General features: G+C 53.7%; 48 protein-coding genes, 1 tRNA gene and 1 pseudogene. 29 read left to right on the top strand and 21 right to left on the bottom strand.

Annotated features, from left to right (window positions below; all coding sequences use genetic code 11):
• Positions 1-53: 53 nt before the first annotated feature.
• The 3 genes from FDP13_RS09950 to FDP13_RS09940 all read right to left on the bottom strand — a co-directional run bounded on the left by FDP13_RS09950 (position 54) and on the right by FDP13_RS09940 (position 3,499).
• Complete coding sequence (locus FDP13_RS09950) at positions 54-1,670, bottom strand: carbohydrate porin (RefSeq protein WP_015848065.1); 1,617 nt, start codon at positions 1,668-1,670, stop codon at positions 54-56.
• A gap of 193 nt (positions 1,671-1,863) precedes the next feature.
• The gene (locus tag FDP13_RS09945) at positions 1,864-2,787 is read right to left on the bottom strand and encodes an aminoimidazole riboside kinase (RefSeq protein ID WP_015848064.1); all 924 of its coding nucleotides are present in this window, start codon (positions 2,785-2,787) and stop codon (positions 1,864-1,866) included.
• 523 nt (positions 2,788-3,310) lie between these two features.
• Complete coding sequence (locus tag FDP13_RS09940; protein WP_143839348.1) at positions 3,311-3,499, bottom strand: hypothetical protein; 189 nt, start codon at positions 3,497-3,499, stop codon at positions 3,311-3,313.
• Positions 3,500-3,539: 40 nt separating this feature from the next.
• On the opposite strand from FDP13_RS09940, the gene casA reads away from it, so the two are divergent.
• Positions 3,540-5,066 carry a type I-E CRISPR-associated protein Cse1/CasA gene (casA, locus tag FDP13_RS09935; protein ID WP_143839347.1) on the top strand — a complete coding sequence of 509 codons (1,527 nt, stop codon included), beginning with the start codon at positions 3,540-3,542 and terminating at the stop codon, positions 5,064-5,066.
• An 81-nt stretch (positions 5,067-5,147) separates the two neighbouring features.
• Here casA and FDP13_RS09930 read toward each other — a convergent pair whose 3' ends face one another.
• Positions 5,148-5,477 (bottom strand): methyl-accepting chemotaxis protein, encoded by a 330-nt coding sequence (locus tag FDP13_RS09930; RefSeq protein WP_255582088.1) that lies wholly within the window; start codon positions 5,475-5,477, stop codon positions 5,148-5,150.
• 157 nt (positions 5,478-5,634) lie between these two features.
• Here FDP13_RS09930 and FDP13_RS09925 point away from each other — a divergent pair, with 157 nt between their 5' ends.
• The 3 genes from FDP13_RS09925 to FDP13_RS09915 all read left to right on the top strand — a co-directional run bounded on the left by FDP13_RS09925 (position 5,635) and on the right by FDP13_RS09915 (position 7,347).
• The gene (locus FDP13_RS09925) at positions 5,635-6,096 is read left to right on the top strand and encodes a helix-turn-helix domain-containing protein (protein ID WP_143839346.1); all 462 of its coding nucleotides are present in this window, start codon (positions 5,635-5,637) and stop codon (positions 6,094-6,096) included.
• A complete protein-coding gene (locus FDP13_RS09920; protein WP_143839345.1) occupies positions 6,096-6,671 on the top strand; it encodes a putative toxin-antitoxin system toxin component, PIN family in 576 nt (191 codons plus the stop codon). Before FDP13_RS09925 ends, FDP13_RS09920 begins: the two co-directional genes overlap by 1 nt.
• A 223-nt stretch (positions 6,672-6,894) precedes the next feature.
• Entirely contained in the window at positions 6,895-7,347 is a 453-nt protein-coding gene (locus tag FDP13_RS09915) for a YhbP family protein (protein ID WP_143839344.1), read from the top strand.
• A gap of 66 nt (positions 7,348-7,413) precedes the next feature.
• Here FDP13_RS09915 and nrdG read toward each other — a convergent pair whose 3' ends face one another.
• Positions 7,414-7,878, bottom strand: a complete 465-nt coding sequence (gene nrdG / locus FDP13_RS09910) for an anaerobic ribonucleoside-triphosphate reductase-activating protein (protein ID WP_015848059.1) — start codon at positions 7,876-7,878, stop codon at positions 7,414-7,416.
• Between the two features lie 97 nt (positions 7,879-7,975).
• Positions 7,976-10,114, bottom strand: a complete 2,139-nt coding sequence (nrdD, locus tag FDP13_RS09905; protein WP_143839343.1) for an anaerobic ribonucleoside-triphosphate reductase — start codon at positions 10,112-10,114, stop codon at positions 7,976-7,978.
• A gap of 387 nt (positions 10,115-10,501) precedes the next feature.
• Here nrdD and FDP13_RS09900 point away from each other — a divergent pair, with 387 nt between their 5' ends.
• From FDP13_RS09900 to FDP13_RS09870, 7 genes are all read left to right on the top strand, one after another.
• The gene (locus FDP13_RS09900) at positions 10,502-11,410 is read left to right on the top strand and encodes a homocysteine S-methyltransferase family protein (RefSeq protein WP_143839342.1); all 909 of its coding nucleotides are present in this window, start codon (positions 10,502-10,504) and stop codon (positions 11,408-11,410) included.
• Between the two features lie 74 nt (positions 11,411-11,484).
• Positions 11,485-13,026 carry an ABC transporter substrate-binding protein gene (locus FDP13_RS09895; RefSeq protein WP_143839341.1) on the top strand — a complete coding sequence of 514 codons (1,542 nt, stop codon included), beginning with the start codon at positions 11,485-11,487 and terminating at the stop codon, positions 13,024-13,026.
• Between the two features lie 70 nt (positions 13,027-13,096).
• Positions 13,097-14,041: an ABC transporter permease gene (locus tag FDP13_RS09890; RefSeq protein ID WP_015848055.1), complete on the top strand. Its 945-nt coding sequence runs from the start codon at positions 13,097-13,099 to the stop codon at positions 14,039-14,041.
• 27 nt (positions 14,042-14,068) lie between these two features.
• Positions 14,069-14,884: an ABC transporter permease gene (locus FDP13_RS09885; protein WP_013316080.1), complete on the top strand. Its 816-nt coding sequence runs from the start codon at positions 14,069-14,071 to the stop codon at positions 14,882-14,884.
• Complete coding sequence (locus tag FDP13_RS09880; RefSeq protein WP_143839340.1) at positions 14,881-16,488, top strand: ABC transporter ATP-binding protein; 1,608 nt, start codon at positions 14,881-14,883, stop codon at positions 16,486-16,488. The genes FDP13_RS09885 and FDP13_RS09880 overlap by 4 nt, the downstream gene beginning before the upstream one ends.
• 192 nt (positions 16,489-16,680) lie before the next feature.
• Entirely contained in the window at positions 16,681-18,381 is a 1,701-nt protein-coding gene (locus FDP13_RS09875; protein WP_143839339.1) for a hypothetical protein, read from the top strand.
• 114 nt (positions 18,382-18,495) lie between these two features.
• Positions 18,496-18,885: a lysozyme inhibitor LprI family protein gene (locus FDP13_RS09870; RefSeq protein WP_234424399.1), complete on the top strand. Its 390-nt coding sequence runs from the start codon at positions 18,496-18,498 to the stop codon at positions 18,883-18,885.
• A 118-nt stretch (positions 18,886-19,003) separates the two neighbouring features.
• On the opposite strand, the pseudogene FDP13_RS21785 reads toward FDP13_RS09870, so the two are convergent.
• A pseudogene (locus FDP13_RS21785) lies at positions 19,004-19,126 on the bottom strand (peptidase); the annotation flags it as partial.
• A gap of 281 nt (positions 19,127-19,407) precedes the next feature.
• Between FDP13_RS21785 and FDP13_RS09860 the strand changes: the two are divergent.
• The 3 genes from FDP13_RS09860 to FDP13_RS09850 all read left to right on the top strand — a co-directional run bounded on the left by FDP13_RS09860 (position 19,408) and on the right by FDP13_RS09850 (position 23,762).
• Positions 19,408-21,099 carry an NAD(P)/FAD-dependent oxidoreductase gene (locus FDP13_RS09860; protein ID WP_143839338.1) on the top strand — a complete coding sequence of 564 codons (1,692 nt, stop codon included), beginning with the start codon at positions 19,408-19,410 and terminating at the stop codon, positions 21,097-21,099.
• 84 nt (positions 21,100-21,183) lie between these two features.
• Positions 21,184-22,524, top strand: a complete 1,341-nt coding sequence (locus FDP13_RS09855; RefSeq protein ID WP_143839337.1) for an amidase family protein — start codon at positions 21,184-21,186, stop codon at positions 22,522-22,524.
• 812 nt (positions 22,525-23,336) lie between these two features.
• On the top strand, positions 23,337-23,762 hold the full coding sequence (locus tag FDP13_RS09850; RefSeq protein WP_143839336.1) for a hypothetical protein: 426 nt from the start codon (positions 23,337-23,339) through the stop codon (positions 23,760-23,762).
• A gap of 210 nt (positions 23,763-23,972) precedes the next feature.
• On the opposite strand, the gene ridA is transcribed toward FDP13_RS09850, so the two are convergent.
• The 3 genes from ridA to pyrB all read right to left on the bottom strand — a co-directional run bounded on the left by ridA (position 23,973) and on the right by pyrB (position 25,888).
• Positions 23,973-24,359, bottom strand: a complete 387-nt coding sequence (gene ridA / locus FDP13_RS09845) for a 2-iminobutanoate/2-iminopropanoate deaminase (RefSeq protein WP_143839335.1) — start codon at positions 24,357-24,359, stop codon at positions 23,973-23,975.
• A gap of 112 nt (positions 24,360-24,471) precedes the next feature.
• Positions 24,472-24,936, bottom strand: a complete 465-nt coding sequence (gene pyrI / locus FDP13_RS09840; RefSeq protein WP_013316086.1) for an aspartate carbamoyltransferase regulatory subunit — start codon at positions 24,934-24,936, stop codon at positions 24,472-24,474.
• A 16-nt stretch (positions 24,937-24,952) separates the two neighbouring features.
• Positions 24,953-25,888 (bottom strand): aspartate carbamoyltransferase, encoded by a 936-nt coding sequence (pyrB, locus tag FDP13_RS09835; RefSeq protein WP_013316087.1) that lies wholly within the window; start codon positions 25,886-25,888, stop codon positions 24,953-24,955.
• 411 nt (positions 25,889-26,299) lie between these two features.
• Between pyrB and FDP13_RS09830 the strand changes: the two genes are divergently transcribed.
• Together FDP13_RS09830 and FDP13_RS09825 are read left to right on the top strand one after the other, a co-directional pair.
• Entirely contained in the window at positions 26,300-26,767 is a 468-nt protein-coding gene (locus FDP13_RS09830) for a YhcH/YjgK/YiaL family protein (protein ID WP_015848048.1), read from the top strand.
• 220 nt (positions 26,768-26,987) lie between these two features.
• Positions 26,988-28,424: a 6-phospho-beta-glucosidase gene (locus FDP13_RS09825; RefSeq protein ID WP_143839334.1), complete on the top strand. Its 1,437-nt coding sequence runs from the start codon at positions 26,988-26,990 to the stop codon at positions 28,422-28,424.
• 95 nt (positions 28,425-28,519) lie between these two features.
• Here FDP13_RS09825 and argF read toward each other — a convergent pair whose 3' ends face one another.
• Positions 28,520-29,536: an ornithine carbamoyltransferase gene (argF, locus tag FDP13_RS09820; protein WP_143839372.1), complete on the bottom strand. Its 1,017-nt coding sequence runs from the start codon at positions 29,534-29,536 to the stop codon at positions 28,520-28,522.
• A 162-nt stretch (positions 29,537-29,698) separates the two neighbouring features.
• Here argF and rraB point away from each other — a divergent pair, with 162 nt between their 5' ends.
• On the top strand, positions 29,699-30,127 hold the full coding sequence (gene rraB, locus FDP13_RS09815; protein ID WP_015848045.1) for a ribonuclease E inhibitor RraB: 429 nt from the start codon (positions 29,699-29,701) through the stop codon (positions 30,125-30,127).
• Between the two features lie 82 nt (positions 30,128-30,209).
• On the opposite strand, the gene FDP13_RS09810 is transcribed toward rraB, so the two are convergent.
• Entirely contained in the window at positions 30,210-30,713 is a 504-nt protein-coding gene (locus FDP13_RS09810) for a GNAT family N-acetyltransferase (protein WP_143839333.1), read from the bottom strand.
• 277 nt (positions 30,714-30,990) lie between these two features.
• Here FDP13_RS09810 and FDP13_RS09805 point away from each other — a divergent pair, with 277 nt between their 5' ends.
• The 4 genes from FDP13_RS09805 to FDP13_RS09790 all read left to right on the top strand — a co-directional run bounded on the left by FDP13_RS09805 (position 30,991) and on the right by FDP13_RS09790 (position 35,254).
• The gene (locus FDP13_RS09805) at positions 30,991-31,578 is read left to right on the top strand and encodes a helix-turn-helix domain-containing protein (protein WP_143839332.1); all 588 of its coding nucleotides are present in this window, start codon (positions 30,991-30,993) and stop codon (positions 31,576-31,578) included.
• 27 nt (positions 31,579-31,605) lie between these two features.
• Complete coding sequence (locus FDP13_RS09800) at positions 31,606-32,088, top strand: GNAT family N-acetyltransferase (protein ID WP_143839331.1); 483 nt, start codon at positions 31,606-31,608, stop codon at positions 32,086-32,088.
• 321 nt (positions 32,089-32,409) lie between these two features.
• Positions 32,410-33,477 (top strand): alpha/beta fold hydrolase, encoded by a 1,068-nt coding sequence (locus tag FDP13_RS09795; RefSeq protein WP_033576653.1) that lies wholly within the window; start codon positions 32,410-32,412, stop codon positions 33,475-33,477.
• A gap of 157 nt (positions 33,478-33,634) precedes the next feature.
• Positions 33,635-35,254 carry a methyl-accepting chemotaxis protein gene (locus FDP13_RS09790; RefSeq protein ID WP_015848038.1) on the top strand — a complete coding sequence of 540 codons (1,620 nt, stop codon included), beginning with the start codon at positions 33,635-33,637 and terminating at the stop codon, positions 35,252-35,254.
• 151 nt (positions 35,255-35,405) lie between these two features.
• Here the strand turns inward: FDP13_RS09790 and FDP13_RS09785 are convergent, their stop codons facing one another.
• The 3 genes from FDP13_RS09785 to pepA all read right to left on the bottom strand — a co-directional run bounded on the left by FDP13_RS09785 (position 35,406) and on the right by pepA (position 40,344).
• Positions 35,406-38,261, bottom strand: a complete 2,856-nt coding sequence (locus FDP13_RS09785) for a valine--tRNA ligase (RefSeq protein ID WP_143839330.1) — start codon at positions 38,259-38,261, stop codon at positions 35,406-35,408.
• A gap of 13 nt (positions 38,262-38,274) precedes the next feature.
• Positions 38,275-38,724 carry a DNA polymerase III subunit chi gene (locus FDP13_RS09780; RefSeq protein ID WP_015848036.1) on the bottom strand — a complete coding sequence of 150 codons (450 nt, stop codon included), beginning with the start codon at positions 38,722-38,724 and terminating at the stop codon, positions 38,275-38,277.
• A 111-nt stretch (positions 38,725-38,835) separates the two neighbouring features.
• Positions 38,836-40,344, bottom strand: coding sequence for a leucyl aminopeptidase (gene pepA / locus FDP13_RS09775; protein WP_015848035.1), 1,509 nt, complete (start codon positions 40,342-40,344; stop codon positions 38,836-38,838).
• A 282-nt stretch (positions 40,345-40,626) separates the two neighbouring features.
• On the opposite strand from pepA, the gene lptF reads away from it, so the two are divergent.
• The 3 genes from lptF to FDP13_RS09760 all read left to right on the top strand — a co-directional run bounded on the left by lptF (position 40,627) and on the right by FDP13_RS09760 (position 43,119).
• Positions 40,627-41,739, top strand: coding sequence for an LPS export ABC transporter permease LptF (lptF, locus tag FDP13_RS09770; RefSeq protein ID WP_027713288.1), 1,113 nt, complete (start codon positions 40,627-40,629; stop codon positions 41,737-41,739).
• A 1-nt stretch (position 41,740) separates the two neighbouring features.
• Positions 41,741-42,811, top strand: a complete 1,071-nt coding sequence (lptG, locus tag FDP13_RS09765; RefSeq protein WP_015848033.1) for an LPS export ABC transporter permease LptG — start codon at positions 41,741-41,743, stop codon at positions 42,809-42,811.
• Positions 42,812-43,034: 223 nt separating this feature from the next.
• Positions 43,035-43,119, top strand: a tRNA-Leu gene (locus FDP13_RS09760).
• Positions 43,120-43,248: 129 nt separating this feature from the next.
• On the opposite strand, the gene FDP13_RS09755 is transcribed toward FDP13_RS09760, so the two are convergent.
• Together FDP13_RS09755 and FDP13_RS09750 are read right to left on the bottom strand one after the other, a co-directional pair.
• Complete coding sequence (locus tag FDP13_RS09755) at positions 43,249-44,169, bottom strand: LysR family transcriptional regulator (protein ID WP_033576630.1); 921 nt, start codon at positions 44,167-44,169, stop codon at positions 43,249-43,251.
• Positions 44,170-44,179: 10 nt separating this feature from the next.
• Positions 44,180-44,359 (bottom strand): hypothetical protein, encoded by a 180-nt coding sequence (locus FDP13_RS09750; protein ID WP_199886319.1) that lies wholly within the window; start codon positions 44,357-44,359, stop codon positions 44,180-44,182.
• 38 nt (positions 44,360-44,397) lie between these two features.
• On the opposite strand from FDP13_RS09750, the gene FDP13_RS09745 reads away from it, so the two are divergent.
• The 3 genes from FDP13_RS09745 (at position 44,398) to FDP13_RS21655 (ending at position 46,598) form a co-directional block, all read left to right on the top strand.
• Positions 44,398-45,255 carry a DMT family transporter gene (locus tag FDP13_RS09745; RefSeq protein WP_015848000.1) on the top strand — a complete coding sequence of 286 codons (858 nt, stop codon included), beginning with the start codon at positions 44,398-44,400 and terminating at the stop codon, positions 45,253-45,255.
• A 333-nt stretch (positions 45,256-45,588) separates the two neighbouring features.
• Positions 45,589-46,437, top strand: a complete 849-nt coding sequence (locus tag FDP13_RS09740) for a pirin family protein (protein ID WP_143839329.1) — start codon at positions 45,589-45,591, stop codon at positions 46,435-46,437.
• Between the two features lie 5 nt (positions 46,438-46,442).
• Complete coding sequence (locus tag FDP13_RS21655; protein ID WP_199886323.1) at positions 46,443-46,598, top strand: hypothetical protein; 156 nt, start codon at positions 46,443-46,445, stop codon at positions 46,596-46,598.
• 62 nt (positions 46,599-46,660) lie between these two features.
• On the opposite strand, the gene FDP13_RS09735 is transcribed toward FDP13_RS21655, so the two are convergent.
• The 4 genes from FDP13_RS09735 to hsdR all read right to left on the bottom strand — a co-directional run bounded on the left by FDP13_RS09735 (position 46,661) and on the right by hsdR (position 53,909).
• Positions 46,661-46,999 carry a hypothetical protein gene (locus tag FDP13_RS09735; protein WP_143839328.1) on the bottom strand — a complete coding sequence of 113 codons (339 nt, stop codon included), beginning with the start codon at positions 46,997-46,999 and terminating at the stop codon, positions 46,661-46,663.
• 359 nt (positions 47,000-47,358) lie between these two features.
• The gene (locus tag FDP13_RS09730; RefSeq protein WP_143839327.1) at positions 47,359-48,705 is read right to left on the bottom strand and encodes a restriction endonuclease subunit S; all 1,347 of its coding nucleotides are present in this window, start codon (positions 48,703-48,705) and stop codon (positions 47,359-47,361) included.
• Positions 48,705-50,306 (bottom strand): N-6 DNA methylase, encoded by a 1,602-nt coding sequence (locus FDP13_RS09725; protein WP_143839326.1) that lies wholly within the window; start codon positions 50,304-50,306, stop codon positions 48,705-48,707. Before FDP13_RS09725 ends, FDP13_RS09730 begins: the two co-directional genes overlap by 1 nt.
• Positions 50,307-50,384: 78 nt before the next feature.
• A complete protein-coding gene (gene hsdR, locus FDP13_RS09720; RefSeq protein WP_143839325.1) occupies positions 50,385-53,909 on the bottom strand; it encodes a type I restriction-modification system endonuclease in 3,525 nt (1,174 codons plus the stop codon).
• 322 nt (positions 53,910-54,231) lie between these two features.
• On the opposite strand from hsdR, the gene FDP13_RS09715 reads away from it, so the two are divergent.
• Complete coding sequence (locus tag FDP13_RS09715; protein ID WP_143839324.1) at positions 54,232-56,289, top strand: McrB family protein; 2,058 nt, start codon at positions 54,232-54,234, stop codon at positions 56,287-56,289.
• Complete coding sequence (locus tag FDP13_RS09710) at positions 56,282-57,592, top strand: McrC family protein (RefSeq protein WP_033576626.1); 1,311 nt, start codon at positions 56,282-56,284, stop codon at positions 57,590-57,592. The genes FDP13_RS09715 and FDP13_RS09710 overlap by 8 nt, the downstream gene beginning before the upstream one ends.
• Positions 57,593-57,671: the final 79 nt, after the last annotated feature.

The raw sequence follows: 57,671 nt of genomic DNA, 5'->3' as shown, positions 1-57,671 counted from the left end.
AACAGATCCGTCACCGGCGGCATAAGCGTTGCCGGTGACAGCCGCTTTAACCATTAAAACCAGGTTTCCATCTGGACGCCGAAGGTCCATGCTCCACCGGCTTTGAAACCCGTGGTGCCGAACGCATCGTCGCTGGCGTAATTATCCAGTCGCTTGTCCCAATCCATGTAACTGGCGAATACGCGCAGCTCCGGGCGGCTTAATAAATTGGAGATATCACCCACTTTGAACGTCGGGGCAAAAGTCAGCTTGTAGAACCCGCCGCTGACCTGATTACGCGATAAGTATCCCTGAGGGTCCAGATTCATATATTGATAGCTGCCTTCGTACGCCAGTGCGAAGTTTTCCGTGATTTCCTGAATGAAGCGCGCATTAAAGGTGGCCCAGCGGTAATCATCGCCCTGAACGTAACGATCTTTACTGGTTTGCGCCAGAATCGCCGGGGCGAAGCTCCAGGTTTTATTCAGCGCGGTGGTGCCGTAGGTCGCCAGACGCCAGGTATTGGCGTTTTGAGTCAGATTGCCGTCGGAACCGATGGATTTCACTTCACCGCCGAGGCCGTGACCGTACAGCAGCGCCACTTTGGATGTCCCGTCGCGCAGGCCATAGAAGCTGTCGCCGTGCCAGGCGGCCAGTGCATGATAACCCGTGTCGCCGGCATTGGTATTGGTGACATTGCTGCCGTTGTTGCGTCCGATATTTTCCTTCACGTCGTTGTTGCGCGCCCGCAGGCCGCTCAGCATGAACTGGAACGGACCGACGAAGTTATTACTGGTGACGATGTAGTTCTGGATTTCATTATCCAGCGTGGTGATCTCGCCAAGGCTGCGGCCGTACAGGGATAAGTTGGTTTTCCAGCCGTCCACCGGTTTTACGTCATAGATACCGCCGCCGGTGCCCGCCAGGAATACCACATCGGAATCGATCCAGTGAATATCGAAGTTATCGCGGTCGAAGCGTTTACCCGCCCATAACGTGGTGTCTTTGAAGGCGCCGGTGAAGGTCGGCAGCGAGCCCAGCTCCACGAACGCTTCTCGCACGTTCAGATCGCTGGTGCTGGCGGTCCAGTCGTTATAGCTGCGCTGGCCGTCCGCCATCATTACCTTGAAGCGGGTAGTGGCGCCGTTGTCCAGTTTGGTGCGGTGCTCCAGCTTCAGTTCCAGATAGGTGTCGTCTTCGTTGCCCAGCCGGCCGATATGGCCGCCGGTTTCGCCGGCCGGCGTCATGCTGGGGCCGATGTTCGCTTTTGAACTGGTCACGGAGTCATGGATAGCCAGGCCGGAACGGGCGTAACCGTGGAATTCAAAACCGTCGGCAACGTTGCGCTTGTTGGCCAGCGCGTCGGTTTTCAATGCCACTTGCTGGGTCTGCTGTTCGTTTTGTGTGGCGCGCGCCGCGACCTGTTGCGTTTGCTGGGCGACCTGCTGGGTGGTTTGTTCCACCTGCTGGGTTTTCTGCTCGACCTGCGTCGTCCGGGCGGCCAGTTGTTTAGCTTGTTTTTCGGCGGCGTCGGCGCGGGTTTCCGCTTGTTTAGCACGTTGTTCCGCCTGCTGCAAACGCTGCTCCAGCGCGTTCAGACGCGCTTCAATGCTATCAGAAGGGGCTGCCAAGACCTGAGGAGAGCAAAGTGCGAGTCCTACGGCGGCGGCAAGATAACCTGGCTTTATCATGTTGGGTTTCCCTTGGATGGTAAGATGGTTTTTTTGTTTTGCTAAATTGCTAAACCGGTTATGCAGGGAAAGCTAAATGGCGGAACCAGACGTTGGCAAGGAATTTTGTGTTCTTGCTGTGCTAACTGTGATCGTGACGACAAAAGCGGTTCCCGACGACGAAGCACGGCGTGCGGGAACAGGTCTGGCGGGGTTATGACGCGGCGGTGAGTTGATGGGCAAACGGCAGGGCCGTCATCGCGCCTTTGGCGGTGGTTGCCAGTGCACCGCAGCGCTGTGCCTGCGTGAGCACTGTTTGCCAGTCGTCGACCTGATACAGGCTATCGTAGCCGGCCAGCGCGGCCAACATACCGGCAACAAAGGCATCGCCGGCACCGGTAGTATCGACCGGTGTGACGCGGTGCGCCAGAAAGTGACGTAACTGGTTGCCGTCATGCAGCCAGACGCCGTCGCCACCCTGAGTAATCAGTAACCGTTTGATCGGGTAGCGGGCCATCAGGCGGCTGCTGCCTTGGCGAATATCGTCGCTGCCGCTGAGAAAACGAAACTCCTCTTCCGACAGCTTCACCACGTCTGCCAGCGCCAGGACCTGGTCCAGACTGTCTCTTAACGCCTGTTCGCTGTTCCACAAGTCGGCGCGGATATTCGGGTCAAAACTCACCCACCCTTGCGCTGCACGAATCCGGCGTACCGCTTCAAGCGCGGTGCTGCGCGAGGGCTCGCACGACAGGGCGATGGAACAGAGATGCAGCCATTCGCTGCGTTGAAATTCAGGCAGATCAGACGGTTGCAGAAACAGGTCGGCGCTGGGGCGCACCATGAAGGTGAAGGTGCGTTCACCTTGTGCGTCCAGACTGACCACCACAGTGGAGGTCCGGTGTTCCGCATCCGGTTGCATGTGGCGAATATCCACCTGCTCGCGGGCTAATACATCACGCAGAAAATGACCGAATGCATCCTCGCCGACACGGCCGATAAAGCCGCTGCGTCCATTCAATCGGGCCACGCCCACCGCAACGTTGGCAGGAGCGCCGCCAGGGCATTTCAGATAGCGCTCTTCGCCTTCAGGGATGAGATCGACCACTGCATCCCCCATTACCCATACTTTGTGAGACATAAGTACACTCTTCATCGGGATAGTTAAATCATCGGGATAGTTAAATCATCGGAATAGTTAAACTGTTCGCTAAAATAGAAGAAACGGTTTAGCTAATCAACTTGTTGATCGACGAACGGCATGAAAAGCTCAGATTAGGGGGATGGTGCGAATGGCGGTCCTGCCGATTTGTCGCTCACGTGCCGCCGTTCTGTGACTCGAATTGTTTTGGAGTTATATCCCAAATAATTATCTCACTGGCGTGGGATATATTTTTAAATAATTATTATCACAATCATATTATATTCATTTCTTAATATTATTTTTCAGCTAACAAAAGTTGGAGAGGAGATAAGTCGCTTTTTTATTTATAAAAATTATCTTGTCACAGAATATTAATTTTCCATACTTTATAGTGAATCACTCATCAGCCGATGAGCTATGTCGTGTCCGAAGCAGTCTATTTGGCATTGTTGTCCAGGCCTTGTTTTCGTTATTGGGGCCGCGCACAGCCGTTTTCCAGAAATGGAAATGACGTGCTTTATCATTTATTGCCTCTGGCCATGACGAGCTTATCGGTACGCAAGAGCTGTTGATTAACAGCCTTAAAATAATGCGACTGTTTTTCTACAGTTTTTTTTTGCTGCTTCAGCAGAGTTGTCCACCGGGAAACATCGGTGCTACTGGCGCGAACTCTGGCCGCGCCGGGGCAGAAAACAATAACAGGAATCATGACGACCTTACGGATGAGGCCTTACTGAAGAGGTAGGTTCATGTTTTCACTGATTGACACACCCTGGTTACCCGTAGTGGGTGCGGACGGACACCGTACCCATATTTCTCTCCGGCAACTGGCCGACGATAGGATTATCGATCTGGCGTGTCCGCGGCCTGATTTTCAGGGCGCGGCTTGGCAGTTACTGATTGGCTTGTTGCAAACGGCGTATTCGCCGCCGGATGACGACGGCTGGCAGACTATCTGGTGCGATGGATTAGGTGACGGCTGGTTAAAAGCACTCGACGGCCTGGCGCCTGCGCTCCGGTTTGGCGGTGAAAAACCGGCATTTATGCAGAGTTTCTCGCCATTGAAGGCTGACAATAGTCCGATTTCCGGTTTACTGATCGATGTGCCGGGCAGTCATACTCTCCAGCGTAATAAAGATCACTTCACCAAACGCGATGCCGTGGGGGCCATCTGCCCGCATTGTGCGGCGCTGGCGCTCTACACTCGACAAATCAATGCGCCGTCGGGCGGTGTCGGCGTACGTGGTGATGGCCCGATTACCACGCTGTTGATGCCTTACGATGCACAAAAACCGGTGTCGCTGTGGCGCAAACTGTGGGCTAACGTTACCCCCGGCGAACGAGGGCGTTGTGGTGCCGACGTGTTCCCCTGGTTGGCGTCCACCCGTACCGACAAGAATGACAATGTGCAGGTAACGCCGGAAAATGCACACCCATTACACGCGTTCTGGGGGATGCCGTGCCGTATCGAACTCGATTTCAGCCATACTGAATCCGGCCACTGCGATGTATGCGGCGATAGTGCGGAACATCTGCTGACGCACTACCGCACCCAAAATGATGGCGTACAGTACGCACACTGGCAGCACCCGCTGACGCCTTACCGCCTGTCGAATAAAGACGGCATGTTGCTGGCGTTAAAAGGCCGGCCTGGCGGACTTGCCTATCGAGATTGGCTGGGGCTGGTTGCCGGCACCCAGGATGCACAGGGGCAAACCTTGCCCGCTCGCGTAGTCAGCCTGAACCAGCAGCGTATGCCGCTGCGTCATAAAGTCGGGCTGTGGTGTTTCGGTTACGATATGGACAACATGAAAGCGCGTTGCTGGCATGAACACCGTATCCCGGTATGGAAAGATATCACCCCGGAAGTCCGCGACTACCTGCCGCTGGGCTTACAAATGGCGCACGACGCTCAGCAACTGCTGCGTCAGTCGGTGAAAGCCGCTTGGCTCAGTTGCCCTAAACAAGAGTCGGACGGCGACTTCAGTTTTATTGATGTGTCGTTCTGGCAAGAGACTGAACAGTTTTTCCGTCAGCTCTATCGCTCGATAGCCGGCGGCAAGTGCGCCATTGGTGCGTTGAGTGCCTGGCAGAACCAACTCTACATGTACCTGATTGGCACCTTCGATCGATTGACTTTCGGTAATCTGGATCAGCAACACGACATGACACAGGCGGTCAAAGCGCGCAGCGAGATGGTGAAACTGTTCTATAGCCAGAAGTCGATGAAACAGCTTAAACAATTGCAGCCTCAGGAAGAGGTGGTGAATGGATAAGACCGCCACGTCGCAGGCGGGCGACCAGCCGGCAGCGATGAAGGCGGAGAAGATCGAACCGTGATTTAAGTAATGATGGCATCAGTATAACGAAAACCCTCGTGGCCGAGCGCTGCCCGGCCACGAAGGACCTTTCATCGGCGAAGCGTTTTGCAGTGTGGTTTGTTCCATCTTATTGATGTCCATGTTGACCTGCTCGATGCCAAGTGACTGCTCCTGACTGGCGACGCTGATTTCGCCGACCAGTTCGCTCACTTTGCGCACGCCATCCTCAATCCCCTGAATCGAGGCTCCGGCTTTTTCCACCAGTCGATTCCCGGCATCCACCGTTTGTACCGAATGGTCAATCAGCTCCTTGATTTCTCTGGCGGCGGAGGCACTGCGCCAGCGGGGATAAACCGGCGACCCCAGTCTCTGTTTATCGAACTCAAATTTTCGTTTATTGCGTTTATTTCGTTTGTTTCGTATAATCTGCTCGTAACGGCTGCCGTTCCCACTAAATCGTAAACTGAAAATTAACGCTTAATCGAAAACTGAAAGTAACTCACTGAAAATGGAATACCCAAAAATGACAAACTCAATTCTTGATAGCCTGAGCCTTCCGGCACCGGGGGAGATTGAGGCGGCTGTGCGTGGACAAAGGGAGCTTGCTGCCTATCTCTCCACGAAGATGGAAACACAAAAAATTTCGATTCAGGATGCAGATAACAACACTCGCCAGATCGAATTACCGACGTCGTCACTGACGCTGCTGATGTCGATTTTAGGTGAGCTGGCCATGGGTAATGCGGTTCAGGTTGTTCCCGTACATGCTGAGTTAACAACGCAGGAAGCAGCCAATATTCTGAATGTTTCACGTCCTCACCTGGTGAAGCTTTTGGAAGATGGGAAGCTGCCTTTTCATAAAACCGGTCGTCACCGCCGCGTGCTTTTCGCTAACCTGATGGACTATAAACACCAACGGGATAATGAAAACAGTAGAGCAATGCAGGAATTGGCTGACCATAGTCAGGAGCTCGGACTCTACTAATGACACACACGCCTTATCCCGTAGTATTAGATGCTTGCGTAATTTATCCATCTCTCCTACGTGATTTATTAATCCACTTAGGGCTAACGGGGCTGTATCAGCCCAAATGGACGGCTATCATCGAGGATGAATGGCAGCGCAATCTACTGGCGAATAGACCGGATTTAACCCCGGAGCAAATCTCTCGGACAAGCGAGCTGATGAATAAGGCGGTTCCTGATGCGATGATTACAGGGTTCGAACCGCTCATTCCAGGCATCGTACTTCCTGATCCTGATGATCGTCATGTGGTTGCGGCCGCCGTTCGCGGTAACGCTGAAATCATCGTGACGTTTAACCTGAAGGATTTTCCCCAGCCATCGCTCAATAACTTCGGCATTGAAGCACAACACCCGGATGACTTCATGACAGACCTGTTCGATTTGAATCAGGCACTTGTGTTATCTGCCGTAAATGAGCAGCGCCATAACATGAAAAGACCGCCCAAATCTGTCGGTGAGAACCTGGATGCGTTACTTCGACAGGGCTTACCGCAAACAGTGACAGAATTGAGTAAGTTCGGTGCCCTGATTTAGTCAACTGAGTGATTATCGCCGATAGCCCGGCACACTGGTCAAACCACCAAAATTTCCCTTTCTGTGAAGGTGTTATCCGTTTTTTCTATTCTTTACAGGCAAAATCCCGGCGCAGCAGGTCTTTATTTTGCCCGGGAAGTGGCATTATGTGCAGTTCGCGATGACAGGGACTGATACTATCCGGTCAGACAAGGATTAACGACGTTCCCCCCGGAGAGAGGCCGTGGAAGCAGATAATACCTTGGGAGTCATTTCCCGCTATTTAAAGAAGTTGCATGTGTTGACGCTGTGTACCAGCGATGATGACGATTTATGGTGCGCCAACTGCTTTTATGTGTTTGATGATGAACAGATCGCTTTTTATCTCATGACGGAGCCGGACACCCGGCATGGCGAGATAATGCGGCGGTGTTCGCGGGTCGCGGGCACGGTGAATGGTCAACCCAAGAGTGTGTTGCTGATTCGGGGCGTGCAGTTTCTGGGAGAAATCCGTCGCTTGAGCGGTGAGGAAGAAGCTCAGGCTCGCAACCGTTATAACGTTCGCTTTCCCATCGCGCGCAGCAGCGGCGCGCCGGTCTGGAAGCTGTCGCTCAATGAAATGAAAATGACCGACAACGCGCTGGGTTTTGGCAAGAAGCACCTCTGGCGCCGTGATGCGGTAGCGGAGGCGCTGTAATGCCGGTGGCGCGCAATGCGCCACTCGGTTTGTCTACGCCGGTCCGTGACAGCGGACCGGCGGTCTTCACCGCAAGTGGTGAATCACTTGGTTGCGGCTACCGCGCCATACCAGCGTCAAATCCCGTAGATCCTGTTCGAATTTGCCGTCCACCAGCACGTTGATCAAGCCTACTACGTCGTGCTGTTCCGGCGTCAGCTCATCCAGCCGGTAGCCGGTCCACATCCAGATGTCTTTACCGGGACATTCGTCATGCACCCGTTGTACCAACCGCAGAATATCAGGCACATTTTGCGGATGCAGCGGGTCGCCCCCCGACAACGACAAGCCTTGCAGCGGCAGGTCGGTATTTTGCAGATCGGCGATGATGCGATCTTCCATTTCCGGCGTGAAAGCGTGCCCGGAGTTCAGGCGCCAGGTGCTCTGGTTATAGCAGCCGCGGCACTGGTGCTCGCAGCCTGCCACAAACAGCGTACAGCGCGTTCCCGGGCCATTGACCACATCCACCGGGTAGTATTGATGGTAGTTCATAGCGATGACCGTCCAAAAGGCCGCCCTGAGGGCGGCATCAACCTAACGCCGCAGTCGTGTATGAGGCCCGTGCAACACATGCGCACGGCATCGACCGTCAGCCCAGTTGCCCACTGGCAAGGTGTTTTATCCGGCGTTTAACCTCTTCCTGCTTACCGGCGTTGAACGGACGCGCATCCGGGCTGCCCAGATAGCCGCATACCCGGCGTGTTACCGAGACGCGCGAAGCGTCGTGATTACCGCACTGCGGGCAGGTGAAGCCTTTGCTGGTGCAGGTAAACTCGCCGTTATAGCCGCACTCGTAGCACTCGTCGATCGGCGTATTGGTGCCGTAATAGGGAACGCGGGTGTAGCTGTAGTCCCACACGTCTTCCAGCGCCTTAAGGTTGTGCTGCAGATTGGGATACTCGCCGTAACAGATAAAACCGCCATTCGCCAGCGGCGGGTAAGGGGCCTCAAAATCGATCTTCTGGTACGGATTGACCTTTTTCTCCACGTCGAGATGGAAGCTGTTGGTGTAGTAACCTTTGTCGGTAACGCCGGCTACGACGCCGAATTCAGCAGTATCCAGACGGCAGAAACGGTCGCACAGGTTTTCGCTCGGCGTACTGTACAGGCTGAAACCGTAACCCGTTTCTTCCTTCCAGCTTTCGGTGGCGGCTTTCAAACGGGCAACGATCGCCACCGCTTTCTGCCGCAGGATGTCATCATCAAACACATGAACCTGATTGCTGAACAAGGCGTTGATGGTTTCGTGAACCCCGATATAACCCAGCGAAATGGACGCGCGGCCGTTCTTGAAAATCTCGGCGATATTGTCGTCCGCCTTCAGGCGTACTCCGCAGGCCCCTTCCATATAAAGTATAGGCGCTACGCGCGCTTTTACATTTTCCAGCCGGGCGATACGCGTCATCAGCGCCTTTTTCGCCAGCAGCAGGCGCTGATCCAGCAATTGCCAGAAGCGCGCTTCATCGCCGTGGGCTTCCAGCGCGATACGCGGCAGGTTAAGGCTGATGACGCCCAAATTATTGCGGCCGTCGTGGATCTGCTCACCGTTTTCTTCATACACGCCAAGGAAACTGCGGCAACCCATCGGCGTCTTAAACGAACCGGTGACTTCCACTACTTGATCGTAATTGAGGATATCCGGGTACATGCGCTTACTGGCACACTCCAGCGCCAGTTGCTTGATGTCGTAATTCGCGTCGCCCGGTTTATGGTTAACGCCGTCGCGGATGGCGAACACCAGTTTCGGGAACACCGCCGTCTTATGATTTTTGCCAAGCCCGGCGATGCGATTACGCAGGATGGATTGCTGAATCAACCGCGACTGCCAACTGGTGCCCAGCCCGAAACCAAAGGTGACGAACGGCGTCTGGCCGTTGGCGGTGTGCAGGGTGTTGACTTCATACTCCAGCGACTGGAAGGCGTCGTAGCACTCTTTCTCGGTACGGCTGCGGGCGTAGCTTTCGGCATCCGGGATCTGCCATTCGCGGGCCACGGCGCAATGTTTCTCGTGGCTGGCGGTAACGAACGGCGCCAGAATTTCATCAATCCGATTGATGGTGGTGCCGCCATAGATGTGACTGGCGACTTGCGCGATGATCTGCGCGGTGACCGCCGTGGCGGTGGAGATAGACTTCGGCGGCTCGATTTCCGCGTTGCCCATCTTGAAACCTTGCGTCAACATGCCGTTGAGATCAATCAGCATACAGTTGAACATCGGGAAGAACGGCGAATAGTCGAGGTCGTGGTAATGAATCTCGCCGCGTTCGTGGGCCAGCACCACGTCGCGCGGCAGAATATGCTGTTTGGCGTAATGTTTGGCGACAATCCCTGCCAGCAGGTCGCGCTGGGTGGGAATGACTTTACTGTCTTTATTGGCGTTCTCGTTCAGCAGGGCAACATTACTCTGCTCCACCAGCCCGCGGATTTCCTGATTCAACCGCCCCTGACGCTCGCGAGCGACATCGCGGTCGTGGCGGTATTCGATATAGGTGCGCGCCAGTTGCTTGTATTTGCCGGACATCAGCAGATTTTCCACCGCATTTTGGATCTCGCGGATATCTACACGCGCTTTTCCCTGCATCTGCTGAGCGACGGCGCCGGCGACGGTGGCACAGTAGTCCGCGTCATCCACGTTGGCGGCTTTCGCCGCTTTGATGACTGCGTCATTGATTCGGTTTTCGTCAAAAGGTACCTGACATCCGTCCCGTTTAATCACTACTGGTTTCATGTTGTTCCTCGGTGTGTTTCCTTTGTTGGGGTTATCCACAGGCGAAAACCGCGTCTGACAACGAGTGCGGAGGCTGTGGATGGTTTTGTGGATAAACACAATATGTAGGTTCTTGTAAAAGGATAGACACTATATATTGAATTCGCCTGAGGGGTGACCCGGTTTTATTGCGCCAAAATTGACCTGGCTCAAGGAAATTTGAGCATCGTAGAGAAATCAGTCTTGTGTAAATAATGAACAAAAACGACCGGGTATGGTGCGGGTCCGCCGCCACTGGCCTGACGACAGTCTGTGCCTTTAGCTATCAAGGCATCTAGACATCCATATAGGGTTTTTGTATGGTGGCGTGAAATTTCTTTTATACGATGACGCGATTAAGGAAAGACGATGGCAGACAACGTTCTGATACTGGACGGGGGAATGGGACGTGAGCTGGCACGCATTGGCGCGCCCTTCCGCCAGCCGGAGTGGTCGGCGCTGGCGTTGATGGAATCACCGCAACATGTGCGTCAGGTGCATGACAGCTTTATTGCTGCCGGTGCGCAGGTGATTACCAGCAACAGCTATGCGGTGGTGCCTTTCCATATCGGCGACGCGGAGTTTAGCGTGCGTGGTCAGGCGTTGGCCGCGTTGGCCGGGCAACTGGCGCGTCAGGCGGCGGATGCCGCACCGCACCCGGTGCGTGTCGCCGGTTCACTGCCGCCGGTGCTGGGTTCTTATCGCCCGGATCTGTTCAACGCCGCCGCCGCGACGCCGATTATGACGACGTTGATCGACGCCCTCACTCCTTATGTGGACGTGTGGCTGGCGGAAACCCAAAGCTCGCTGGCGGAAGTGGCGCTGGTGCGTGAGCTGCTGGCGGATGACCCGCGCGAGCTGTGGCTGTCATTCACTTTGCAGGATGAATTGGACGCCGACGGTCACGCCCGCCTGCGCTCCGGCGAAACCGTGGCGGCTGCGGCGCAAGAGGCGGCTCGCCTGCGTGCGGCTAACCTGCTGTTCAACTGTAGCCGTCCGGAAGTGATGGCGCCGGCGGTGGCGCAGGCGCGTGCGACGCTGAACGCGCAGCCTGCCGCGATTGGCGTGGGCGTGTACGCCAACGCGTTCGAGCCGGAAGATAATCAGCGCGGTGCGAACGAAGGGCTGAGCCGGTTACGCACCGATACACACCCGGAAGGCTACCTGCAATGGGCGCAAGAGTGGGTGGCGCAGGGGGCATCGCTGGTTGGCGGCTGCTGCGGCATCGGCCCGGAACACATCGCCCGTCTGGCACAGGCATTTAACCGTCAGGCGTAAACGCCGCCGGTGATTTTTATAACGATAATAATTATCCATCCGTACAGGATGAGCACTCACGAAGGGAACACAACATGAATCGTCGTCATTTTATTAAAAGTGCCTGCGCCTTGTCCGTTGCCGCGGCGGCTACCGGCTGGCCGCTGAGCGCCGCCTGGGGCGCCGAGGCCGCCGAACAACCGAAAAAAGGCGGTCACCTGATTGTCGGGGTGGATAATGCCTCCAGCACTGACCGTCTTGACCCGGCGTTTTGGTTTGAAACCTATATGTATTTCGTGGGCTCCCAACTGTTTAATAACCTGCTGGAGCTGGACGAAAAAGGCGAGCTGGTGCCGTCGCTGGCCGAATCCTGGGACAGCAAGGACGGCGGGCGAACCTGGGTGTTGAATATCCGTAAAGGCGTGCAGTTCCATGATGGCCGCACGCTCAGCGCCAAAGACGTGATCTATTCGCTTAACCATCACCGCGGCGAGCAGTCCAGCTCGTCGGTGAAAGGGTATCTGGACCCGGTGGTGGCGATGGATGCGACCAACAGCCATCAAGTGACTATCCGCCTGAGCGAGCCGAACGTGGAGTTCGTCGCGCTGCTGAGCGACGTACACTTCGCCATTACCCCGGAAAACGAGAACTTCGACAAAGGCATCGGCACCGGCGCTTTTATTCTGGAGAGCTTCCAGCCGGGTGTGCGCACGTTGGTGAAACGCAACCCGAATCACTGGAACAGCGCGCGCGGCCATGTCGATTCGGTCGAAACGCTGGCGATGAACGACTCTACCGCCCGGGTGGCGGCGTTGGTGAGCGGGTCGGCGCACATTATCAACCGCGTGAACCCGCGTATCGTCGGGCGCATTCAGAACATGCCGACCTTGCAACTGCTGCGTTCGCGCGACAGCCAGATTTTTACCTTCCCGGGTTTGAGCAGTGTGGCGCCGTTTAACAACGAAGACGGCCGACTGGCGCTGAAATACGCCATCGATCGCCAGCAGATTATCGATACCGTGCTGGGTGGTTACGCCAGCGTGGCGAACGACAACCCGATTTTCCCGTCCAACCGCTATTTCGCCAAAGACATTCCCCAGCGTCCGTACGACCCGGAGAAAGCCAAATGGCACTGGCAGAAAGCCGGATTCAGCGGTCCGCTGACGTTGTCCGTCGCCGATGCCGGTTTCCCCGGCGCGGTAGATGCCGGTCAACTGTATCAGGCGTCGGCGCAGAAAGCCGGTATCCCGCTGAATGTGGAGCGTGTGCCGGATGATGCATTCTGGGACAATGTATGGATGAAAAAACCGTTTGTTTCCTCTAACTGGTCGGTACGCCCGACTGCCGATGCGCTGCTGTCGCTGGTGTTCACCAGCCAGGCGCCGTGGAACGAATCCGGCTGGAAGAATGATGCGTTCGACCAACTGGTACGTGCGGCACGCGGCGAAGCGAACGAAGAGAAACGCCGCCAAATCTACCATGATATTCAGGTGATGCTGGTGGATCAGAGCAGCGAAATCATCCCGCTGTATGCTGATGCGCTCGACGCCTGCAGTACCAAAGTGAAAGGGCTGAATGCCATTCCGGGCTTCCCGTTGAGCGGCAACCGCGCAGCGGAAAAAGTGTGGCTGGCCTGAGGCAGGTAATGTGACGACTCTTCACCGATGGACGGGGCTTGCTCAATGGACTGACCGCTACCCGCTGCTGATGCTGATTCTGCGGCGTCTGCTGGCGGGGGTGGCGATGGTGGCGGTGGTATCGGTGTTGATTTTCGCCGGTATCCAACTGCTGCCGGGCAATGCTGCGACCGCCATTCTCGGGCAGACGGCGACGCCGGAAGCCGTACGCGCGCTCAATGCGCAGTTGGGGCTGGATCAACCGGCGTTTTCCCGTTATCTCGGCTGGTTGTGGGGCGTGCTCGGCGGTGATTTCGGCCAGAGCTTTACCAGCCGTCAGGCGATTGCGCCGGTGCTGGCGTACCGGTTGGAAAACACGCTGTTTCTGGCCGGGTGTACGGCGGTGGTCGCGGTGCCGCTGGCGCTGCTGATAGGTTTTCTGTCGGTGCGTTATCAGGGTAGCTGGCTGGACCGGCTACTCAACCTGTTTACCCGCGTCGCGGTGGCCTTGCCGGAATTTTTCTCCGGCTATTTATTGATTCTGATTTTTTCCATCACCTTGTTCTGGCTGCCGAGCAACAGCAACGTCAGCGACAATATGCCGCTTGGCGCCCATCTGACGGCTATCGCGCTACCGTGCATGACGCTGGTGCTGGCGGTGTTGGGCCACATGAGCAATATGACTCGCGCAGCGCTGATAGGCGCGCAAAATGCCGCTTATGTCGATACGGCATTGCTGAAAGGAATGTCGCCTTCGGCTATCCTGCTGCGCCACGTACTGCCGAATGCCTGGGGGCCGATCATCAACGTTATCGTGCTTAACCTGGCCTACCTGATGGTCGGGGTGGTGATCGTTGAAAGCGTGTTTGTTTACCCGGGGCTGGGGCAGTACATGGTCGATAGCATCAGCAAACGTGATATGCCGGTGATTCAAGGCTGCGCGCTGGTGCTGGCGACGATTTACATCCTGCTGAATTTGTTGGCGGATGTGGTCTCGCTGATGGCGAATCCCCGCTTGCGTCATGCCCGGCGGTAAAGCCGTCAACCGAATGGATATTTGCACATGCCTGCTGTAAAACCTTCCGTGGTGCTTGGCCTGTTGGGGCTGAGCCTGTTTATCGGCGTAGCGTTGTTGGCGCCCTGGATTGCGCCTTATTCTGCCGATAAGGTGGTCGGCGGCGCCTGGCTGGGGCCGATGCCGCAGGCGTGGCTCGGGACCGACAATATCGGGCGCGACCTGTTTTCCCGTTTGATCTGGGGCACCCGCACGTCGTTAGTCGTGACGGCGCTGGCGGCGCTGCTGGCGTTTGTGCTGGGCACCGGGCTAGGCTTCCTGGCGGGAGTATGCGGCGGTTGGGTCGATCAACTGATTTCACGCGTCAACGATGTGTTGATGGCAATCCCGACGCTGATTCTGGCGTTGGTGGTACTGGCGATGCTGCCGAAAAGCACCGTGATCATCATTCTGGTTTTAGGGGTGCTGGAAGCCACCCGCGTATTACGGGTATCGCGCGCGCTGGCAGTGGATATCGCCACGCAGGAGTTTATCGAGGTGGCGCGACTGCGCGGCGAGTCGATGGGGTGGATCCTGTGGCGTGAGATTTTGCCGAATGCGCGCAATACGCTGGTGGCGGAGTTCGCACTGCGTTTTATTTTCATTTTACTGTTCCTGTCGGCGCTGTCGTTTCTCGGGCTGGGGATTCAGCCGCCGACCGCTGACTGGGGCGGGCTGGCGCGAGACAACAAAGACGGCATTCTGTTTGGCGTGTGGGCGGCGCTGGTGCCGGGGGCGGCTATCGCCCTGCTGGCGGTGTCGCTCAATGTGGTGGCCGATTGGCTGTTAAGCCGCGATGGGCGTAACTGGCGGAGGCCGTCATGAGTGAGTTGCTGCGGGTTGAACGGTTATGCGTGACGGCAGGTGGTCGGGCATTGGTGCAGGACATCGACTTTACCCTTAATAAGGGGGAAGTGCTGGGCTTGATTGGTGAATCCGGTGCGGGCAAGTCAACCATCGGCCAGGCGATTCTTGGTCACTGTCGTCACGGTATGCGTATCGAAAGCGGGCATATCTGGTTTCAGAACGACGATAAAAACAGCGATCTGGCCGCGTTATCGGAGCGGCAGCTACGGCGGGTGCGTGGTACGCGCATCGCCTATGTGGCGCAATCCGCCAGTGCGTCGTTCAACCCGGCGCAGCGCATCGGCGAGCAGGTGATTGAAACGGCGGTGCGCCACGGTGTGCTATCGCGCCAGCAGGCGATTGCACGGGCAATCGAACTGTTTACCCAATTGTCGTTGCCGGAACCGCAAACCTTCTTCCAGCGTTATCCACATCAGGTATCCGGCGGGCAGTTGCAGCGGGCGATGATCGCGATGGCGATGTGCGCCGGTCCCGACCTGATCATTTTTGATGAACCCACCACCGCGCTGGACGTCACCACCCAGCTCGGGGTGCTCAATGCCATTGACGAGATCATCCGTTTGACCGGCGTGGCCGCGCTGTATATCAGCCACGATCTGGCGGTGGTGGCGCAAATCAGCCATCGCATCATGGTGTTGCGCCATGGTCGCCAGGTAGAAATCGGCGATACGGCATCGCTGTTGGAAAACCCCACTGAAACATACACCCGAGAACTGTTACAGGCACGCGGCGAACCTAAAGTGCCGCAACCGGCGACCGACGACATCCTGCTGGATATCCGCCACCTTGGCGCACGTTATCAGCAGCAACCGGTGTTGCAGGATGTATCGCTGCAACTGGCACGCGGGCGCACGCTGGCGGTGATCGGCGAGTCTGGATCGGGCAAATCGACGCTCGGGCGTACTCTGTGCGGGCTGCTGGCACCGGCGGGCGGCGAGATTCGGCTGAATGGCGACGCCTTGCCGCCGAAACTGGCGCAGCGCAATCGCACTCAACTGCAATCGATCCAGATGATTCACCAGCACCCGGATACGGCGCTCAACCCGCGTTTACCGGTCGGCGTGCAGATTGAGCGGGCAATGGTGTGCCTGACCGAGTTGGACGCTGCTGCGCGGCGTGCGCATGTCAGCGACTTGTTGCATCAGGTCGGGCTGCCGGCGGAGATGGCGCAGCGTTACCCTACCGCGCTGTCCGGTGGCCAAAAACAGCGGGTCTGTATTGCCCGCGCGCTGGCGGCGCAGCCATCGCTTATCGTTTGCGACGAACCGACCTCGGCGCTGGACCCGCTGGTCGCCCGTGAGGTACTCGCGCTGCTGCGCCAGATCCAGCAGGAAACCGGCGTCGCTTATCTGTTTATCACCCATGATTTGCACGTAGTGCGGGAAGTGGCCGACACCGTGGCGGTGTTGCGTCACGGTCATATTGTCCGACAAGGGCCGGTGACGGAAACGCTCTCGCCGCCGCTGGATGACTACACACAACAACTGCTGCTGGCCGTGCCGGAAATGCGCTGCGACTGGCTGCGGGACGTGATGGCGCGGGAACGTTCCGCCTTGTCATAACCGAATACGCCGAACGACAAGCGCATTATCCACTATGACCGGGCAAACATGCTGTTTGTCCGGTATTCACATATGGGAAACTAACATTGATTTTCTTGACAGAATTCAGTGTATGCTTTTCTTTAAAATCTATATTTTACTTTCTATCAATTATAAGTGAAATGTTATTTCATTTAATGGTGTGGTTAAATAATGAATGAGTTTAGCTTCGATTCTGAATTTTCATCTCCAGCTTATTTTGAGTGGAATGGTAATGTCTATCATGGTGTTCTTAAATTTGGTAAAAGAAGTGATATTTCATTTTCTCTTAATAATGGTTTTAAGATAAACAAAGTAATTTTCAAGTCTCAAGATGTTATCTCATGTTATGATGGATATAATCGTTTTTATTTGGGTCAATGTTCTCTGTATGGTGATAAAATTTATGCGGAATATATCGTTGTCGGGCTAACGGATGAGATAAAGATAACTGCTGTTGAGTTAAATATAAATAGTCTGCACTGTGTGATAAATGGTGTTAGTTATTCTGGGGCGTTTTGTGAGGAAGGGTATTGTGTCCCCTGTAATGTAAATAACTTTGATGTGTCTATTGAAGATCACGATGAAGTAAAAAGAGTTTACGATAGATGGGATGTTTTCTCTAATATAAAAAATATTGATGGTTATTCTGTTAATGTTCTTCAGCGACATATTATTAGATTGGATGCCGTTGAGTATTTTGAAATTCCTGATGTAGATAGACAAGTTAATTTCATTTGTAGCCTTTTTTCTACGCTCACGCTTCTGCGTTTAGATATTAGCTATGTTTGGTTAATATCTGAAGATGATGGTAAGGAAAAAAAGTATCCTTTCTATTTTCTCTCTGATAAATTAGAAGTGGATAAAGAAGATAAGTATAATTGGGTAAGCTCTTTTCTAAATCTGAGCATGTTAGATGGTAGTCTATGGGCTAAGATATTCAATGGTGCTTATTCTAATGTTGATTTTAAACGGCTATGTCCAAGATTTAGCGGTATGCTATCGTATGACGGTTATTGGGAATTCGATGTTTTAGGGTTTGTTAGCATATTTGATGCTTACCTTGCCAGTAAAGTTACTGAGAAAAATAATAAGTTGCCTAACTCTCTGAGGCATAAATTAAATGAAATTATTTCTAATCTTGATCCAGATTTACACTTTGAAAGTACTAGAGACAGAGAAGAGTATTTGAGAATAAAAGATAAATTGATGATATTTAGCAGCAGAAATATGACGCTTCAAGATCGTTATGTTAGATTTATGAATAGTATGGATTTTAGCGCGAAAAAAGCTATTGGATTAAATAGTAGTGATTTTCATGAAATAAAAAAAATAAGAGATGACATTGCGCATATGACACCTGGGTTGGATAAAAAACATAAGAATTTTAAAAGAATTTTTGAAATTCGTGATAAATTGATTATCTCTATTTGTTACTTTTTTTTAAAGGATTTCAACTTCAGTGAGGAAGAATTCGCTCATTCTGTGATTCGAAGTGTTAACCCAATAAAAATTGGTTCTGGTTTTGAAAATAAATGGTTGCGCAGGGTTGTTGGTGAAATTTTTTCAATTAAGGTGAGACGTGGTGATATTGATAAGATAATGCACGGAAATTATTTTGGTGTTGTCCTTGTCAGAGTTGGGGATGTTTTTCATTATAATGATAATTTAAATTTTTTCTTTAAAGATAATTACTTAGATAACATTAAGCTTAAAGGTAAATCAAATGACTGCGATTTTATTGAAAGTCATTTCTGTAAAGATGATTTCGAAGGATATCAGTGTAAACATATGAGTATCACTCATGCTTATTTTGATGACGAATTCGTTGAGGTTAACAACGTGTACTTGATAGACAGGTCGTTTGGGTCATAGAAAATTATAAAGCCTTGTCGATGGTGGGTTTACCCTACTATAAGGATATCTCTGTATGGTGATTACTTTAGAGATATGTAATGTGATGTATTTCGTTTATATAAGTAGGTGGGTATGGTTAGGAAAATAATTTTTTTGCTTTTAATGCTTCCTTTATCATTTTCATCTCAAGCAAATGAGATTCAATCCTGCTATGACAAAAAGGTGACAGCCTATATTCAGAGTTGTATGGAGCTGCTGTCTCATAAAGAGGCTGAAAAATATAATATTATATATCATGACTTTATAAAAAACATTCATCGTGACGATTTGGCCAACTATGATGATTTTATCGCCTCCATTGATGAGGCGAAAGTATTCTGGGAGAAATATAGTGTTAGTGAATGTAAGGCGGAAGGATTGCTAAATATTAAAGATTCGCCAGCATACTCTATTGCATATAATGAATGTATGGTTAAGGCCTATAAGGAAAGAGTAGCATTTTATAAAAAATACCCTTTCTGAAATTTATAAAGGAATGAATCGTGCCTTGGGCGGTTTTATACCCTAACTCATTACGGTAACCCGAATGAGTCAGGGTAGATATGTCATCTTTACGCTTCCGCCGACGATAGCGTCTGCCTTACCCTTGCGCCGGAAACGGCGGCAGTTGGCGAAAGGTATTCAGTAATCCTTCCGACCAGGCTTTACGGATGGTGGCGAAGTAAGAGGAGGCTGAAGGTCTCGATGTGGTGAACCTGCGTTGGTGTGGTGGCAGAAGAGGCTGCTACATAGCATCTTGTTTTTTTATCGTCTAACTCATAGCCAGGCAACGAGCAAACTCCGACCAGAATTAATGGTACGTCAGTGTCAGGCAAACCAGGAAGCAAGAGTCTGCGAGGTCATAGCAGCCCTGAATAGCGGTTTATCTGTGAAATAAGATATTACAACTGCGTACCATGACCTGAGACTTATCTTATTTGTTAATAATAAAAATATATTAATCATAAAAAAGTAAATTAATTGTTGACTTTTTGGGGTGGTTATATGTCAAATATTGCTTCATTTTTAGCCAATTCAGTGCCTTGTGTTGACCTGCTGTATGACTATGCTCCCTTCCTGCAATGCAGTGAGGCCGAAGGCCGCATTGGTTATTTTCCCCCTGGCATTCCTACGCCGCGGGTTGCCATTATAGGGGCTGGCATCAGCGGGCTGGTGGCGGCGACCGAGCTGCTGCGGGCCGGCGTTAAAGATATTACGTTGTTTGAGGCTCGCGATCGCCGTATTGGCGGCAGGGTCTGGTCTCAGACGTTTGACCCGCGCTACCCGCACCTCATCGCGGAGATGGGAGCCATGCGGTTTCCCTCCAGTGAAACTTGCCTTTTTTATTACCTGAATAAACTTGATATTGCCACCACAACGTCTTTCCCCGATCCCGGTGTGGTTGATACTGAGCTGCATTATCGTGGCGTCCGCCATATTTGGTCGGCAGGTGATCCCCCGCCTTCACTATTCAGCCGTGTACATGAAGGCTGGGTGGCTTTACTCAATGAAGGTTACCTGCACAATGGTGTGCCTCTTGTTGCGCCAAGAGACATAACGGCCATGCTGAAGTCACATTGTTTTGATAAGGCGCGTAAGGCATGGCAAGCCTGGCTGGATGCATTTCGTGATTACTCTTTTTATTCTGCTCTGGTCACAATGTTTACCAGCCATACCCCACCGGGAGGCGTCCCGTGGCGTCGCCCCGATGATTTTGAACTTTTTGGTTCGCTGGGGATCGGTTCTGGCGGTTTTCTGCCTGTCTATCAGGCTGGGTTTACTGAAATTTTGCGATTAGTCATCAACGGTTATGAGGATGACCAGCGCCTGATTATTGGCGGAATTTCCACGTTGGCTGAGCGGTTGGTTAGTCAGAAGATTGGCGATACCCGCCTAAGTGAGCATATCTGTTTCAGTGAAGTAAAACGAATATATAAAGAAGATGGTGAAATAAAACTTGTCTCTGGCAAGGGACAAACACACACCTTTGACCGTGTGATTGTTACCAGCAGCACCCGGACCATGCAAATAGTCCACTGCCTGACCGGTGATGAGACCTTTCTGGAACACGACATATCGCGTGCTGTAAAAGAAACACACCTGACGGGTTCGTCAAAGCTGTTTATGCTCACGCGAAATAAGTTTTGGCTCAACGATTCTCTGCCCGTCACTATCCAGTCTGATGGTTTTATCCGGGGTGTCTATTGTCTCGACTACGAACCGGATAACCCGGATGGCCCAGGGGTAGTTCTGCTGAGCTACACCTGGGAGGATGATGCTCATAAGCTGTTGTCTATCCCTGATAAAAAGCAGCGATGTCAGTACCTTGTTGATGATCTTGCCAAAATAAATCCGGAATTTGCCCGCCACCTTATCCCTGCCGATGGCGACTATGAACGTTATGTTCTGCACCATGACTGGCTGGTCGATCCTTATTCTGCCGGCGCCTTCAAACTCAACTACCCTGGCGAGGATGTTTATTCACAGCGTCTGTTCTTTCAGTTCAAGAATGCCAATACACCAGAAAAAGATACAGGGTTATATCTGGCGGGATGTGGTTGCTCTTTCACGGGCGGGTGGATTGAAGGTGCTATGCAGACGGCCCTGAACAGTGCCTGTGCCGTTATACGCAGTTCAGGAGGAGCGCTTTTAGTGGGGAATCCGCTGGATGATATGCACAGTGCTTACTGCTATTAGGTTGTGTCTGGAATAGTTGAGAAATACAGCCCAAGGTTTCAATTGCAAGAGTGGCATGGTTAATCGACGCATAGGAGGATATGTATGTATTCAGAATATACCCTTGAGTCACTGTGCAGTGATTTACGTCGCGGTATAGTTTCAGCCGCCGACATTCGGCAGCAAGCGCTCAATGCCGAAGCGCAACAGCGTCATTTGAATTGCTTTATCCGAATTGATGATGCCGAAGAGCAATTCGAAAAGGTGAAGGATGTTCATAAAGGCGGGCCGCTGTATGGTATCCCGGTTTCTTTTAAGGACAATATTTGTGTTGCCGGGCTTCCGGTTACGGTTGGTACACAAGGAATGGCGGATTGTATCGCCACTCATGACGCTGCTATCGTCCGGAAACTGAAATCACTGGGCGCGGTTGTTGCCGGTAAGAACAATATGAATGAGCTGTGCTTTGGCGTCACATCTTGCGAGCCTTACTGGGGAGCGGTCGAGAACCCCTCTGCGCCCGGATATTCTATTGGCGGCAGCAGCAGCGGTTGTGCCGCCGCAGTGGCGGCCGGTATTGTGCCGGTGGCGATCGGAACGGACACCGGCGGTTCCGCAAGAATACCGGCCTCTTTCTGCGGTATTACCGGTTTCAGGCCTACCAGCGGGCATTGGTCATCGTCCGGTATAATCCCTGTTTCTCACACAAAAGATTCTCCTGGCCTGATTACCCGTACGGCAAGTGATGCCCATTTTTTATATACACATCTCTCCAGTGATGATGTCTCTCCCACAGAGCAAGGTCATTTTCCCTGCCGGATAGGTCTCCCGCTTTCTATGTGGTCCGAGCTGGATGATGATGTTATGACTCATTGCCGGTATGCTATTAACCAACTGATTCTCGCTGGGTTTGAATGTGTAGACGTGGATGATGCGGCGGTTTTTTCTCTTAATCAAACAATAACGTTTACGCTCCCGATTTATGAGTTTTTCATCGATTTTCCTCGCACGCTATTATCTTTGGGATGGGAAAACAGGATTGCCACAGTGTTTGATAACATCAGTGACAAAAATGTCCACAAGATAATCCAGGAACATTTGGTGGGCGGTCGTATTTCTCCTGCTGATTACGTCTCTGTGGTCAGAAATATTGGCAGGTTGAGACTGGATATGGATACGCTGTTCAGTACTTACGGCGTTGATATGCTGGCATATCCTACGGTTCCACGTCAGGTTCCACACCTGAGCCAGACTGGACGGCCGGAATTGTTTGCTGAGCTTATTCGTAATACCGATTTAGCCAGCAATGCGGCGATGCCTTCTATTACACTTCCGGTTGCGCCAGAAGGCACATTACCTGTGGGGCTTAGTTTTGATGCCCTGCGTGGAAGAGACCGCTATCTGCTAGGCATGGCCACCCGTATAGAAACCATCATAAAACCATAAAGATAAATAAAAAATCTGCTGTGCCGTCACTTAAACGTATGGCGGTACGGCAGAGCATTCGAATTATTCGGGCATATCGCTTAAATGGTAAGTATGCACAAGAAGTCGTCATGATTTTTTATTTCTGCATTATTCATTAATAGCTGTTGTTCTGGCGTAAGTAATCATTAGAGAGTGTTACTTATTTAATCTCCACCATGTTCATTATTCCGGGTGGCCGGAAGGTTATTGTCTTGCCATAAATTTCCTGTACGCTCAGGTTTACTTTCCTCGCCGGGAAATTGATTTGTCTGTTCAATGTACGTTGCAGTTGTCTGTATATTGTTTGACTCCAATTAAATGCGCTAATTACTCTCTTGCTGTGTTCGCTATGGGTTGGAAAGAACATTGCTATATATTATATACCCGTCATACTTCACGTTGCAGGTGCGTTGGCTTTATTACTCGGCCCCTCCCTGGGCCTCGCCCTACGGGCCGCAGCAAGCTGCGTTCAAATCTGCTCCCGGCAGATTTGTCGCTCACCCCAGTCACTTACTTGAGTAAGCTCCCGGGGATGAAATGAGAGACATCCTGTCTCTCACCAGAGGCCAGCCGTTGGCTGGTCAAATCGTTCCCGACGAATTTGTCACTCAGTTGCCGTCTTCCTGTAACTCGAATTATTTTGGGTATATGAGTCATTTAATTTATTAGGATTTTTCTTATTGAACCTCTCTGATTGCTATTGCACGCTTTATTATGATTACATTAACTTCCGGAAGTACTGCCTACACGATTTTATCTCTTTATTAAATCTCAACCTCAGGATTATAGGGATGTATCATCATTTATTTGATTACTCTCCATTTTCATATGAGGTCAATGACATGAAAAAGCTCCATAACATAATTATTTTTTTCTCGCTCTCAATGCTGCTCGACGTAACGAGTTCATTTTCCAATAATAATGAGTTCGGTCCATTATCTAATCCGATATATCTTCAAAATGATTCTACTGGTTTTTGCGCGAGAGTTTATTATACTAAAAATGATAATCAATATGGTCAAACAGATGTATTACCTAAAGATAAGCGACAGTTCTATCCATTAAAATTAAACAGCACTGTCAGTGTGACTGTTTTTCCATCACGTAAATGCGGTGGTAAGGGAATATATTTTAGTACATATCCCGTTAGTCAAGAGGTAAAGGGAGCGAAAAGGTACACGCTCATCACTGTAGATGATAAAGGAATTCATTTGTAGCTAGGTAGTTAAAAAATTTTCGCTCCCGAAACAAACCATTCTTGAACTTGGCAAGAAGGGGTTGCTGTTTTAATCAAAATATGAAATGCATTGCAGGATGTAACCTAAAACCACCAGATAAACGAAACCCCGGTATTAATCGGGGTTCGTCATTTAACAATAACGACATTCGCAATCCGTCGTTATTGCTGCTGCGATGCCGGTTGGATCTTAACCGCGAAGCGCGATAGCTTCGATCTCGATTTTCACGTCTTTTGGCAGGCGAGCCACTTCCACGCAGGAGCGGGCCGGGAATGGCGCGTTGTGCTCGGTGAAGAAGGCTTCATAGGCGGCGTTCACCGTGGCGAAGTCGTTCAGATCTTTCACGAACACGGTGGTTTTGACGATGTTGTTCACTTTCAGACCGGCTGCTTCCACAATCGCTTTCACGTTTTCCAGCGACTGGCGAGCCTGCGCGGTAACGTCGTCCGGCACCAGACCGGTTTTCGGGTCTACCGGGATCTGGCCGGAAGTGATGATCATGCTGCCCAGGTCAACGCCCTGAACGTAAGGGCCGATGGCGGCCGGGGCCTGTTCCGTACTGATAATGCGTGACATATTTTCTCCTGATTATGTCTGAAACGATGCGACTCCCGCATTATTCCAAAAAGCCCGCCGTCAGGCCAATGCCGCAACGCGATGGCGGCGTTTTCCTGACGGCAATCCGGTATCAATAGCTGTTCAGCACCGCTTGACGCTCGAACTCTTTTTCGCAGTATTTGCATTTCAACTGCACATCGTCACCACGTTGTTTCACGCCGAAGGAGGAACTGACCGGCTCGCTGCGGCTGATACAGTTGCTGTTAGGGCAGGTCAGCACGCCTTCGATGTGCGACGGCAATTGCGGGTGCAGCTTGCGCACCACTTCGTAATTGTCGATTTGATTGACGGTGGCTTGCGGCGCGTACATCGCCAGTTGGTTGGCCTGCTCTTCGGTCAGAAAGATATTTTCAATCTTGATCAAATCTTTACGGCCCAGATGGTTGGAGGGCAAATTCAGGCCGATGGTGATGCGCTGGTCGGTGGCGGTTAGCTTGAACAGCGTCAGTAGTTTGAAGCCAACCTGCGCCGGAATATGGTCGATCACGGTGCCGCGTTTGATGGCTTCTACCTGTAATTTATTGTCGTGAGTCATGCTGTGTACTCCTCTCTCACAGAACCAGTTCGCTGTTCAAAACCAACGCCAGCAGAGCCTGGCGTGCGTAAATACCGTTGCCTGCCTGCTGGAAGTAGTAGGCGTAGGGCGTGCTGTCCACGTCGGTGGTGATTTCATCGATACGCGGCAGTGGATGCAGCACTTTCAGATTGTCGCGGGCGCTGCCGAGGTCGGCGGCGCGCAGGATAAACTGCGATTTGATATTGATGTACTCCGACGGGTCCAGCCGCTCTTTCTGTACGCGGGTCATGTACAGAATATCCAACTGCGGCACCACTTCCTCAATGCTGGTATGCAGGCTGTAGGGAATATTTTTCTCTTGCAGCATGTTGAGGATGTAATCCGGCATCGCCAGCGCATCCGGGGAGATAAAGTAGAAGCGGTTGCCGTCGAACTTGGCCAGCGCCTGGGTCAGAGAATGGACGGTGCGGCCGTATTTCAGGTCGCCGACCATGGCGATATTGATGTTGTTCAGACGGCCCTGGGTTTCCTGAATGGTGAACAGGTCCAGCAGCGTTTGGGAAGGGTGCTGGTTGGCGCCGTCGCCGGCGTTGAACACCGGCACGCCGCCGGAGAACTCGGTCGCCAGCCGTGCCGCGCCTTCCTGCGGGTGGCGCATCACAATCGCGTCCACATAGTTGCTGATGACCGAAATGGTATCGGCCAGCGTTTCGCCTTTTTTACCGAGCGAAGTGTTGTTGCTGTCGGCAAAACCGACCACCGACGCGCCCAGCCGGTGAATGGCGGTTTCAAACGACAGGCGGGTCCGGGTGGAGGCTTCAAAGAAACAGCTGGCAATCACTTTGTGCTTCAGCAGTTCCGGCTGCGGATGCGCTTTCAGACTCGCCGCCACCTTGAGCGTTAGTTCCAGATCGTCGCGGCTGAGATCGTTGATTGAGATGATGTGTCTTTTATATAGCGGATTGACCATGTGGCAATGCTCCCCTCGGTTAGGCCCGGTAAACAAACGGTATGGCTGGCGGCGACAGGCAAAAAAAAGCCCCTCAACGAGGGGCTTTTTTTACAAATCGGTCAGGCAACGGAAGGAAAAACGCCGTCATGCTGCCAACAGGCAGTTGCGGTGCGACACCCACAAAAACAGCAGCGTTAGACATGTTCCCTCCCGGCAAATTGTCCGGAATTATACGCGCCGAAGAGGTGAATTCAAGCAGAAAAACACGCTCTTTTCGCGGCGGGCAATCGGTTGCGGCTGGGGGTTTCACCGTAAGCTGAAACGCATCGCCCGGATCACTTTTTTACGCCGGCCGGCTGGCGGCTTGTGGCCGACAGGAGTATAAGGAATCAAAACATTGTTTCAGTTTATTTATTTAAAGGAGCGATCATGATCATCGGTAATGTCGACCATCTGGAGCTGGTTCCCTATCTGCCTGCCAAACTGCGTGAGGCGATTGAATATGTGAAGCAGCATATTAATGCCGATACCCCGCTGGGTAAGCACGATATCGACGGCAATAAGGTGTTTGTGCTGGTGTCGAACGATAGCACCGAGCCGTTCGAGAAGCGCCGGGCCGAGTATCACGCCAAATACCTGGATATCCAGATTGTGCTGAACGGCACCGAAGGCATGACCTTCAGCAATCTGCCGGCGGGTAAACCGGACGTTGACTGGCTGGCGGATAAGGACATCGCGTTCCTGCCGGCGGGCGAGCAGGAAAAACAGGTTATCCTGCAGACCGGCGACTTCGTGGTGTTCTTCCCCGGTGAAGTGCACAAACCGCTGTGTGCCGTCGGCGAGCCGGCGCATGTACGCAAGGCGGTAGTGAAAATCGACGCTACGCTGGTGCGGTAACCCGACTGCCGAAAGCCGTCACGCCTGGCGGGAGAGTGCGCAATGCGCTCTCCCGCTGTTGTTGAGCTCCTCGCCGTACCATTTCCTCTCCTTCTTTTGCCTGATATGGCCGTATCCCGGTTCCCCGTTATTTGTCCTGACGAGTTTATGAAACCGGTTGCAGAGAGGTTTAAGTTGATGCAATCTGAAACCGGTTTCAGTTTCTGTGAGAGGAAAAAATATGAGTCAATTACCCGCAGGGTTTTTATGGGGCGGTGCGGTAGCGGCGCATCAACTGGAAGGCGGCTGGAATGAAGGCGGCAAAGGTATCAGCGTGGTGGATGTGCTCACTGCCGGCGCACACGGTAAATTGCGGCGCATCACTGATGGGGTTATTCCCGGCGAATCCTATCCGAACCACGAGGCCATCGATTTCTACCACCGTTATAAAGACGACATCGCGCTGTTTGCGGAAATGGGCTTTAAATGTTTTCGTACCAGCATCGCCTGGACGCGCATTTTCCCCAACGGCGATGAAGCGGAGCCGTGTGAAGCGGGGCTGAAGTTTTACGATGACCTGATCGACGAACTGCTCAAACACGGTATTGAACCGGTGCTGACTCTCAGCCACTTCGAGATGCCGCTGCATCTGGTACAGCAGTACGACGGTTGGATGAGCCGTAAAACGCTGGATTGCTTTGTGCATTTCGCCGACACGGTGATCGCGCGCTATCAGCACAAAGTGAAATACTGGATGACGTTCAACGAGATTAACAACCAGAAGAATGTATCGGCCGAAATTTTCGGCTGGATGTGTTCCGGGGTGAAATTCCCGCAGAAAGCGCAGCCGGAAGAAGCGATGTATCAGGCGGTGCATCATCAGTTTGTCGCCAGCGCGTTGATCGTGAAAAAAGCGCATGACATCAATCCGGATATCAAAGTGGGTTGCATGTGCGCATTTTTGCCTTACTACCCGTATTCCTGCCATCCGGAAGACGTGATGCTGGCGGCGCAAGCGATGCATGACCGCTTTTACTTTACCGACGTGCAGGTGCGCGGCCACTATCCGGCGTATGCCCGGCGTGAATGGGCACTCAAAGGCTACCAGATCCACATGGAGCCGGAAGACGAGCGGATTTTGCGGGAAGGCAAAGCGGATTACATCGGTTTTAGCTATTACATGTCGAATGTGGTGAAACACGATGTGCAGAACCGCATCGATGCCAGCATGGACGGCAGCTCCGAACATTCGATTCCTAACCCGCACCTGAAAGCCAGCGACTGGGGTTGGCAGATAGACCCGACCGGTCTGCGTTATGCGCTGACGACGTTGTATGAGCGTTACGAAGTGCCGCTGTTTATCGTGGAGAACGGGCTGGGCGCGGTGGATAAACCGGATGCGAGCGGTGTGTGTCAGGATGACTACCGCATCGATTACCTGCGTTCCCATATTGACGCGATGAAGGCGGCGGTATGGGAAGATGGCGTCGATCTGATGGGATACACGCCGTGGGGCTGTATCGATCTGGTGTCGTTTACCACCGGCGAAATGGCTAAACGCTACGGTTTCATCCACGTCGACAAGCACGATGACGGCACCGGAACGCTGGCGCGTACGCCGAAAAAATCGTTCTACTGGTATCAGCGGGTGATTGCCTCAAACGGTGAGGAACTGTAACCCGTGTCAGGGTGAACGAGTGGAGCGATAACTCAGGTTATTCGGCCCATTGCTGAGCCACATCGTCATTGGATGTGGCTCACTCTTTCCGTCGTTTACATCTCGACGCTCTGACTTAACGTCGCCACCATTACCGCTTTGATGGTGTGCATACGGTTTTCCGCCTGATCAAACACAATACTGTGGGCGGACTCAAACACATCGTTGGTGACTTCCATGCCGTTGTGCAGGCCGTACTGCTCGGCCATTTGTTTGCCGAGGGTGGTCTGATCGTCGTGAAATGCCGGCAGGCAATGCAAAAATTTCACGTGTGGATTGCCGGTGGCGGCGATCATCGCGGCGTTGACCTGATAAGGCCGCAGCAGGTCGATACGCTGTTGCCACACCTCTTTCGGCTCTCCCATCGAGACCCACACATCGGTGTAGATAAAATCCACGCCGTTGACCCCGGCCGCCACGTCTTCCGTCAGCGTAATCGAACCGCCGGTTTTGGCCGCCGCCGCCCGGCACTCCGCCACCAGACCTGCCTCCGGCCAACAGGCTTTCGGCGCGATTAATCTCAGGTCCAGCCCGGTGATGGCCGCCGCTTCCAGCATACTGTTGCCCATGTTATTGCGGGTGTCGCCCACATAGGCCAGTTTCATGCCCGACAACGGTTTACCCGGCAGGTGTTCCTGCATGGTCAACAAATCCGCCAGCAACTGGGTTGGATGGAATTCGTTGGTCAGGCCGTTCCACACCGGCACGCCGGAAAACTCCGCCAGTGTTTCCACCAGCACCTGACCATAACCGCGGTACTGGATGCCGTCGTACATACGGCCCAGCACTCGGGCGGTGTCTTTCATCGATTCTTTATGGCCTATCTGGCTGCCGCTGGGGCCGAGATACGTGACCTGGGCGCCCTGGTCGTACGCAGCAACTTCGAAAGAGCAGCGAGTGCGGGTCGAATCTTTTTCGAAGATGAGTGCGATGTTTTTGCCTTGCAGGTGGCGGGCCTCGGTGCCGTTTTTCTTATTGTTTTTGAGGGTAGCGGCGAGAGTCAGCAGGCTGCTGATTTCAGCGGGCGTGAAATCCATCAGCCGTAAAAAATGGCGCTTGTAGAACGGGTTCATCGTTGTCTTCTCCATGTGACTCAACACTGATGGTTGAATTAAAATTCACTTTATATGTGTAAATATTCAAATTCAAGTGTTGAGTTCAACTTTCTGGTGGAGAGAGAGGCTGGCCTGTGGGAAAATAGCCGCCATATTTGCCGCTTTGATGAGGACTGAGACATGGCAAACCGCGAACTGCTGGAAGAACAACGTGAAGAGACCCGCCTGATCATCGAAGAACTGCTGGAGGACGGCAGCGATCCCGATGCGCTCTACACCATCGAACACCATTTCTCTGCCGAGAAGTTTGAAGAACTGGAAAAAGTGGCGGTAGACGCGTTCAAGCTGGGTTATGAAGTGACTGACGCCGAAGAGATGGAAATGGAAGACGGCGTGGTGCTGATGTGTTGTGACGCGATTAGCGAAGTGGCGCTGAACGCCGAGCTTATCGACCAACAGGTGGAGCAACTGCTGGATCTGGCCGAACGTCATGGGGTGAACTATGACGGCTGGGGCACCTATTTCGAAGATCCGAACGGTGAAGACGACGACGAGTTCGGTGAAGACGAAGACTTCTATGATGAGGATGACGACGGCAAGCGTCATTGATTCTGAGTTGATGTGTCGCCCGGCTATCGCCGGGCGATGTGTTTTCAGTGCAGCGAGAGCGGCCGCGCATTCACAACGTGTTTTATAACGTCTTTAGCATCCTGACTTCGCAATCCACATGGCCGGTGTTGCCCATGGCGTGCGCAATAGGCTCGAACCCCAGCTTTTTATACAGGTGGATAGCGCTGGTCAGGTGCGCCGTCGTCTCCAGGTAACAACGGCGAAATCCTTGCTCCTGGCCAAATGTTAGTGCCAGTTCCGCCAACTGCCGGGCGATGCCTTGGCCGCGCGCCAACGGCAGAAAATACATTTTCTGTAACTCGCAGACATCCGGCTCACCGCCGGATAGCGGTGCCAGACCGCCGCCTCCCACCACTTCGCCATTGCACTCAACCACCCAGTAAGCGCTGGCAGGGCGACTGTAGAGTTCGAACAACTGGTCCAGATGCGGGTCGGACACGGTATACCCTTTGTCGGCTGTCAGGCCGAATTCAGCGGAAACCCGGCGGATCACATTGGCAATCGCCGCGTTATCGGCGGCCGTAATCGGGCGGGTCAGCAGGGGTGTAGACGCTGAAGTTGTCATGTTGCTCACTCTTGTCGGCGAAATCCTGTCAGATCGAACACGTTCGCCGCTGGCTTACGTGTTCCGATGATACGCGCCGTTGATTATACGTACCGGTGCGTGGTCTCAAAACCCTGTTATTGATAACGGCGTGTCGTGGAAAGCGCAACCCTGGCGTGGTGAAACAGCACACGGTTGCCAGAGGGCTGTATTTTCATCGTCTTTCTCTTTGTACGGATCTTGATCTTGTTTCTCATATGTGAGATTTTTTATCTAAATTGATATTTCAGGTGATGTGATGGAACCTCATTTTTCTGAAACCGGCCGGCTTTCTGAAACCGATCGTCGGCTGGCCGAACGGCTGGCGGCGCTGCGTCGTGAACGCGGCTGGTCGCTCGACGAACTGTCGCAGAGCAGCGGCATCAGCCGGGCGACGTTATCCCGGCTGGAACGCATGGAATCAAGCCCGACGGCGGTGTTACTGGGCCGTTTATGTGCGGTATACGGCTGTACGATGTCGAGCCTGCTGGCCGAGGTGGAAATTCAACTGCCGCAAAAATTGAGCGCGGCGCAACAGCCGGTGTGGATTGATCCGGAAACTGGATTTATCCGTCGTTCGGTCTCACCGCCGTCCGCCGGCTTTCGTGCCGAAATGATCCACGGCGAGCTGCCGGCCGGGGTGCGTATCGACTATCACGCGCCGCCGCTGGCCGGGTTGGAGCACCATCTGTATGTGTTGGAAGGGCAACTGGTGATGACGCTGGAAGGCGTTATTCATACGCTTGGTCCACAAGACAGCCTGCGCTATCGGCTGTATGGCGCGTCCGGCTTCCATAATCCCGGCCCTGACGTGGTGCGTTATTTGATAGCTATCTGCACCCCCTGAACTTTTTTTGCTACGGAGTTGAAGAGTATGAGCAATACATCACGACAGGAACCGCTGGTTGTCCGCCTTGATGATCTGACGGGTGAAGCAACAAAGTCTCTGGTGGCTTTGCATTTGACGGGAATGCACGAAAACTCACCGCCGGATCAGGTGTTCGCGCTGGATCTATCCGGCTTACAGGCGCCTGATATGACGTTCTGGAGCGTCTGGCGTGGCGAGCAGATAGCCGGTATCGGTGCGCTTAAAATGTTGCCGGATGGCAATGGCGAGCTGAAGTCCATGCGTACTCACCCGCAGTGCTTACGTCAGGGCGTCGCCGCGCATCTGTTGGTGCATATTGTGGATGAAGCGCGCCGACGCGGCTTGCAGCGCCTGAGTCTGGAAACAGGCCGCGGCCCGGCGTTTGAACCGGCTCTGGCGTTGTATCGTCAACACGGTTTTGTGAACGGCGGTGCGTTCGCGGAGTATGATGCCAGTGAGTTCAATCAGTTCCTGCATTTATCGCTGTGATGACAATTATCGCTGTAATAACAATGCTGTTTTGACGCCTGATTTCTGTACTTCTTTGTCCACAGACGACAATATCGACAACCAGCAGGGAACGTCAGGCGCTCTTTATACTACCCATGATGCAACGCATGGCGTGCCCGAGCAGAACGGTGACACGGATTATTTTGTGATTATTCTTTAAGGCTAAATTATGTGCCGATATAACTAAAATTGACGGCATATAATTATTTTTTTAATCATTAGTCAGCGAGCGTTATTGGGATATTTTACGGGAAACATTAACATCGAACTCCCCGCCTATGATTACGGAAGAGTTGTTCTATGGTTAACCGTGTGTTGTCTGGACTGGCTGGTCTGGTTTTTTTGTTCGTTTTTTATCCTGTTGCCACCGCGCAAACGTTACAACCTCAAGAAGGTAACTGGGCCGCCCCTGAGTTCCGATTCCATACCGGCGAAACCGTCAATAATCTCCGTATCCATTATTACACGTTGGGTGACAGTAAAAAGCCGGCGGTATTATTGCTGCACGGCACGAACCAGCCGGTGAGCGCATTATTGGCGGCAGGTTTCGGCGGGGAATTATTCGGCCCTGGTCAGCCGCTGGATATCAGCAAGTATTTCATCATTATTCCTGAAAGCATGGGTTCGGGAAAATCCGCCAAACCGTCTGACGGCCTGCGCACTAAATTCCCGCAATATAATTACGATGACATGGTGCTGGCACAGTATCGCCTGTTGACGGAAGGGCTCGGTATTACGCATTTGCGTCTGGTGATGGGATATTCGATGGGCGGGATGCATACCTGGATGTGGGGTGAAAAATACCCGGACATGATGGATGCACTGGTGCCGATGGCATCGCAGCCGAATGAATTGTCTGGCCGTAACTGGATGCTGCGCCGGATGCTGATTGAGACCATCAAGCGCGATCCGGCATGGAAAAACGGTGACTACACCACGCAGCCGCCGTCATTGCAGACCGCGAACATCATGTTCAGCATCGCCACCACCGGCGGTACGCTGGCCTATCAGAACAAGGCCCCGACCCGCGCTCTGGCGGATAAACTGGTGGACGAGCGTCTGGCGGCACCGGTCACGGCTGACGCCAACGACTTTATTTATATCTGGAATTCCTCGGCGGATTATAACGCTTCGCCGGAATTGAACCGAATCAAGGCGCCGTTGTTGGTGATTAACTCGGCCGATGATGAGCGTAATCCGATTGAAACAGGAATACTGGAAAGTGAATTGAAGAAAATACCGCGTGCCGAATTGTTTTTGATTCCGGCAAGTAAGGAAACCAGCGGTCATGCCACCATGATGTCGGCGAAATTTTACAAAAATAAATTGGGTGAGTTTTTGGCAGCGGTTCCACCCCGTAATCAATAACAGAATTAACCGCATCGGGCCGATGATGACAACACCATAACGTCGGCCCTTTCCTTTCATGATAATTCCTTTTCATTTTTGTTGCGGTTTATATGTGAGTTGACGCTCATGGTTTCTTATTGCCAAACATTTTCATTACCAAACAGCAGGGACAATTATGTTTCGTAAGATAAAGATCCGTACGACGCTCAGTATTATGGTGTTCTCTCTGGCCGCGTTGTCATTGGTTGTGGGCGTGCTGGGGCTGGTCGCCGTTCAGTCGGGGAATAAGTCGTTCGCACATGTGGATACGGTGGTACTGCCGGGGCTGGTGGCGTTGAATGAAAGTTCAGAATTGCTATTACGCGCCCGTCTCGATTTACGCCTGTACGAATCCCTGATGGGGAAAGGAGACAAGGACGCCGCTACCGTAGCTCTCAAGCGCGCCAGAGGCAAAATCGATGATGCCGGTAAGAAATGGCAGGAGTACCTCACTTACCCGCAATACGAGCAGGAAAGGGCCATTTCTTCCGACATGGCGGCCAAGCGCGACACCCTGATGAATGAATTTATCAACCCGGCGTTCACCGCGCTGGAGGCGGGTAATCTGGATGAGTACCGCCAGCGTGCCGGGAAGTCCACCACGTTGTACGCCGATTTTGACGGTGCGGCGAAAAAACTGGTGCAATACAAGCGGCAGAGCATCGACGAGGCGTACAGCGATTCGAACGAACGCGTTAGCCGTATGCAGTTCATTTTGTCGGTGGTGATTGTCTGTGCGCTGGTACTGGCGGCACTGGCCTGGTCGATTCTGACCAACCTGGTGGTGAAACCGCTCAATCAGGCGATTAGCGTGTTTGGCCGGATTGCGCAAGGCGACCTGCGCGCCAACATTGAGATTCGCGGCAATAACGAAATTGCTCAGTTGTTCGGCGCGGTACAGCATATGCGCGACGGGCTGGAAAATATGGTGCGGGCGGTGCGCAACGGTACTGACGCCATCAGCGTCGGCGTTGAGGAGATTGCCTCCGGTAATATCGATTTATCCAGCCGTACTGAACAGCAGGCCGCATCATTAGATGAAACTGCCGCCAGTATGGAGCAGATTCTGTCGACGGTCAGCAACAACGAAGACAACACCCGTAAAGCCAACGATCTGGCGCAGAAAGCCTCGCATTCCGCTTCTCGCGGCGGCGATGTGGTCACCGAAGTCGTCGATACCATGCGTTCCATTCAGCAGAGCTCGGCGCGTATCTCCGATATCGTCGGCGTGATCGACGGCATCGCCTTTCAGACCAACCTGCTGGCGCTGAACGCGGCGGTGGAAGCGGCACGAGCGGGCGAGCAGGGCAAAGGCTTTGCGGTGGTGGCATCCGAAGTACGTACGCTGGCGCAACGCAGCGCCACGGCGGCGAAAGAGATCGGCACCATGATCGATAACTCGCTGAGCCGTATCGAGAAAGGCGCCGGGCTGGTGGAAGTGGCCGGCAAGACGATGGATGAGATTCTGTCGGATGTCCGCAAAGTGGTGGATATTATGGGTGAGATCATGCTGTCTTCCGGTGAACAAAGCCGGGGAATTTCACAGATCAATATCGCCATTAGCCAGATGGACGGCGTAACCCAGCAGAACGCCGGCCTGGTAGCGGAGGTGGCGAGCGCCGCCAGTTCGTTGCAGGCACAGGTGACGCATTTGCAGCAGTCGATCGCCAGTTTCCGCCTTGATAACGAGCCCCAACCCCGGCTGGACGATAACCGCAGAGCACAGCCGCGCGTTGCGCTGGTCGGTTCACGGTAAGCCGTACCGGATAGCCGTTAGCGTTGTTACATCAAAGAAAAAGCCCCGCGATAACAGGCGGGGCTTTTTTATGTTAATCAGAGCATTATCAATCAAACCGCTATCAATCAGGCTAATGCCGTCTTTAACCGGCGTTAGCCTGTAGCACTGATTACAGTGCGGCGATAGTCGCCTGCTGCTCCAGCAGCTTGGCTTTGGCGGCGGCGTAACCGTCACGTTTTTCACGCTCTTTGGCGACAACCGCTTCCGGTGCGCGCGCCACAAAACCGTCGTTGGACAGCTTGCTGTCGATGCGGCCGATTTCCACTTCAAGCTTCGCCACTTCTTTTGCCAGCCTGTCCAGCTCGGCCACTTTATCAATCAAGCCGGCCATCGGGATCAACAACTCGGCGCCATCCACCAGTTTGGTAACGGAAACCGGGCCTTTGTCGCCAGCCGGCAACAGCGTGATGCTCTCCAGACGCGCCAGCGTCTGAATAAAGCCGAGATTGTCCTGCACGCGGCGGGTGGCATCGGTGGACGCATCGCGCAGCAGCAGGGCAAGCGGTTTGCTGGGGGCGATGTTCATTTCAGCGCGGATATTACGCACTGCGATGATCGTCTGCTTGATCCACTCCAGATCGTTAAATGCTTGCTCGTCTTCCAGCGTGGCATCAAAAGCCGGGAACGGCTGCAGCATAATCGTATCGGCGCTCACGCCTTTCAGTACCTTCACCCGTTGCCAGATGGTTTCGGTAATGAACGGGATGATCGGGTGCGCCAGGCGCAACAATGCTTCCAGTACGGTGACCAGCGTGTGGCGCGTGCCGCGCAGTTCGGCTTCACTGCCGCCGTTCATCACCGGTTTGGTCAGTTCCAGATACCAGTCGCAGAACTGGTTCCAGGTGAACTCATACAGCACGTTGGCGGCCAGATCGAAACGGTAGCTATCCAGCGCTTCACGGTAGGCTTTCACTGTGCGGTTGAATTCCGCCAGAATCCAGCGGTCTGCCAGCGACAGCACTTTCTCGCCGCCGTTAAAGCCGCAATCCTGTTCTTCGGTGTTCATCAGCACGAAGCGGCTGGCGTTCCACAGCTTATTACAGAAGTTGCGGTAACCTTCCAGGCGTTTCATGTCCCAGTTGATGTCGCGGCCGGTAGAGGCCAGCGCCGCCAGCGTAAAGCGCAGGGCGTCGGTGCCGTGCGGTTCGATGCCGTTCGGGAACTGTTTTTCGGTACGTTTGCGGATTTTCTCCGCCAGTTGCGGCTGCATCATGTTGCCGGTGCGTTTTTCCAGCAGCGCTTCCAGCGAAATACCGTCTACCATATCCAGCGGGTCAATCACGTTGCCCTTGGATTTGGACATCTTCTGGCCTTCCTCGTCACGGATCAGACCGGTCATATACACGGTATGGAACGGCACCTGCGGCTTGCCGTCTTCATCTTTGATGAAGTGCATGGTCATCATGATCATGCGGGCGATCCAGAAGAAAATGATGTCGAAGCCGCTGACCATCACACTGCTGGGATGGAAGGCTTTCAGCTCCGGGGTTTGCTCCGGCCAGCCGAGTGTGGAGAAGGTCCACAACCCGGAGGAGAACCAGGTGTCCAACACGTCTTCGTCCTGACGCAGCGCTACATCCGCGGCCAGATTATTCTCGCGGCGCACTTCGGCTTCATCACGGCCGACGTAGACTTTGCCGTTATCGTCGTACCACGCCGGGATGCGATGACCCCACCACAGCTGGCGAGAGATACACCAGTCCTGAATGTCGCGCATCCAACTGAAGTACATGTTTTCGTACTGCTTCGGCACGAACTGGATACGGCCGTCTTCCACCGCTTCCACCGCCGGTTTAGCCAGCACGCCGGCACGAACGTACCACTGGTCGGTCAGCATCGGCTCGATCACCACGCCGCCGCGGTCGCCGTAGGGCACGGTCAGGTCGTGCGCTTTAATTTCTTCCAACAGGCCCAGCTCATCAAACGCGGCTACCACGGCTTTGCGAGCGGCGAAACGCTCCAGTCCGCGAAACGCGTCGGGGATGTCGCTGCTGTAGGCGGTGCTGGCTTCGCCGTTGGTATTGAAAACTTCCGCTTCCTGGCGGATATCGCCGTCGAACGTCAGGATGTTGATCATCGGCAACTGGTGACGCTTGCCGACTTCGTAGTCGTTGAAGTCGTGCGCCGGGGTAATTTTCACGCAGCCGGTGCCTTTTTCCATATCGGCGTGTTCGTCGCCGACGATCGGAATGCGGCGACCGACCAGCGGCAGGATCAGGAACTTGCCGATCAGATCTTTATAGCGCGGATCTTCCGGGTTTACCGCTACGCCGGTATCACCCAGCACGGTTTCCGGACGGGTGGTCGCCACCACCAGATACTCTTTGCCGTCGGCGGTTTTCGCGCCGTCCGCCAGCGGGTAGCGCAGATGCCACATCGATCCTTTGACGTCGCGGTTTTCCACTTCCAGGTCGGAAATGGCGGTACGCAGTTTCGGGTCCCAGTTCACCAGGCGTTTGCCGCGGTAGATCAGGTCTTCTTGATACAGGCGAACGAACACTTCCTTCACCGCGTTGGACAAGCCGTCGTCCATGGTGAAACGCTCGCGCTCCCAGTCTACCGAGTTGCCCAGTCGGCGCATCTGGCGGGTAATGGTGCCGCCGGATTCCGCCTTCCACTGCCAGATTTTATCGATAAACGCTTCACGGCCGTAATCGTGGCGGGTTTTGCCTTCTTCGGCGGCGATCTTACGTTCCACGACCATCTGGGTGGCGATGCCGGCGTGATCGGTCCCGGCCTGCCACAGGGTGTTTTTACCCTGCATACGCTGGTAGCGGATCATCGTGTCCATAATGGTTTGCTGGAAAGCATGGCCCATGTGCAGGCTGCCGGTCACGTTGGGCGGCGGGATCATGATGCTGAAGCTTTCTTTGCTGGTGTCGCCGTTGGGCTTGAAGTAGCCCTGTTTTTCCCAGTGCTCGTACAGCGGCTGCTCAATGTCGTGCGGGTTGTATGTCTTTTCCATTATGCTCAAAAAGTCAGTGAGTTGGCGGCGTCGCCGTGGTCAATTGGAAGCCGACGCTGCGATAGGCTTTATAGCGGTCGCGCGCCAACTGTTTCAGAGATTCTTCGTAAGGAACGAAGTCTATCACTTCATGGAAAGCGGTGGCAAAATCTGCGAACTGCGGCATCAGGCTGATTAACAGGTCGCGCGGCGCATTGCCGCGTTTTTGCGGCCAGGCCAACTCCACCGGCGCGCCTTGCCTCGGCCCTTCTCCCGCCAGATTGTGCGGCACGAACGCGTGTGGTTCGCGTTGCCATAGTGCTTCATCCAGCTTTAATGCCTGTTGCTCGTCTTCGCAGGCGATCAACACGCGCTGGCCGGCGCGCCAGCGCGCCGCCGCCAAATCACAGGCGAGCGCTTCGCAAGCGCTCAGTTCGCCGCTGACGCGGTCGCTCTCAATGAGATAGAAGGTCGCGTTTTTCATGATGCTCCGCATACCGATGAAGGTCACAGACAGAATAACAAATCCCCGCAAACGCGGGGATCGGGCTGGAAGGGAATGAATACGCCGCCAACCGGCGGCGATTGCCGATGATTACTCGGCGTCATTCAACCCGGCACGGTTTAGCAGGAACTGCGACAGCAATGCTACCGGGCGGCCGGTCGCGCCTTTCGCCTTGCCGGAACGCCAGGCGGTGCCGGCGATATCCAGATGCGCCCAGCTGTATTTGCGGGTAAAGCGCGACAGGAAACACGCGGCGGTGATGGCGCCGCCGGGGCGGCCGCCGATATTCGCCATATCGGCGAAATTGGAGTCCAACTGTTCCTGATACTCATCGCCCAGCGGCAAACGCCAGGCGCGGTCGCCCGCCTGCTCGGCGGCGCCCAACAGTTCATGCGCCAGCGGATTATGGTTCGACATCAACCCGGTCAAATGGTGACCCAATGCGATGACGCACGCGCCGGTCAGGGTGGCGACGTCAATCACCACGTCCGGTTCGAAGCGTTCGACGTAAGTCAGGGTATCGCACAGCACCAGACGGCCTTCGGCATCGGTATTCAGCACTTCCACCGTTTGGCCGGACATGGTAGTCAGAATATCGCCGGGGCGATAAGAGCGGCCATCCACCATATTTTCACAGCCTGCCAGTACGCCGATGATGTTGAGCGGCAACGCCAGTTCCGCCGCCACGCGCATGGCGCCGTAAACCGCAGCGGCACCGCACATGTCGTACTTCATTTCGTCCATGCTGTCGGCGGGTTTGATGGAGATGCCGCCGGCATCAAAGGTTAGACCCTTACCGACCAACACGATAGGCTTGCTGGCGCTATCCGGATTACCTTTGTATTCGATAACCGACATCAGCGATTCGTTCTGTGAACCCTGCCCTACCGCCAGGTAGGCGTTCATCCCCAGCTCTTTCATCTGCTGTTCGCCGATGACGCGGGTGGTTACCTGATGGTAACCGTCGGCCAATTGGCGCGCCTGCGAGGCGAGATAGGCGGCGTTGCAGATGTTCGGCGGCATATTGCCCAGATCTTTGGCCGCTTTGACGCCGGAGGCGATTGCCAGACCATGCTGGATGGCGCGCTCGCCGGATGTCAGCTCGCGGCGAGTCGGCACGTTGAACACCATTTTACGCAGCGGGCGACGCAGCTCGACCTTATTCGTCTTCAACTGATCGAAGGTATAAAGCGTTTCTTTGGCGGTTTCGACCGCCTGACGCACTTTCCAATAGGTGTTGCGGCCTTTTACATGCAATTCGGTCAGAAAACAGACGGCTTCCATCGAACCGGTCTCATTGAGAGCGTTGATGGTTTTCTGGATAACCTGCTTATATTGGCGCTCATCAAGCTCGCGCTCTTTACCGCAGCCAATCAGCAAAATCCGCTCGGAAAGGATATTCGGCACATGGTGCAAAAGCAGGGATTGCCCGACTTTGCCCTCCAGCTCGCCTCGGCGAAGAAGCGCACTGATGTAGCCATCGCTGATTTTATCGAGTTGTTCTGCGATAGGGGACAGCCGACGCGGTTCAAACACGCCGACGACAATGCAGGCACTGCGTTGTTTTTCCGGGCTACCGCTTTTTACGCTGAACTCCATGAACTCTCCTGAATCTTTAAAGACAACGGTGGGATCTACGGCTAGAATGTGGCGTTCCGTAATCTTTTCCCGCCGTTGCGTTAACATAAACTGTGTTAATCTAAACGACGTAGCGAATCTGTGCGAGGATACTCAGCAGGTTCTGATAAACATCCCACAAACAGGGATGTTTTAATAACGCTTTAGCTACGAAGGTTGCCACAAATGAGTGTAAATGGCGAGTTAGCGAAAAAACTATCGGCTTTCCTGCAAAAATACAAGTTTTCACAGGCGTAATTAAGCGTGATCATCATTCGATATCTGGTAAGGGAAACCTTCAAGAGCCAGGTGGCCATTCTGTTTATCCTGTTACTGATTTTTTTCTGTCAGAAACTGGTGCGGATATTGGGCGCGGCCGTGGACGGCGACATCCCGACGAATCTGGTTTTGTCCCTGCTGGGGCTGGGCGTGCCGCAGATGGCGCAGCTGATTTTACCGTTGAGTCTGTTCCTCGGGCTGTTGATGACCTTCGGTCGGCTCTACGCGGAAAGTGAAATCACCGTCATGCACGCCTGTGGGCTGAGTAAGAGCGTGTTGCTCAAGGCGGCGCTGTTGCTTTCGTTGCTGACCGCTTCGCTGGCGACCGCCAATGTTTTGTGGCTGAGCCCCTGGTCGTCGCGTCACCAGGATGAAGTGCTGGCACAAGCGCGAGCCAACCCAGGCATGGCATCGCTGGCGGAAGGCCAGTTCCAGCAGACGCAGGACGGCAACTCGGTGCTGTTCGTCGGTAAGGTGAACGGCAGCGATTTTGAACGGGTTTTTCTGGCGCAATTACATCCGCGTGAGAACACCCGGCCGTCGGTGGTCGTAGCTGATCGCGGCACTGTCGCTGCGCGCGGCGACGGTTCTCAGGTGGTGACGCTCAGTAAAGGCACCCGCTATGAAGGCACGGCGATGTTGCGTGATTTTCGTATCACCGATTTTATCAATTATCAGGCTATCGTTGGTTATCAGCCGGTCGCCGTTGACCCGAGCAACGTTGAACAGATGAGTTTGAAGACGTTGTGGGAGTCTTCGGATATTGCCGCCCGCGCCGAATTCCACTGGCGGTTAACGCTGATTTTGTCGGTACTGGTGATGGCGGTGATGGTGGTACCGTTGAGCGTGGTCAACCCGCGTCAGGGCCGGGTGCTGAGTATGTTGCCGGCAATGCTGCTGTATCTGGTGTTTTTCCTGCTGCAAAGTTCGCTGCGATCTAACGCCGGCAAAGGCAAGCTCGACCCGATGGTGTGGATGTGGCTGACCAACCTGGTCTATCTTGCGCTTGCCGTCATCCTGAACCTGTGGGATAGCGTACCGGTGCGTAAATTGCGCGCCAGCCTGAAAGTAGCAAAAGTAGTAAAAGGAGCGGCCTGAGATGTTTCGCGTACTGGACCGCTACATCGGTAAAACCATTTTCAACACCATCATGATGACGTTGTTCATGCTGGTGTCGCTCTCCGGCATCATTAAATTTGTCGATCAATTGCGCAAAGTGGGGCAAGGCGGCTACTCGGTAATGGGCGCCGGGCTCTATACGTTGCTCAGCGTACCGAAAGATATCGAGATCTTTTTCCCGATGGCGGCGCTGCTCGGCGCACTTTTGGGGCTGGGAACGCTGGCGACCCGCAGCGAACTGGTGGTGATGCAGGCATCCGGCTTTACCCGGTTGCAAATTGCCGGTTCCGTCATGAAAACCGCTATTCCGCTGGTGTTGCTGACCATGGCCATTGGCGAATGGGTGGCGCCGGCAGGTGAGCAGATGGCGCGCAACTACCGTTCACAGATGATGTACGGCGGTTCGATGCTATCGACGCAAAGTGGCTTGTGGGCTAAAGACGGCAATGATTTCGTCTACATCCAGCGGGTAGCGGGAGAAAGTGAACTGCTGGGCGTCAACATTTATCATTTCGACAAACAAAACAAACTGTTGTCCGTTCGCTATGCCGCCTCTGCCGTGTATGAGAATGGCGGCTGGAAACTGTCTCAGGTTGAGGAGTCCGACCTGAGCGACGGCAAGCAGATTGGCGGCAGCCAGACCGTCAGCGGTGAATGGAAAACCAACCTGACGCCGGACAAGCTCGGCGTTGTGGCGCTGGAGCCTGACGCGCTTTCTATCCGCGGCCTGTACGATTACATCAATTACCTGCGTCAGAGTGGGCAGGAGGCGAGCCGTTATCAGCTTAATATGTGGAGTAAACTTTTCGCGCCGCTGTCTGTGGCCGTCATGATGCTGATGGCGCTGTCGTTTATCTTCGGTCCGCTGCGCAGTGTACCTGCCGGTATGCGAATCGTGATTGGCATTAGCTTCGGTTTTCTGTTTTACGTGCTGGATCAGATTTTTGGCCCGCTCAGTCTGGTGTATCACATTCCGCCGGTGCTGGGAGCTTCGTTGCCGAGTGCTCTGTTCCTGTTCATCAGCATCATGCTGCTGTTGAAACGGCGCTAATCGTCATCTATTTACTCAACGGGCGAGCTGCGATAGCTCGCCCGTTTTTATCTGCAGCACCTTCACCACTCTACAAAAACACGCTTGCAGCCATGAATTAACCGGCCAAAACTGCACTAACGGCGATTTTTTCAACGTTCGCAACGTCAAACGACGGATTAGGGTTGCACCGATCCTGCACAAAGGTATAATCCACCACGTTTTCCGCAAAGTACTACTTCGTGCCGAAGTGGCGAAATCGGTAGACGCAGTTGATTCAAAATCAACCGTAGAAATACGTGCCGGTTCGAGTCCGGCCTTCGGCACCAACAGTATATAAATAGACGTCAACCGACGTCTTTTTTTATGCCTGAAATCCAGTATCCGCAAGGCTTTCCCCGAGTTTTCTGTCAAACGAAGTCAATCTGATTCCAGCGGGTTCCTTCCCCAAATCCATCTCAGGTTATACCGTCTCCCGGTTGGCTGCACATCAGCACGGCCTGACGTAGCCACTGATGGGCGGCGTCGTTTTCACTACGGATATGCCACCCTTGCCGATAGGCGAAGCGGGAGAGTTCCAGTGGTGGAAGAAATTGGCGCAGGGCTGTGTGCTGCTGTATGTGCTCCACCGTCCGGCTGGGGACGGTGAGAATAAAATCTGTGCCTGCCAGTAGATCCGCCGCTGCCCCCCAATGGGGTAATACCACTGCAATTCGCCTTTTCAGGCCCAGCAACGCCAATGCTCTTTCAATTTCATCATTGGAGTCTGGCCGCAGAGCGACCAGTATATGCGGGCGCTGCAACCACTCTTCCAACGATAACCCGCCATCGACGGGCAATGTTGATTTGTCCGCCACGCTGATATAACCGTCGGAGAATAGCGTTTGTACCCGAATGTGGTCCGGCGCATCCGGGAATAATCCCAACGCTAAATCCAATTCGCCATCCGTCAACTGTACCACCATGGCATCACGGCTGACCTGACTGACAGCCAGATCCAGGCCCGGTGCCAATTCGCGGACGTGTCGCGCTAACCGGGGTAACACAATGCGCGTTGCATAGTCCGACATGGCTATTCGGAAACGCCCGTTGACGAGTGACGGGTCAAACTCCATCGAGCCGCCCAACAGGCCGTTCAGGCTGGTCAATGCGTCATGGAGCGGTTGCATCAAGGCATTGGCGCGAGCCGTCAGCACCATTTTGCCGTTGCGCCGTACCAGTAAAGGATCATCAAAATACGCACGAAGCTGTGCTAACGCGTGGCTGATCGCCGGCTGGCTTTTGTGCAACCGTAGCGCGGCGCGCGTGACGTGTTTTTCCGTTAACAACGCGTGCAATGTCAGCAGTAAATTGAGGTCAATCCGGCGAAGTTCATTCATGTGGCGAATATTAAGTGTGCATATAAGCGATTTCCATAAATTTAGCAGATGAATAATGCTCTTGAGAAATTTGTTCACCTGCTATGAAAAAGAGACTTATATGAGCTTGTTCTTCACCTTGGTCTGCATCAGCCGCTGCTGCGTAAAAAAACATTTGGCGATGATTACGCTGATTCAGCGTCGCGCCCATTCTCATAATACGACCTCTCCGTTTTTGGGGGGGACGCCATGAAGACATTATCCAATGGCAATCACTTTCGCGGTTGGCTTGCCACCACCATCGCCTGGATTTTGTTAGGTACTAACTATTGGGTCATACACCAGTTTCTCTTTGCGATTCCCCCGATTTGGGCATCCGCCCTGCGTGCCTTACCGGCGGGACTTGTGTTGCTTCTCATCGTTCGGCGCTTGCCTTCCGGCAAGTGGTGGTGGCGTTCTGCCATACTGGGTTCGCTGAGTATGGGGCTGTTTTTCTTGTTACTTTATATCGCCACTCAGCGATTACCTTCGAGTATTGCCGCTTCCATCGGCGCACTTAGTCCCCTGGTGTTTGCCGGGGTGGCCTGGCTGTTGATTCATGAGCGTGTTAACGCCCGCTTTCTGGGCGGAGCCGCGTTTGGCATCATCGGTATCTTGCTGATTGTAGGGGCTAAAGAGGGAACTATCGATGTGGTCGGAATGGCGGCTGCATTCGGCGCGATTATTCTCATGGCGATTGGCGCAGTGCTGGGCAAGTTGTGGGACGATGGTACTCCCGTTCTCACGACGACGGCATGGCAGCTTATGGCGGGCGGGATAGAGCTTCTCATCGTCGCTGTCCTGGTAGAAGGTGCTCCGCCTGCGGTTAATAGCAGCGAGTTTATCGCCCTTAGCTATGTCAGCTTAATTTCAACCGCCGTCAGTTATGCGTGTTTGTTCACCGGGTTTCGGTATTTGGGGGCCGGTATGGTTGGGCTTCTCGGACTATTGAGCCCGGTTACCGGCGTGCTGATGGGCGTTACCCTTGCCTCGGAATCCCTGACGCTGACTCAAAGTCTGGGTATCGGCTTGATACTTTTGGGTATCGTTCTGGCACAAAAGAAGTGAGTGTGTGGCAGGCGTAATGCCCGTCAGGTTTCACAAACGGCAGCATTCTCGCCATCATGATGTCCAGAAGAAAAGCGTTGTTACAGACATCGTTAAACGGTGTATTACCCGACATAGTGATTACCTGTACCTTAGCGGTGGTCGGGGCGATTTTTAAACAGGCACCAGTAGCACAGCAAGGCGATCCTGAATAAGGCTGGCCGATATGCTTTATATTTCCACCCGTCGAGGGGGAATATGAGGTACGTTTTTATCACTCACCACATGGTGCGGGTATCGTGCCCTAATAGGGTTCGTCTCCTTCATCGAACTTTTTCGTGTAGCGAGGGAATTATGCGTACTGTTTCAGCCTGCCATGCCGCTTATCGGGATGACATTGCAGACCTGATAACCCGTCGTCCGGTGCCCAGTCCGGACGTGCCGCAGGTGGATCCTTTTTTGTTTCTGAATCACCACGGCCCACAAGTGTATCCACCGAATAACGCGGGGCTACCTTTCGGGCCGCATCCTCACCGTGGATTTGAAACCGTCACGTTTATTTTGGCAGGGAGTCTGGCGCACCGTGACAGCGGTGGGCATGAAAGCATTATCAATGCTGGGGGCGTGCAGTGGATGACGGCCGGTTCCGGGCTGGTTCATTCCGAGCTGTCGCCGGAGGACTTCAAACGTCAGGGCGGTGCGATGGAGATCCTGCAATTGTGGGTGAATTTGCCGGCTCGCCTGAAAATGACCTCACCGCGTTATATCGGGCTGCAACGGGACGATATTCCCTGTGTACCGCTGGCATCAGGGCAGGGGGAAATGCGGTTGATTTCAGGGGTGTATGCCGGTGTGACCGGCCCGATCCCATCGCTCACCGGTGTGTTTATGTCGGTGGTGCAGTTGCAACCGGGAACAGAGGTAGTGTTACCTGCGCCGCAGGGAAACAACGTGTTCTTATACGTGGTGTGTGGCTCGGTAAACATCGCGGATACTCCTGTTTCGCCGTGGAATTTGGTGGAAATGCATGATGATGGCGATGCCGTTGTCATCAACGCCACAGAAAAAACGGTGCTGCTGTTTGGATATGCGGAACCGATAGAGGAACCCGTCGTCTCTTACGGGCCGTTCGTGATGAATACGCGTGACGAGATCCAGCAAGCGATAGCGGATTACCACGCCGGGAAGTTCGATAAGGTTTAACCCACATGACCAGTAAATTGACGAAAAAGCAGCTTGTCGCGCTAAACGATCTTAGCCGTGACACACTGTTGGAGATTGTGCTGACGTTGTCTCGTGAGCATAAACCGGCGCGAGATTCACTGGTTAACGGTGCATATCGGATGTATATCGGCCCGGCATGAATGCTGGATGCCCGAGCCGTTAAAGCACGCCGGGTTGCGTGATGCGTTGTGCAGTCACGTATTTAAACCGCGTAGAGCGGGATGGGCTCCTTCGCCTGCGGCAGCGCGTGGGCGTGGCGTTCCGCCTGTTCGCAGATTTCCAGCAGCGCCGGGATCAGGTGCGCGGCGGCATTCAGGCTGGCACCCAACTGGTAACGCTGTTCGGGGCCGATGTCGGCACCGTCTTGCAGCCGGTCGCCCAGTTCACTCAGCCCATGGCACAACCCGGAAACGGATTCCGCAGCGATAGCGCCAAGGTCACAGAGCTGAACCTCATCAAGCTGGTGAAACGGCAGGCTGGCGATCAGCTCGCGGAAAAGGGTGATGCTGCTGTCTGTGGGAGTGGTGTGATTGTCCGTCATGATTTGTTTTCCTTGAGATTGTATCAACACGTCACCACTCAAGGGTTCCAGACCTGGTGGTGACACAGACAGGGTTGGAACCCCGGTTCTCAAGAAGACCGGTCAACCTTGCGGTTGCCCTGCCTGCATCACCGTAACGAGTGTGCACGTAGCCCCTGAAAAAACAAAGCGTTTTTCAGTCTTGAGAGTATCGGGGGTTCCAGTCCCGGCTGCGGATGTTGCCGCAGCACACACACTCTATGCCAGCCGCTAACCGGGTGAAAGAGGCTGGATGGATTTACAGTAGGGTTGCCGAGCGTTTTGGAATGCCGCTCGCAAAATCAACCGGCAACCGTGCCGAAACGCTGTCGCTGGCCGGGTTAACCGGCGGCGTTGGCTTTCCGGCGGGTTTTCTTTTGCGGCTGCTGGGCGGCGCGCTCGGCTTTGATGCGCGCCAGCAGCGCTTCGGCGCTGTTTTCCCCGCTGATAAGCTCGGGGTTTTCTTCGCGCCATTGCGCGGTCAGCTCGCCACGAAACGCCTTGGCCAGTATCGATTGCGTCAGGTTATTGACCCGCTCCAGCGCGCTTTGCACCTGCTTTTCCACACCATCGGCGTAGGCGAACAGTTGCTCGACACGACGGACGATTTCGGCTTGTTCTTCGATAGAATAAAGAGGAATACTAATGGAAGATATTTTGGATATGCTTAACGTATAGAGCCCGGCTCCAGATGTAGCTTTTTTAATAATTTCACTTTTTCCTTGTGGAGACATGAAATAATAGAGAACAAATTTTGGAACTACTTTGTTAGTGTAAGACCTTATCTTTATTAAATGATTCTGATGGATGCAATTTTTTATTTCTTCGTTCCAAATAGCAGCACGCCCAATCTGTTCAATGCTACCATTGCCCTCAACGACTAGAATATCATCTTTTTTTAGGCTAACTCTTTCTATCTCTTTTTCTAATATTCCAATTTCCGCTATGTCCTCTACCCTGATATTATTCTCATATACATTGGCGACTTTCAATAATGGTAATTTTAATGAAAAATCATTCCGATTGGCGTTTTTGGTTAGCCCACCTATAACGTCAGATATATCGTCAATTTTTTCTGAGCTTATCAAGTTTGCTTCGGTCAATTTCCCACTCACCGCAGCAACCAATACGGATTGACGAAATTTTTTAATAATCAAAGGGATTTTTTCGAGACGAGCTTTGATGCTGTCAACCTGTGGCAGTAGTGTGTCGAGTTTTTCCGCTAAGATAGCTTGTTCTTTTTCAGGTATAAGTAAAAAATCGAAGGTGCTAAGGTCTTCTTTATTGAAACCATTCTGTGCCGAACGAGATAACAATCGCAATGGGGCTTGGAAAAGCTCAGATTCAAGATATTTTTTTAGAAATGATTTTTTTATTTTTGGTGAGCTTATAACTTTGGCCAAAGCAACATTGTAAGCGCCATCCATGCCTGAGCATATTTTTCCTAAAGATGCACCATATCTACCAATTAATAGATCCATTTTTTCACATTTTTTTATTTTTTTAGTGTCAGGTATATATGTAGGAATGGGTTTTTTCCCAAAATCCCGGATCTGTAATAATCTTATATATCCATCTTGAGGTGATGAGATAAATTCTGATTTAGGCGGTTGTGTTCCTCCTTGAATATCAAGAAGGTCAGTAAATTTACAGCTAACCCACCCTTGCGGCAATTTCAGCTCGCTCATTACTTCACCTCGCCCAGCATCGCTTGCAGCAGCACCTTTTGTGCGTCGGCCTCGTCGTCGGCACCCAGCTCGCGCAGCAGCGCATCCAGCTCGCCCAGCGCTTGTGTCAGCTCGCCCATCGCTTCGGCGGCTAATACACCCGGTTCCGGCAGGCTGGCGGCGTCGATGCTGTTGTGGTCTTTCAGCCAGCTGATATCCAGCGAATCGCCTTTGCTGTCGCGGACCCACTCGCGGCTGAATACCCGCCAGCGGCTGGTTTCCAGACGCTGGGCGTCGCTGAGTTCGGCGCTGTCGTCGGTGTGGGTGAAGCTCCATTCTCCTTCGGTGCGCGGGCTTTGGCCGCGCGGGTCGTCGCCGTACACCGCTTCAAACGGTGCCAGATGGGTTTCGCCAAACGGTGTGCGCTTGCCGAAGCTCGGCATATTGGTGCGCAGGTCATACACCCAGATGTTTTCGGTGCAGTTTTCATCCTGCTGCGGGTGGTTCACGGTGCCTTTGGTGAAGAACAGCACGTTGGTTTTCACCCCCTGCGCGTAAAAAATACCGGTAGGCAGGCGCAGAATGGTGTGCAGGTTGCACTTGTTCATCAGGTCGCGGCGGATGTCGGTGCCGACGCCCGCTTCAAACAACACGTTATCCGGCAGCACCACGGCGGCGCGGCCGCCCGGCTTCAGGTTGCGGTAAATGTGCTGGAGAAATGCCAGTTGTTTGTTGCTGGTTTTGAACGTCAGGTCGTCGCGGGTGATGCTGGCTTCACCGCCTTTCGAGGTGCCGAACGGCGGGTTGGCCAGAATCACATCGGCATTGTGCAGGCGGCTGCCCGCCATGCCCAGCGCGTTGCCCTGATGCACCACGCCTTCGTCGTCCCCTTCCATGTTGTGCAGCAGGCAGTTCATCAGCGCCAGTCGGCGGGTGGACGGCACCAGTTCAATGCCAATAAAGGCTTTTTTGCGCTGGAATTCCTGCTGCTTCAGATCCAGTTCGTAGAGGCTGTTCGTCAGTTGTTTGATGAACTGGTCGGCGGCGATCAGAAAGCCGGCGGTGCCGGCAGCCGGGTCCTGAATGACTTCGCCGGCCTGCGGCTTGATGCACCGCACCATGCTGTTGATCAGCGGGCGCGGGGTGAAGTACTGACCCGCGCCGGATTTGGTTTCGCTGGCGTTTTTCTCCAGCAGCCCTTCGTACAGGTCGCCCAGCCCGTCGCGCTGGGCACTGAACCAGTCGATCTGGTCCAGCGTGCGGATCATCTGCGCCAGGTGGCGCGGCTCGCGTAGGCGGGTTTGCGCATCGGCGTAAATGGCGCGGATCAACGCATCGTCATGCACCAGCGTGCCGTCAGCGGTTTTCCCGGTGGAGAGGCTGAACAGGATCTGTTTGTAGTCGTTTAACAGCGTCAGGCCGGATTTGTTATTCAGGTCGGCCCAGCGGCAGCCTTCCGGCAAAATGTGTTGGTCCAGCAGTTCTGCTTCGGTGTTTTCATGCACCATTTTGATAAACAGCAGCAGCACCAGTTCGGTGACGTAATCGCTGTAGTTAATACCGTCGTCGCGCAGAACATCACACAGGTTCCACAGTTTTTGTACGATATCGTTATTGCTCATGATGATCCCTGAAGCGCCCCGTGCGGGAGCGCAGGGCGTGAATGAGGTTAAAAATGCGTGGGGCGCAGTCTAGCAGAATCAGGCGCTTTTGGGGGGCCAGAGTGCATCGCCGAGGGTGTTCAGCACTTCGTCCAGATGCTGGTCCAGCAGTTTGTCCAGCCCTTTGACGCCGCCGGTGGTGGCAAAGCTGCGGTTGAGGGTTGGCCGGTCCAGCACCACTTCGAACGTCAGCTGTTTGGCCAGCCGTTGCAGCCAGTTGCGTTGCACCGGGCTCCAGTTGTGCAGCCGGTAGATTTTCGCCATTGCCTGATCGACACGCTGTTCGAACGGGATCAACGGCTCGCCGATGGCCGCCCGGCGAATATGCCCGATGATGCTGGCGGCGATATCCTGACTGCTCTGATTGCGCTCCGCCGTTTGCAGGTTGGTCTCCGAATAACCGGCGTTGTCGAGCAGGAGGCGGATTTCTTTCAACTGCTCGCGGGTGAGGTCGCGCGGTTTGTTGACCACCACGGCAAGCGCCACAGACTGGTTAAGCTGGGTTTGAATGAACTCGTTGAAGCTGTTGAGGTAATCTTCCGGCCGTGAATGGGTGCCGTAAGACTGGTGGCGTTCGAGCAAGGCGTCCTGGTGCTCGGAGATGACCGGGCGGTAATCGCTGCCCAGCAGATGGGCGACGTCGTTGAGCTGGGTCGTCAGGTTACTGTGCCGGCGCAGGAACTCGGCAGCCTGACGCGGCCCGATGTAGTGCAGGTGCTGATGCAGGTTTTTGGGCGCAATGCCCCACAACTGTTCCAGCTCGTCGAGCTTTTGCCTGACCGATGGTTGGGTTTCGGCGCGCTTTTCCGCTTTGCGTAACACCCGCATCAGTTTCTGGCTGAGGTGGGTTAATACCGCATCGGCCTGGCTTTCTCCTGCTTGTTCACCGGGGCTGGCGAGCGCCGTTTCCAGTAGCTCGGCGTCGGTCAGTTCCCGCACCAGTTGTTCCAACGTGATGTCGGGGTTTTTAACCAGCGGTTTCATGGTGTTGGCGTCGTGCAGCGCTTCGAAGATATCCACCGGGTCATAAACACGGAACACGGTTTTGCCGATGTCGTCGCAACGGCGGGTGGCACGGCCAATCATCTGCTCAAACAGGATGCGCGAACGCACGCGGCGCATAAACACCAGGTTGCTGATTGTCGGCACGTCGATGCCGGTGGTGAGCAGGTCCACCGTGATGGCGATGTTAGGGTAGCGCTCGTTTTTATAACGGCTGATTAGCGTATCGACTTTGTCGCTTTTGCCGGTGATTTTCTCCACCGCCGCCTGATTGTAGTCGGGATAGATGGCGGTGAACGCTTCATCCAGCAGGCGTTTGACCATATCGGCGTGTTTGTCGGTGGCGCAGAAAATCAGGGTTTTGCCTTCGCCAAATGGGTCAAGCTCTTTGACCAGCTCGTTGCAGATAACGCTGTTGAAGTTTTCGTTGATGACCCGGCGATTGAACGCATCGACATCGAAGTGCAGGTCGTCTTCAAGCTGGTCAATTTCCAGCTCACCGGTATCGATGTTGATGGCGCTCACCTGGCTGCCTTTTTCGAAATGGATGCCGTGCTGGTTGAGCTGCGTCAGGTAGCGGATCGGCGGTTCGTAGTCGATCAGCCAGTCATCGGCGACGGCTTCCCGGTAGGCGTACACAAACACCGGGCGGCCGAAGATGTCGCTGGTGTGTTTGGCCGGTGTGGCGGTCAACGCTATTTTTACCGCATCAAAGTAATCCAGCACCCGGCGGTAGCTGGAGAGGTACTGGGCGGCGTCGCGGGTGGCAAGCTCACCTTCGGTCATTTCCTGATCGAGCGTGTAACCCCGGTGGGCTTCATCCACAATGATGCAGTCGTACTGGTCGATTGGCGGCGGGGTATCGCTGGCAAACACCCGGCTGACCATCGCCTGCACCGTGGCGACCTGCACGCGGGTTTCCGCCTGCGGGGCCATGTCGCCCAGTTCCGCGATGTTGTAGATTTGCGACAAGGACTGGTTTTGTTCCAGCGTGGTTTCTTTGAAGTTTTCGGTGGCCTGTTTGCCCAGTGCGGTGCGATCAACCAAAAACAGAATGCGCTTGAAGCGCTCGGTTTTCAGAAAGCGGTAAATCAAGCCGATGATGGTGCGCGTTTTGCCGGTGCCGGTCGCCATCGCCAGCAGGGCGGTGCGGATGTTCTGCGCTAATGTGGTTTCTACCGCGATGATCGCGCGTTCCTGATACTCACGCAGACGCAGATAAGACAACCCTTCCTGGCTGAGTTTCTCCTCGGCTTTTTGTTTGCTGCGTTTGAGCAGGTCAAGCAGCCCTTCCGGGGTGTGAAATTGCGGCAGCGGACGCCGCAGGTTGCCGGGCTCGCGTACATCCCGAAACCAGGTGCCGGATTGTTCCGCCAGTTGCGGTAGGTAGGCGCGGCCGTTGCAGGAGTAAACAAAGGGGATGTGGTAATGCCCTTCTGTGTCGTCGGCCCAGGCGATGCTGCGCCCTTCCAGTTCCCAGGCGGCGGTTAACGGGGGCGCTACCTGAAAGCCTTTGCTGTAGCGCTCTGCCTGCGGAATTTTACCGGCGACGTTTTCATTCTGCCGTTTGGCTTCCACCACGGCGATGGGGGTGAGCCCATAAAACAGAACGTAATCGGCACGGCCTTTCTCACCGTTGTGGCGCGTTGGCCATTCGGCAATCGCTTTGTTCACGCCTTTTTCCGGACGGGCGCCTTTCACCCAACTGAGCGTCTGGCTGTCGGCTTGCCAGCCCGCCTCGTTTAAGGACTGATCGATAAGAATGCGCGTCAGTTCTTCGGTCAGCGTAATCTTTTTGCTGGCCTGACGGGTTTGTCGCGCGGCGCGCTGCTTTTGCTGGTTGCGCTGTTGCTCATTTTTGGCGGTCAGTTGCGCTTGTAACGTTCTGAGCCTGCTTTCGTAGTCTTGCTGGAGTTGCTGTAGTTCGGCGGCATGGGCTTGCGCCTGTTTCGCCAACGCTCTGGCTTCCTGATCCATCTCCAGTGCCAGTGCTTCGTATTCGGCTTTTTCCTTACCCAGTAATAGCTGCAATTGCTGGCTGGATTCGAGCTGGATACTGGCTGACAGCAGGTCGTTTTTCAGTGTTTCGATTTCTGTCTGTAACTGACGCAACTGTGCGCTGGGGTCGGACGGTGGAACAAATGGCCCGGCTTTGAAATCCGCCCCTTGTTTACCCAAGGAACGGTGGAACCAGATAGCCAGTGAACGGGCGACTTTAAGCCCATCCATCGCTTCTTTATGCTGGGTTCTGAAGTGGTGTGTCGCCCGGTTGCCTTCCATCCGCAGGATATGGAAGAGCTCCCGCACCGTGGGTTCCAACTGTAATTCCCGGTTCAGTTGATAAAGCAGGTCCACCTGCTTGGTTCTTTCATCAAACGTGATGCCGGATAACGTAGCAAGGTGCTGCGCCAGCGCTTCGCCTAATTGGCGTAGCTTGATCAGTGTGGTGTTGGGGTCGCTGTAAAAGGCTTGCTCGGCCGCCGCCGCAATTTGGGCGAAGAGAGGGTCATGCTCGGCAAGAAAGCCAAAATTGCCCGCAGGCTGGGGTGCGGTCTGTTTCAAGGCGTTTTCTCCTTAAACGATGCCAACAGTTAACTATCGCTTTATGGTCGTGGCACTGAAAGCAAGGCGGCGTGATGTGCGGCGGTGCACGTTTTATTATTCGATTGGTGTAAAATCATACCGTTACCCGTGCTTTTGGCAAAGAATTTTACGTGATAGCGTAATGAGTTATATCCAGTTATGTGGCGGAGCAAATGGCGCTGTCGCAGCGGCGGCGGTTATGCAGGATGACATGAGTTTCGTTTACCGATTTTTGCCTTGCTGAAGGTGGCGTTGACGATTAAGGCAAGGTGTCGCATACAGCAAAAAAGGGAGTGTAGTAATGGATTTGATTGCCCGTATTAAAACGGAAGCGTTGACGCTCGAAGAGCTTTTCACTGAATTGGTGAAGATTAACCAATTAAAGGCATCACCCTGGGAGAGCAGTTATCACGCGCTGGTGGATGCTATTCGGCAAGTGTCGACATTCACGGATGCAAGCACCGATGAGCTGTTAAAGCGGCTGTGGTATGTGCGTGACAATGGCATTGCGAGCATCCGCCAAGGCGTGCCGTCTTTGGCTGAATTTCAGCGCAATCTTCCGTTATGGCGTGAGTTAACCGAGCGGATTCGACAGCAGCCAGATGATCTGGCTTATCACGCAGTAACCGTTCAGATGCTACAGACGAGAGATGAGGGAACGATCAGCCGCATGTATTGGGCCGTGCGCAATCGCGTTTTCGCTGCTTTTTCACCCGAAACGTATAGCACCACGGTGGATTGGCGTGCTTTTAATCAGGTCGCAGGGTTTATTAACCAGCAGTTTTCTCTGGGGTTACAACTTCAGGGAAGCTGGTTGCAAAATAACCGAGAACTGAAGCAAGCGCTTTCTGAGCGTTTGAACGGTATCGATTTTTATCACGTCAATATGGCGATATGGCAGCTCTATGACGAATTACGTCGGCGTAATACGGATTATGAAACCGAGAAGCCATCCAGCAACGTGCCGCTGCCTGACGATGAAACACCAAACCCGGTGTTGATCAGTTCTCCCATCAACCAGATTTTCTTTGGCCCGCCAGGCACCGGCAAAACCTATGCCATGCAGCAAAAAATGAAGGAATACACCTCGCAGGTGCAGCTGACGGATTACGACGTCTGGCTGGATGCCCGCCTGGAACCGCTGAGCTGGATGCAGGTCATCGTGCTGGTATTGCTGGATAAGCAAAAACACACCAAGGTGCCGCAGTTGATTGCGCATCCGTGGTTTCAGCGTAAAGCGCAGCTGAACGGGCGCAACGGCAATTTGTCGCAAACCGCATGGCGGGAGCTGCAAAGCTTTACCGTCCCGGATTCGACAACGGTGAAATATACCGGCCGCCGTGAGCCCGCGGTGTTTGATAAAACCGAAGATAGCGAATGGTTTCTGGTCGAGTCACAATTGGAGCAAATCGAGGATTTGCAGGCGTTGTATGCAGAGCTGAAACGCGGGCCGCAGTCTGCCGAGGTTATTCAGCGCTTTGCCGTGGCGACGTTCCACCAATCCTACGGTTATGAAGAGTTCATTGAGGGGATTCGTGCCCGTAGTGACGACAAGGGCGTGACCTATCCCATCGAACCGGGGGTTTTCCTGCGTTTGTGCCAGCGGGCTAAGGCCGACCCGACTCATCGTTACGCCATGTTTATTGACGAGATCAACCGCGGCAATATCTCCCGCATTTTTGGCGAGCTGATTTCGTTGATCGAAACCGACAAGCGTGCCGGTATGAAAAATGCGCTCAGTTTGCAACTGGCGTACAGCGGCGAACCGTTCAGTGTACCGGCGAATGTGGACATTATCGGCGCGATGAATACGGCCGACCGCTCGCTGGCCCTGATGGATACCGCGTTGCGGCGTCGGTTTGAGTTTATCGAGATGGCACCGGATTTATCGCTGTTAAGTGGTATCACAGTGAAGGGTGTTGAGCTTGAACCACTGCTGGAGCGCCTTAATAGCCGTATTGAAGCGCTGTATGACCGGGAACACCGGTTAGGCCACGCGTTTTTTATACCGGTAAAAGTCGCACTGGAAGCCGGGAACGAAGACGACGCGTTTAAACAGCTGACATCGGCGTTCCGCCAAAAAATTATTCCGTTGTTGCAGGAGTACTTTTTTGACGACTGGAACAAAATCCGGCTAGTGCTGGCGGATAACCAAAAGCCGCAGGATGAACTGCAATTCTTTATCGAAAGGGCGGACTACCTGGATCTGCTGTTCGGCGATAACCACGGCCTGAGGCTGCACAATCAGCAAGCGGTGTCTTATGAGCTGAAAGATTTTGAACAAGGTGTCTGGGTCGATCCCCAAGCCTATCGTGCAATTTATCAGCCCGTTGAAGCACAAGAGCCACTCGATGCATGAGGTTATCTCGGTGTTTGAATACGGCTGTGTCGGCGCGGCTCCGGTTCGGCTGGCTGATGTCACCGCGGTTCCACCGGCGGTATTCAACTATCTGGAATCGCTGGCGCTGGATGAACAGGGCTGCCCGTTCCTGCGTCTGACATCACGCAAAGGGCATCGGCTGATTCAGGTGCAGAACTATGCCGGGGTGCTTGCCACGCCCTTTGGCGTGCAACTGGAGATCTTGCCTAAAATTGGGCGGACGTCCCCCCCTGAACAAGCACGGCATGTGTTGCTGGCTATGCTGGCGGTATTACCGGATTTTCGGCATATCGAGACAGAGCAGGCGTTGGTGCAGGTGCAGCGGATGACGCTGCTGGAAATCTTCATCAGCCAGTTTTTGCAGAGCGTCAGCCAACTGATCAGGCAAGGGTTGCGCTCCGATTATGTGAGCCAACAAGGCAACCTGCCGTTTATCAAAGGTAAGCTGTTGCTGCCTGAGCAGTTGCGCCGCAATAATGTGAATCGGCATAAGTTCTGGGTTGAATATGAAGACTATTTACCGGACTGTCCGGCAAATAGGTTATTACATTCGGCCCTTAATTTGGTCAGCCAGTGGCGGTTGTCGTCGGAAAATCAGCGTGAATGCCAGATGCTGCGGTTTGCATTTGATGGCATTCCACCTAGCCGGGATATCGACAGTGATATCAGCGGGCTGCGTGTGGACCGCAATATGGCGCATTATCAGGCACCGCTGGCTTGGGCGAAACTGATTCTGACCGGGATGAGCCCGCGAACGTCGGCGGGCAGCGAGGGGGCGATATCGCTGTTATTTCCGATGGAAGCCGTGTTTGAGGCGTTTGTGGCGCAAACGTTGTTGGAAGATATTCCGCCCGACCAGCATCTGAAAGCGCAGGTGGCGGAGCAGACCTTGGTGAGTTACGCGGGTAGGGCGCGGTTCAAATTACAGCCTGATTTATTGCTCCAGTCACGCCACCCTGCCTGCAATCTGGCGGTGTTGGATACCAAATGGAAGTTGATCCGTGAACGACAGTGGCTCCGCGATGGGCAACAGGCGGACAGGCTCCGTGGTTTGTCCGAATCCGATTTTTATCAGATGTTTGCTTATGGGCAGCGCTATCTGGCCGGTAAAGGTGATATGTACCTGATTTATCCCGAGCACGATGAATTTACCCAGCCGCTCCCATCCCCTTTTATTTTTTCGGAAACGTTACGGTTGTGGGTGGTGCCGTATCGTATTTCGGCATTAGACGGGCAGAGAATGCCGTGGCCACATCGGGAATACAAGATAGGGGTAAATTAACACACTGAGGTTTTGGTAGGCGTAATATAAAAATAAGTTGCAGAGGTATAGGCTTCTGCAACTTCATGTTAATGAAATA

This window comes from Dickeya sp. ws52, assembly GCF_007210685.1.
Taxonomy (GTDB): Bacteria; Pseudomonadota; Gammaproteobacteria; order Enterobacterales; family Enterobacteriaceae; genus Dickeya; species Dickeya chrysanthemi.
This window is presented reverse-complemented; position numbering and strand designations above follow the sequence as displayed.

Excerpts from the sequence above, each read along its gene's own strand:
- FDP13_RS09825 (WP_143839334.1), top strand. The coding sequence starts at position 26,988 with ATGAGTCAATTACCCGCAGGGTTTTTATGGGGCGGTGCGGTAGCGGCG.
- FDP13_RS09900 (WP_143839342.1), top strand. The coding sequence starts at position 10,502 with ATGGCAGACAACGTTCTGATACTGGACGGGGGAATGGGACGTGAGCTG.
- pepA (WP_015848035.1), bottom strand. The coding sequence starts at position 40,344 with ATGGAGTTCAGCGTAAAAAGCGGTAGCCCGGAAAAACAACGCAGTGCC.
- FDP13_RS09855 (WP_143839337.1), top strand. The coding sequence starts at position 21,184 with ATGTATTCAGAATATACCCTTGAGTCACTGTGCAGTGATTTACGTCGC.
- FDP13_RS09850 (WP_143839336.1), top strand. The coding sequence starts at position 23,337 with ATGTATCATCATTTATTTGATTACTCTCCATTTTCATATGAGGTCAAT.
- FDP13_RS09725 (WP_143839326.1), bottom strand. The coding sequence starts at position 50,306 with ATGAGCAATAACGATATCGTACAAAAACTGTGGAACCTGTGTGATGTT.
- FDP13_RS09880 (WP_143839340.1), top strand. The coding sequence starts at position 14,881 with ATGAGTGAGTTGCTGCGGGTTGAACGGTTATGCGTGACGGCAGGTGGT.
- FDP13_RS09735 (WP_143839328.1), bottom strand. The coding sequence starts at position 46,999 with ATGACGGACAATCACACCACTCCCACAGACAGCAGCATCACCCTTTTC.
- FDP13_RS09890 (WP_015848055.1), top strand. The coding sequence starts at position 13,097 with ATGCTGATTCTGCGGCGTCTGCTGGCGGGGGTGGCGATGGTGGCGGTG.
- FDP13_RS09790 (WP_015848038.1), top strand. The coding sequence starts at position 33,635 with ATGTTTCGTAAGATAAAGATCCGTACGACGCTCAGTATTATGGTGTTC.
- FDP13_RS09950 (WP_015848065.1), bottom strand. The coding sequence starts at position 1,670 with ATGATAAAGCCAGGTTATCTTGCCGCCGCCGTAGGACTCGCACTTTGC.
- FDP13_RS09945 (WP_015848064.1), bottom strand. The coding sequence starts at position 2,787 with ATGTCTCACAAAGTATGGGTAATGGGGGATGCAGTGGTCGATCTCATC.
- FDP13_RS21655 (WP_199886323.1), top strand. The coding sequence starts at position 46,443 with ATGACCAGTAAATTGACGAAAAAGCAGCTTGTCGCGCTAAACGATCTT.
- FDP13_RS09940 (WP_143839348.1), bottom strand. The coding sequence starts at position 3,499 with ATGATTCCTGTTATTGTTTTCTGCCCCGGCGCGGCCAGAGTTCGCGCC.
- rraB (WP_015848045.1), top strand. The coding sequence starts at position 29,699 with ATGGCAAACCGCGAACTGCTGGAAGAACAACGTGAAGAGACCCGCCTG.
- FDP13_RS09780 (WP_015848036.1), bottom strand. The coding sequence starts at position 38,724 with ATGAAAAACGCGACCTTCTATCTCATTGAGAGCGACCGCGTCAGCGGC.
- FDP13_RS09750 (WP_199886319.1), bottom strand. The coding sequence starts at position 44,359 with ATGGGCGCGACGCTGAATCAGCGTAATCATCGCCAAATGTTTTTTTAC.
- lptG (WP_015848033.1), top strand. The coding sequence starts at position 41,741 with ATGTTTCGCGTACTGGACCGCTACATCGGTAAAACCATTTTCAACACC.
- pyrB (WP_013316087.1), bottom strand. The coding sequence starts at position 25,888 with ATGGTCAATCCGCTATATAAAAGACACATCATCTCAATCAACGATCTC.
- FDP13_RS09895 (WP_143839341.1), top strand. The coding sequence starts at position 11,485 with ATGAATCGTCGTCATTTTATTAAAAGTGCCTGCGCCTTGTCCGTTGCC.
- FDP13_RS09810 (WP_143839333.1), bottom strand. The coding sequence starts at position 30,713 with ATGACAACTTCAGCGTCTACACCCCTGCTGACCCGCCCGATTACGGCC.
- nrdG (WP_015848059.1), bottom strand. The coding sequence starts at position 7,878 with ATGAACTACCATCAATACTACCCGGTGGATGTGGTCAATGGCCCGGGA.
- FDP13_RS09795 (WP_033576653.1), top strand. The coding sequence starts at position 32,410 with ATGGTTAACCGTGTGTTGTCTGGACTGGCTGGTCTGGTTTTTTTGTTC.
- FDP13_RS09710 (WP_033576626.1), top strand. The coding sequence starts at position 56,282 with ATGCATGAGGTTATCTCGGTGTTTGAATACGGCTGTGTCGGCGCGGCT.
- FDP13_RS09755 (WP_033576630.1), bottom strand. The coding sequence starts at position 44,169 with ATGAATGAACTTCGCCGGATTGACCTCAATTTACTGCTGACATTGCAC.
- ridA (WP_143839335.1), bottom strand. The coding sequence starts at position 24,359 with ATGTCACGCATTATCAGTACGGAACAGGCCCCGGCCGCCATCGGCCCT.
- FDP13_RS09920 (WP_143839345.1), top strand. The coding sequence starts at position 6,096 with ATGACACACACGCCTTATCCCGTAGTATTAGATGCTTGCGTAATTTAT.
- FDP13_RS09860 (WP_143839338.1), top strand. The coding sequence starts at position 19,408 with ATGTCAAATATTGCTTCATTTTTAGCCAATTCAGTGCCTTGTGTTGAC.
- FDP13_RS09885 (WP_013316080.1), top strand. The coding sequence starts at position 14,069 with ATGCCTGCTGTAAAACCTTCCGTGGTGCTTGGCCTGTTGGGGCTGAGC.
- FDP13_RS09870 (WP_234424399.1), top strand. The coding sequence starts at position 18,496 with ATGGTTAGGAAAATAATTTTTTTGCTTTTAATGCTTCCTTTATCATTT.
- FDP13_RS09745 (WP_015848000.1), top strand. The coding sequence starts at position 44,398 with ATGAAGACATTATCCAATGGCAATCACTTTCGCGGTTGGCTTGCCACC.
- FDP13_RS09730 (WP_143839327.1), bottom strand. The coding sequence starts at position 48,705 with ATGAGCGAGCTGAAATTGCCGCAAGGGTGGGTTAGCTGTAAATTTACT.
- casA (WP_143839347.1), top strand. The coding sequence starts at position 3,540 with ATGTTTTCACTGATTGACACACCCTGGTTACCCGTAGTGGGTGCGGAC.
- FDP13_RS09715 (WP_143839324.1), top strand. The coding sequence starts at position 54,232 with ATGGATTTGATTGCCCGTATTAAAACGGAAGCGTTGACGCTCGAAGAG.
- FDP13_RS09830 (WP_015848048.1), top strand. The coding sequence starts at position 26,300 with ATGATCATCGGTAATGTCGACCATCTGGAGCTGGTTCCCTATCTGCCT.
- nrdD (WP_143839343.1), bottom strand. The coding sequence starts at position 10,114 with ATGAAACCAGTAGTGATTAAACGGGACGGATGTCAGGTACCTTTTGAC.
- FDP13_RS09805 (WP_143839332.1), top strand. The coding sequence starts at position 30,991 with ATGGAACCTCATTTTTCTGAAACCGGCCGGCTTTCTGAAACCGATCGT.
- FDP13_RS09740 (WP_143839329.1), top strand. The coding sequence starts at position 45,589 with ATGCGTACTGTTTCAGCCTGCCATGCCGCTTATCGGGATGACATTGCA.
- FDP13_RS09925 (WP_143839346.1), top strand. The coding sequence starts at position 5,635 with ATGACAAACTCAATTCTTGATAGCCTGAGCCTTCCGGCACCGGGGGAG.
- FDP13_RS09785 (WP_143839330.1), bottom strand. The coding sequence starts at position 38,261 with ATGGAAAAGACATACAACCCGCACGACATTGAGCAGCCGCTGTACGAG.
- argF (WP_143839372.1), bottom strand. The coding sequence starts at position 29,536 with ATGAACCCGTTCTACAAGCGCCATTTTTTACGGCTGATGGATTTCACG.
- FDP13_RS09800 (WP_143839331.1), top strand. The coding sequence starts at position 31,606 with ATGAGCAATACATCACGACAGGAACCGCTGGTTGTCCGCCTTGATGAT.
- pyrI (WP_013316086.1), bottom strand. The coding sequence starts at position 24,936 with ATGACTCACGACAATAAATTACAGGTAGAAGCCATCAAACGCGGCACC.
- FDP13_RS09875 (WP_143839339.1), top strand. The coding sequence starts at position 16,681 with ATGAATGAGTTTAGCTTCGATTCTGAATTTTCATCTCCAGCTTATTTT.